Source organism: Synechococcus sp. WC10meta (assembly GCF_047461475.1).
The window spans coordinates 1-50416 of record NZ_JANSHF010000014.1; the positions used below are offsets into that span (position 1 = coordinate 1).

At 60.0% G+C, this 50416-nt stretch carries 42 protein-coding genes and 2 tRNA genes; 20 read left to right on the forward strand and 24 right to left on the reverse strand.

Features of this window, described 5'->3' with window-relative positions; genetic code table 11:
- The 4 genes from NW804_RS08040 to NW804_RS08055 form a co-directional block, all read left to right on the forward strand.
- Window positions 1-195, forward strand: a 195-nt coding sequence (locus tag NW804_RS08040) for a hypothetical protein (protein ID WP_414423277.1), incomplete at its 5' end; no start/stop codon positions are given.
- Between the two features lie 59 nt (window positions 196-254).
- Window positions 255-1397 carry a type IV pilus twitching motility protein PilT gene (locus NW804_RS08045; protein WP_414420161.1) on the forward strand — a complete coding sequence of 381 codons (1143 nt, stop codon included), beginning with the start codon at window positions 255-257 and terminating at the stop codon, window positions 1395-1397.
- A 157-nt stretch (window positions 1398-1554) separates the two neighbouring features.
- Window positions 1555-2781 (forward strand): type II secretion system F family protein, encoded by a 1227-nt coding sequence (locus tag NW804_RS08050; RefSeq protein ID WP_414423278.1) that lies wholly within the window; start codon window positions 1555-1557, stop codon window positions 2779-2781.
- Between the two features lie 66 nt (window positions 2782-2847).
- On the forward strand, window positions 2848-4479 hold the full coding sequence (locus tag NW804_RS08055; protein WP_414423279.1) for an alpha-D-glucose phosphate-specific phosphoglucomutase: 1632 nt from the start codon (window positions 2848-2850) through the stop codon (window positions 4477-4479).
- A gap of 69 nt (window positions 4480-4548) precedes the next feature.
- On the opposite strand, the gene NW804_RS08060 is transcribed toward NW804_RS08055, so the two are convergent.
- A complete protein-coding gene (locus NW804_RS08060) occupies window positions 4549-5010 on the reverse strand; it encodes an HHL1-like protein (protein WP_414423280.1) in 462 nt (153 codons plus the stop codon).
- Between the two features lie 108 nt (window positions 5011-5118).
- Here NW804_RS08060 and NW804_RS08065 point away from each other — a divergent pair.
- Window positions 5119-5192: transfer RNA gene (locus tag NW804_RS08065), tRNA-Pro, on the forward strand.
- A gap of 11 nt (window positions 5193-5203) precedes the next feature.
- Here the strand turns inward: NW804_RS08065 and NW804_RS08070 are convergent.
- Window positions 5204-7759, reverse strand: coding sequence for a DUF3536 domain-containing protein (locus tag NW804_RS08070; RefSeq protein WP_414423281.1), 2556 nt, complete (start codon window positions 7757-7759; stop codon window positions 5204-5206).
- 174 nt (window positions 7760-7933) lie between these two features.
- Here NW804_RS08070 and rnc point away from each other — a divergent pair, with 174 nt between their 5' ends.
- The 7 genes from rnc to NW804_RS08105 all read left to right on the forward strand — a co-directional run bounded on the left by rnc (window position 7934) and on the right by NW804_RS08105 (window position 16579).
- Complete coding sequence (gene rnc, locus NW804_RS08075) at window positions 7934-8680, forward strand: ribonuclease III (RefSeq protein ID WP_414423282.1); 747 nt, start codon at window positions 7934-7936, stop codon at window positions 8678-8680.
- Window positions 8681-8723: 43 nt separating this feature from the next.
- Entirely contained in the window at window positions 8724-10757 is a 2034-nt protein-coding gene (gene ligA / locus NW804_RS08080; protein ID WP_414423283.1) for an NAD-dependent DNA ligase LigA, read from the forward strand.
- A 514-nt stretch (window positions 10758-11271) separates the two neighbouring features.
- Complete coding sequence (gene clpX, locus NW804_RS08085; protein WP_414410718.1) at window positions 11272-12618, forward strand: ATP-dependent protease ATP-binding subunit ClpX; 1347 nt, start codon at window positions 11272-11274, stop codon at window positions 12616-12618.
- 27 nt (window positions 12619-12645) lie between these two features.
- A complete protein-coding gene (locus tag NW804_RS08090; protein ID WP_414410719.1) occupies window positions 12646-13353 on the forward strand; it encodes a potassium channel family protein in 708 nt (235 codons plus the stop codon).
- Between the two features lie 13 nt (window positions 13354-13366).
- On the forward strand, window positions 13367-14800 hold the full coding sequence (locus NW804_RS08095; protein WP_414423284.1) for a TrkH family potassium uptake protein: 1434 nt from the start codon (window positions 13367-13369) through the stop codon (window positions 14798-14800).
- A gap of 174 nt (window positions 14801-14974) precedes the next feature.
- Complete coding sequence (locus tag NW804_RS08100; RefSeq protein ID WP_414420167.1) at window positions 14975-16051, forward strand: phosphotransacetylase family protein; 1077 nt, start codon at window positions 14975-14977, stop codon at window positions 16049-16051.
- 27 nt (window positions 16052-16078) lie between these two features.
- Entirely contained in the window at window positions 16079-16579 is a 501-nt protein-coding gene (locus NW804_RS08105) for a ribonuclease H family protein (protein ID WP_414423285.1), read from the forward strand.
- A gap of 7 nt (window positions 16580-16586) precedes the next feature.
- Here NW804_RS08105 and NW804_RS08110 read toward each other — a convergent pair whose 3' ends face one another.
- The 17 genes from NW804_RS08110 to NW804_RS08190 form a co-directional block, all read right to left on the reverse strand.
- Complete coding sequence (locus NW804_RS08110) at window positions 16587-19448, reverse strand: glycosyltransferase (protein WP_414423286.1); 2862 nt, start codon at window positions 19446-19448, stop codon at window positions 16587-16589.
- A gap of 751 nt (window positions 19449-20199) precedes the next feature.
- Window positions 20200-20940: a response regulator gene (locus NW804_RS08115; RefSeq protein WP_414423287.1), complete on the reverse strand. Its 741-nt coding sequence runs from the start codon at window positions 20938-20940 to the stop codon at window positions 20200-20202.
- A gap of 46 nt (window positions 20941-20986) precedes the next feature.
- Window positions 20987-21790 (reverse strand): sensor histidine kinase, encoded by an 804-nt coding sequence (locus NW804_RS08120; protein ID WP_414423288.1) that lies wholly within the window; start codon window positions 21788-21790, stop codon window positions 20987-20989.
- A gap of 43 nt (window positions 21791-21833) precedes the next feature.
- Window positions 21834-23294: a sensor histidine kinase gene (locus tag NW804_RS08125; RefSeq protein ID WP_414423289.1), complete on the reverse strand. Its 1461-nt coding sequence runs from the start codon at window positions 23292-23294 to the stop codon at window positions 21834-21836.
- Window positions 23295-23390: 96 nt separating this feature from the next.
- The gene (locus NW804_RS08130; RefSeq protein WP_414423290.1) at window positions 23391-24377 is read right to left on the reverse strand and encodes a pentapeptide repeat-containing protein; all 987 of its coding nucleotides are present in this window, start codon (window positions 24375-24377) and stop codon (window positions 23391-23393) included.
- A 45-nt stretch (window positions 24378-24422) separates the two neighbouring features.
- Complete coding sequence (locus NW804_RS08135; RefSeq protein ID WP_414423291.1) at window positions 24423-25859, reverse strand: hypothetical protein; 1437 nt, start codon at window positions 25857-25859, stop codon at window positions 24423-24425.
- 127 nt (window positions 25860-25986) lie between these two features.
- Window positions 25987-27045: a ribosome small subunit-dependent GTPase A gene (rsgA, locus tag NW804_RS08140; protein WP_414423292.1), complete on the reverse strand. Its 1059-nt coding sequence runs from the start codon at window positions 27043-27045 to the stop codon at window positions 25987-25989.
- Entirely contained in the window at window positions 27042-27305 is a 264-nt protein-coding gene (locus NW804_RS08145) for a sulfurtransferase TusA family protein (RefSeq protein ID WP_414423293.1), read from the reverse strand. The genes rsgA and NW804_RS08145 overlap by 4 nt, the downstream gene beginning before the upstream one ends.
- Window positions 27302-28483: a molecular chaperone DnaJ gene (dnaJ, locus tag NW804_RS08150; protein ID WP_414410527.1), complete on the reverse strand. Its 1182-nt coding sequence runs from the start codon at window positions 28481-28483 to the stop codon at window positions 27302-27304. The genes NW804_RS08145 and dnaJ overlap by 4 nt, the downstream gene beginning before the upstream one ends.
- Before the next feature lie 74 nt (window positions 28484-28557).
- Complete coding sequence (gene dnaK / locus NW804_RS08155; RefSeq protein ID WP_414410528.1) at window positions 28558-30366, reverse strand: molecular chaperone DnaK; 1809 nt, start codon at window positions 30364-30366, stop codon at window positions 28558-28560.
- A 147-nt stretch (window positions 30367-30513) separates the two neighbouring features.
- Window positions 30514-31242, reverse strand: coding sequence for a nucleotide exchange factor GrpE (gene grpE, locus NW804_RS08160; protein ID WP_414410529.1), 729 nt, complete (start codon window positions 31240-31242; stop codon window positions 30514-30516).
- 135 nt (window positions 31243-31377) lie between these two features.
- Window positions 31378-33039 (reverse strand): bifunctional metallophosphatase/5'-nucleotidase, encoded by a 1662-nt coding sequence (locus NW804_RS08165; protein ID WP_414423294.1) that lies wholly within the window; start codon window positions 33037-33039, stop codon window positions 31378-31380.
- Window positions 33040-33066: 27 nt separating this feature from the next.
- Window positions 33067-34287, reverse strand: a complete 1221-nt coding sequence (locus NW804_RS08170; RefSeq protein WP_414420180.1) for a DUF445 domain-containing protein — start codon at window positions 34285-34287, stop codon at window positions 33067-33069.
- A gap of 84 nt (window positions 34288-34371) precedes the next feature.
- Window positions 34372-35298, reverse strand: a complete 927-nt coding sequence (locus tag NW804_RS08175; protein WP_414423295.1) for a hypothetical protein — start codon at window positions 35296-35298, stop codon at window positions 34372-34374.
- 118 nt (window positions 35299-35416) lie between these two features.
- Window positions 35417-35650, reverse strand: coding sequence for an S-layer homology domain-containing protein (locus NW804_RS08180; protein WP_414423305.1), 234 nt, complete (start codon window positions 35648-35650; stop codon window positions 35417-35419).
- Window positions 35651-35770: 120 nt separating this feature from the next.
- Window positions 35771-36811 (reverse strand): NADP(H)-dependent aldo-keto reductase, encoded by a 1041-nt coding sequence (locus NW804_RS08185; RefSeq protein WP_414410534.1) that lies wholly within the window; start codon window positions 36809-36811, stop codon window positions 35771-35773.
- 34 nt (window positions 36812-36845) lie between these two features.
- A complete protein-coding gene (locus NW804_RS08190) occupies window positions 36846-38684 on the reverse strand; it encodes a hypothetical protein (RefSeq protein ID WP_414423296.1) in 1839 nt (612 codons plus the stop codon).
- Window positions 38685-39080: 396 nt separating this feature from the next.
- Between NW804_RS08190 and NW804_RS08195 the strand changes: the two genes are divergently transcribed.
- Complete coding sequence (locus tag NW804_RS08195; protein WP_414423297.1) at window positions 39081-40208, forward strand: PP2C family protein-serine/threonine phosphatase; 1128 nt, start codon at window positions 39081-39083, stop codon at window positions 40206-40208.
- 4 nt (window positions 40209-40212) lie between these two features.
- Here the strand turns inward: NW804_RS08195 and NW804_RS08200 are convergent, their stop codons facing one another.
- The 4 genes from NW804_RS08200 to NW804_RS08215 all read right to left on the reverse strand — a co-directional run bounded on the left by NW804_RS08200 (window position 40213) and on the right by NW804_RS08215 (window position 42351).
- Complete coding sequence (locus NW804_RS08200) at window positions 40213-40509, reverse strand: BolA family protein (RefSeq protein ID WP_414393014.1); 297 nt, start codon at window positions 40507-40509, stop codon at window positions 40213-40215.
- Between the two features lie 65 nt (window positions 40510-40574).
- Window positions 40575-40648 (reverse strand) — tRNA-Met (locus tag NW804_RS08205).
- Between the two features lie 103 nt (window positions 40649-40751).
- Entirely contained in the window at window positions 40752-42011 is a 1260-nt protein-coding gene (locus NW804_RS08210; RefSeq protein ID WP_414420185.1) for a DUF4912 domain-containing protein, read from the reverse strand.
- A gap of 202 nt (window positions 42012-42213) precedes the next feature.
- Complete coding sequence (locus NW804_RS08215; RefSeq protein WP_414410537.1) at window positions 42214-42351, reverse strand: hypothetical protein; 138 nt, start codon at window positions 42349-42351, stop codon at window positions 42214-42216.
- Between NW804_RS08215 and NW804_RS08220 the strand changes: the two genes are divergently transcribed.
- The 3 genes from NW804_RS08220 to NW804_RS08230 all read left to right on the forward strand — a co-directional run bounded on the left by NW804_RS08220 (window position 42350) and on the right by NW804_RS08230 (window position 45431).
- Window positions 42350-43141, forward strand: a complete 792-nt coding sequence (locus tag NW804_RS08220; protein WP_414420186.1) for a hypothetical protein — start codon at window positions 42350-42352, stop codon at window positions 43139-43141. The two genes, NW804_RS08215 and NW804_RS08220, sit on opposite strands and share 2 nt — an antisense overlap.
- 96 nt (window positions 43142-43237) lie before the next feature.
- A complete protein-coding gene (locus NW804_RS08225) occupies window positions 43238-44356 on the forward strand; it encodes a glycosyltransferase family 9 protein (RefSeq protein ID WP_414423298.1) in 1119 nt (372 codons plus the stop codon).
- A 142-nt stretch (window positions 44357-44498) separates the two neighbouring features.
- On the forward strand, window positions 44499-45431 hold the full coding sequence (locus NW804_RS08230) for a DMT family transporter (RefSeq protein ID WP_414423299.1): 933 nt from the start codon (window positions 44499-44501) through the stop codon (window positions 45429-45431).
- Between the two features lies 1 nt (window position 45432).
- Here the strand turns inward: NW804_RS08230 and NW804_RS08235 are convergent, their stop codons facing one another.
- Window positions 45433-46551 carry an iron-containing alcohol dehydrogenase family protein gene (locus tag NW804_RS08235; RefSeq protein ID WP_414423300.1) on the reverse strand — a complete coding sequence of 373 codons (1119 nt, stop codon included), beginning with the start codon at window positions 46549-46551 and terminating at the stop codon, window positions 45433-45435.
- Window positions 46552-46729: 178 nt separating this feature from the next.
- On the opposite strand from NW804_RS08235, the gene pilM reads away from it, so the two are divergent.
- The 4 genes from pilM to NW804_RS08255 all read left to right on the forward strand — a co-directional run.
- Entirely contained in the window at window positions 46730-47890 is a 1161-nt protein-coding gene (gene pilM, locus NW804_RS08240) for a type IV pilus biogenesis protein PilM (protein WP_414423301.1), read from the forward strand.
- A gap of 26 nt (window positions 47891-47916) precedes the next feature.
- Entirely contained in the window at window positions 47917-48624 is a 708-nt protein-coding gene (locus NW804_RS08245; protein WP_414423302.1) for a PilN domain-containing protein, read from the forward strand.
- Window positions 48624-49376 (forward strand): hypothetical protein, encoded by a 753-nt coding sequence (locus NW804_RS08250; RefSeq protein WP_414423303.1) that lies wholly within the window; start codon window positions 48624-48626, stop codon window positions 49374-49376. The genes NW804_RS08245 and NW804_RS08250 overlap by 1 nt, the downstream gene beginning before the upstream one ends.
- Window positions 49377-49609: 233 nt before the next feature.
- Window positions 49610-50416: AMIN domain-containing protein (locus NW804_RS08255; protein ID WP_414423304.1), on the forward strand; the 807-nt coding region annotated here is incomplete at its 3' end.

Genomic DNA, 50416 nt, shown 5'->3' on the forward strand with positions numbered 1-50416 from the left:
TTGGCCTATAGCCTGATGCTGGTGAAGCAGGGGCTAACCACGCTAGAGGAGGTGGATCGAGTTGTCCTCACCGACAAAGGCTTGGAAACCGAGCTGAAGGCTCGCGCCAAGGCCCTCAGCACCTGCCGCAACTGCGGTGCTGCCCTGCGGGTGGAGTGGATGGATTGTCCGTACTGCTTGACGCCGAAGTTTTAGTTTGACTCTTGTTAGCTTCAACAGAGCAACTCACGCCATTGATTGGAGAGGGAAGTCCTATGAAACAACTGATGATCGAAGACCTGATGGAAGAAATTATCCGGAGGGGCGGTTCCGATATCCACATCTCAGCCGGCTTGCCTCCCTACTTCCGCATCAATGGCGAACTCCAGCCAACAGAGTATGATCCCCTCACGCCTGAGGAGGTGCAGCGGCTCATTTTCAGCATGTTGAACAACACCCAGCGCAAACAATTGGAGCAGAACTGGGAGTTGGACTGCTCCTACGGCGTGCGCGGGATCGGGCGCTTCCGGGTCAACGTCTATCGCGAACGGGGCAGCTATGCCTGTGCTATGCGAGCTCTGGCCTCGGAAATCCCCAGCATCGACAAGCTGGGCTTGCCCGACATCTGCAAGGAAGTTGCGCGACTGCCGCGGGGCCTGGTGCTGGTAACCGGGCCAACGGGATCCGGCAAATCCACCACTTTGGCCGCTATCATTGACTTCATCAACCGCGAGCGAGCTGAGCACATCCTCACCATTGAGGATCCCATTGAGTATATCTACACCCCCATCCGCAGCATCATCCACCAGCGGCAGTTGGGCGAAGACACCAAGAGCTTTGCCAATGCCCTGCGGGCGGCGATGCGGGAAGATCCGGATGTGATTTTGATTGGGGAGATGCGGGATCTGGAGACCATCCAGTTGGCCATCACCGCCGCCGAAACCGGACACCTCTGCTTTGCCACGGTGCACACCAGCTCGGCTGCCCAGACGGTGGATCGCCTGGTGGACGTGTTCCCGCCAGAGCAACAGCAGCAGATTCGCGTGCAGCTTTCTAACTCTCTCAAGGCTGTCTTCTCGCAAACTTTGGCCCGCCGCCTCAACCCCAAGCCAGGGGAGCCAGGCCGGGTGCTGGTGCAGGAGATCATGGTGGTCACCCCAGCCATCGCCAACCTCATTCGGGAGGGCAAGACGGCCCAGATCTACTCGGCCATCCAGACGGGCGGCAAGCAGGGCATGAAAACCCTGGAGCAGGATCTGGCCAACCTCTACCTGCAGGGCAAGATTGACTTCGAGACGGCCATGTCCAAGACCTCTCGTCCTGAGGAGTTGCAGCGGCTTTTGGGCAACGTCGTCGGGCCTTCCCCAGCCGCGGCAGTTCAACAGCAGCGGCCAGCAGCGGCTGCTGTCCGTCGCTAGAGATCCCTGCCTGGAAGTTCCCCGCCAACCTCTGGCCGCCGGCCTCATCTGTAGCTAAGCTCTAGCTGGGGGAGAGTGGCGGTTTGGCTGAGGTTGCAAGACTGAGCCAAGGGATCCCACTCCGGAGTTTTAGCAAGCATCCAAGCAGGGGTAAGCCATGCCGCGCTACAAGGTTCGGGGGTTAAAGGCCGGTCAGCCGGTACGCCTGACGGTGGTGGCCAACAACTTGACCGAGGCTCGCGCACGGCTGCGCCGCGAGGGGATTTTCGCCAAACCGGAGGACATTCAGGAGGAGAAGCCCTTTTTCTCCCTGGATACGTCTTTCGGTTTCTCGATGCTGCGGTCCATCGACATTCGCGACAAGGCGGTGTTCTCCCGGCAATTTGCTGCTCTCATCAACGCCGGCGTGTCGATGGTTCGCTCTCTCACCATCATGGAGGAGCAGACTGGCAACCCCAAGCTCAAAAAATACCTGAGGGCCATCCGTGCAGAGGTGGAGGCAGGGAAAAACCTCTCCGACTCCATCCGCCCCTATCCAGATGCTTTCGACAGCCTCTACTGCAGCATGGTGCAGGCAGGGGAAGTGGGCGGCGTGCTCGATGAGGTGCTCAACCGCCTGGCCAAGCTGCTGGAGGACATGGATCGCCTGCAGAAGCAGATCAAGTCGGCCATGACCTACCCAGTGGTGGTAACCATCTTGGCCATCTTGATCTTCTTGGGCATGGTGCTCTTCATCTTGCCCACTTTTGAGAGCATCTACAACGACTTGGGGGGGGAGCTGCCTGGCTTTACTCAGTTTTTCATCAACGTCAGCAAGTTCCTACGCACACCCCAGTACAGCTTGGGTCTGGTGGGCTTTCTGGTAATGGTCTTTTTTGCCTTTCGCCGCTTCTACCGCACCCCGGCTGGCAAGGAGACCATCGACGCGCTGGCCCTGAAACTGCCGCTCTTTGGAGATCTGGTCCAGAAATCGGCGGTGGCCCGATTCTGCCGCACCTTTGGCGCTCTCACCCGCTCTGGCGTGCCGGTGCTGACTGCCTTGGAAATTGTGCGGGACACCTCAGGCAACCAGGTGGTGGCCAACGCCATCGACGCCGCTCGCCAATCCATCTCGGAGGGGGGGCAGATCGCCCCTGCCCTAGCTAAGGCCAAGGTGTTTCCCCTGATGGCCATTCAGATGATCAGCGTCGGCGAGGAGACGGGGGAGCTGGATGCCATGCTGATGAAGACAGCCGACTTCTACGAGCTGGAAGTGGAGGAGGCAGTGCGCGCCCTGACCAGCTTGCTTGAGCCTTTGATGATTGTGATCTTGGGTGGTATGGTGGGCTGCATCATTGTGGCCATGTACCTGCCCATGTTCAACATCTTCGAGCTAGTGAAGTAGCAGGTTCAGGTACCGCTCTGGCCAAGTTCTGCCTCGAGGAACGGGATAGTTTCGCCAGCCTAGGGTATGAGCGTCCGCACGGTCACCACTGCCCCCTTCCCTGACCAAAGACCTGGCACTTCCGGCCTGCGCAAGCCGGTACAGGTGTTCCAGCAGCCCCACTACCTGGAGAACTTTGTCCAATCCATCTTTGACGTCCTCGAGGGATCTGCCGGCCAAACCTTGGTGGTTGGGGGAGATGGCCGCTACTACAACCGAGAGGCTATCCAGATCCTGCTCAAGATGGCGGCAGCCAATGGCATTGGGCGGGTGTTGGTAGGTCAAGGGGGGATCCTCTCCACGCCAGCGGTCTCCTGCCTCATCCGCAAATACGGAGCTTACGGCGGCATCATCCTCTCAGCCAGCCACAACCCCGGCGGTCCGCAAGGAGACTTTGGCATCAAGTACAACATCGGCAACGGCGGCCCCGCCCCGGAGAAGGTGACCGAGGCCATCTACGCCCGCACCCAGCGGATCCGCGAGTACCGCATCCTAGAGGCCCCGGACGTAGATCTGGATCGCCTGGGGGAGCAACGGCTGGGATCCCTGACGGTCTGCGTTATCGACCCTGTGGCCGACTATCTGGATCTAATGCAGCGCCTATTCGATTTTGACGCCATCCGCGACTACCTGGCTTCTGGGGTTCGCATCGCCTTCGACGCCATGCACGCCGTCACTGGCCCCTATGCCCACGCCATTCTGGAGAAAGCTCTAGGAGCGCCCCAGGGCAGTGTCCTTAACGGCCAGCCGCTGCCGGATTTTGGCGGCCTCCACCCGGATCCCAACCTGGTGCATGCCCGCGCCCTGGTGGAGCTGCTGTTTCGGGAGGATGGGCCGGATTTCGGCGCTGCCTCCGACGGGGATGGGGATCGCAACATGATCCTGGGCCGCCAGTTCTACGTAACTCCTAGCGATAGCCTGGCAGTGTTGGCTGCCAACGCCCACTGGGTGCCCGGCTACCGGGAGGGGCTGGCCGGGATCGCCCGCTCCATGCCCACCAGCCAGGCGGCAGACCGAGTGGCGGCCAAGCTGGGGATCCCTTGCTACGAAACCCCTACGGGCTGGAAATTTTTCGGCAACCTCCTGGATGCCGGCAAAGTCACCCTCTGCGGCGAGGAGAGCTTCGGCACCGGCTCCAACCACATCCGCGAAAAAGATGGCCTCTGGGCTGTTCTCTTTTGGCTCAACATCCTCGCCGTGCGGCGGCAGTCGGTGCGGCAGATTGTGGAAGAGCACTGGCGCACCTACGGACGCAACTTCTACTCCCGCCACGACTACGAGGGGCTGCCGGTGGAGGTGGCCGAGGAGCTGATGGAGCACTTGCGGCGCTCTGTGTCCGGCTGGGTGGGACAGCGCTTTGGCGCGCAGACGGTGGCCTATGCCGATGACTTCAGCTACACCGATCCCGTAGACGGCAGCACCAGCCGCCACCAAGGGATCCGCATCGGCTTTGAGGATGGCTCGCGCATCGTCTATCGCCTCTCTGGCACCGGCACCCACGGCGCCACCCTGCGGGTGTACTTGGAGCGGTTTGAGCCAGATCCCAGGCGGCAGGGTTTGGATCCCCAGGCGGCCCTGGCTGAGCTGATCCAGCTAGCGGATCACTTTGCCCAAATCCGCGCCCGCACTGGTCGGCAGCAGCCGGACGTCGTCACCTAGCTCTCCCCAAGGGCTGTGCTTCTTTTGCTCCCCCAGCCCTTCCTGCGACAGGGAGCACATTTGCCACACCTAGCCTTTCTTGGAGGTTTGGGTAGCTCTTTTGCCCAGGCCCAGCCACCTGCGCACCTTGTCCATCCAAAGCCGAAAGGGCGAAGGCTGGGGTCGGACTGCCACCTGAATAGGTTCGTCCTGAAACTCTTTGTCTTTGAGGCGAAAGCCAAATTCCAGCTCGTCTTTAACTTTGCCAAGACGGGGAAAGAGGCGGACGGCTGCTTTTTTAAGCTCTTCCTCGTTTTGGAAGATGGCCTGGTGGATGGCGCTGGAGCGACTGACCGCCAGGGATCCCACAGGCAGCCAAGGGTTGGGTTTGCCGGGCTCAGCCTGGCGGCGCCGGGCAAAAATGGCAAACTCCGGCATTCCTTTGGCTTTCAGCTCGTCGTAGCGTTTGGCTGCTTCCTTGCGCTTGGCGGCTTTGGTCTTTGCTGCCTGTTTTTCGGGCTGCGAGGGGCTAAAACCCTTGGGCTGAGGCATACCTCGCCTACGGAAAGGTGGGCTCTTGCAGCTTAGCGCAGATTGGCTCGGCGAGGATCGTGCTTGGCTAGTCAGCGTGCTAGAATTGTTGCGCTGTAAGTTGGATCACGGGATGTAGCGCAGCTTGGTAGCGCACTTCGTTCGGGACGAAGGGGCCGCAGGTTCGAATCCTGTCATCCCGATGGGAGCTGGGCTAGCCCTCGGTAGCGGCCGGGGGCGGTAGCTGCTGTAGCCAGGCACCGACATTAATGCGAAGCTGTTGTCCCAGCTGAAGCAAGCGGCGTAGGGTTTCGGCAGGGATCCGGCCAGGGGCACGCTCTAGGCTGCTGCGGAGTAGTTCTGAACGCCGGCGCTCCAATCCCAGTAGGTAGAGCTCTTGGAGGCGATCCAAGCGGATGGGCAGGCCCAGATCGGCAGCCAGTTGCAGCCACTCTTCCAAGTTGTGGAGCTGCTCGCTGAGGGTTTCCGAGTCGGCTGCCTGGGCCAGCTGCCACATCCCCCGCTGCAAGAGCCGATCCAAGACCCGGGCTGCCTCTTCCTGCCGCAACTGACACCCCAACTGCTCTGCCTCGCGGGCAATTGCTCGCAACTCCAGCAGGTGATCCCGCTTGCCCTCTTCTATTTCCATGGCCCGTAAGCTGCTCAATAGGCGCTGGTTGAGGGTAATCTGGGCGGCGGCCAACAGCTCTTCCGGGATCGGCAGGCCATCGGCCCGAAAAGCCATCAAAACCCCGTAATTCTCCAGGTAGGTTTGGCGATAGAGCTGGGCCAAGCGCTCCAACGTGTCCTGGGTAAGCCAGCGCAACATCTGCTGCCGGTCTTCCTCCGTTAGGGCGTTGAGGTCGAAGGTTTCCGGTCCCAGCAGCTCTTGCAGGGTTAGGACGAGCTGGATGCGGCTGCGGGAGCTAGACAGCAGACTGGCTTTCAACTGCTCGTAGCCGCGCTGCCCTGGAAACGGCTTGACGCCACATTGAAAGTCCCAGCCGCCCAGGTGGAGTAGAGCGTAGGTGAGGTCGTGCTCTTCAGAGGTGGTGGGAAAAGAGAGCTTCACCCTCCCCACCAGTAGCGTGGATCCTCCTATAGCTAGGCGCTCCTGATCCACCGGCTCCAGCACATACCCAGAGGAGCGAGGTACGCCGTTGACCAGGGAAAGCATGGCGTGCTGGGCCACGAGCCGCTGCGGGCTAACCCGGCGGGGGCGCACCAAAGCTTGGTAAACTCCTCGGCCGTCTTTGTAGAGTTCGAGGTTGCTGGGGGCCTTGCTTAAGCGAAGCAGAAACTCCTCCTCCAGATCCACCTTGGTGGCAGCCGCTGCCAACTCAATGGCCCGCGCCGCATAGCGCAGGATTTGCACCCCCTCAGGGCGAGCGAGTTCTTCAAAGAACCAGCCGCAACTGGTGAACATCAGTTGGCTGTAGCGCTGCATCTCCAACAGGCGCAGCACCTGCACCCGGTCTTCGGCAGTGAGGCGGTGGCTTTGGTGCTCCTGCAAAAATGCCTCCCTGCGCTCCCGATCCAGGATCACCTCGATGTAGCGATCCCGAGCCAGCCAGGGATCCCGCAGGTAGGCCTTAGCCTCCGTCTCGTAGATCTCGGCCAACTGATCCCGCAGCCAGTTGAGGGCCTCCCGCAGCGGTTGCCGCCAGCGTTGGTGCCAGCCAGGCACTGCCCCACAGCCACAGTCCCGTGACCACCGCCCCACCCCATGGGCACAGCTCCAGGCAGTAACTGGCTTTAGTTGCACCTCCCAGGTGGGAGGGTGGTGGCTGAGGAAATGGGCGTAGTTGCCCACTTGCCAGCCTCGGCGGGGAAACTCCTCGCAGAAGGCATAGGCCAGGGTACGCTCGGTTCCGCGTTTGTGGTGGCCAAAGGTCTCGCCATCCGTGGCACAGTTGATGAGTTGGACTTCTCGGTCGGGGCGAATGGCCAACTGGAGCCGCTCCGCCAGCGCCTGGGTGCTGTAGGCAATATCGCCAAAGCCAAGGTCGCGGGAGATGGGGCCGTCAAAGAAAAAAACATCTAGGTAGCCGCCTCGGTCGGGGGTAAAGCAGCGATAGGGCCGGCTGGGATCGATCTGGCCCTGGCTGACATCGATCCATTCCGTTTGCCCCAAAGGGCGAATGCGCTGCGCCTGGCTGGGGGCTAGGATGACAAAGCGGATCCCGCAGTCGACCAAGGCCTTAACCGTTGCTGCATCGATAGCGGTTTCCGCCAGCCACATGCCTTCGGGGAAGCGGCCAAAGCGATGCTGGAAATCGGCGATTCCCCAGCGGATCTGCGTGTACTTGTCCCGCTCACTGGCTAGGGGCAGGATGACGTGGTTGTAGACCTGGGCAATGGCATTGCCCTTTCCCTCCAGTCGCTCGGCGCTGAGACGGTCGGCAGCCAGGATGCGCTGGTAGACCTCAACGTCGTGCTCCTCCAGCCAGGCAAGGAGGGTGGGGCCGAAGTTAAAACTCATGAACTCATAGTTATTGACAATGCGCACCACCTGCCCTTGCTCATCAAGGATGCGGGCAAAGGCGTTGGGCCGATAGCACTCCGCCAGAATGCGCTCGTTCCAGTCGTGGAAGGGGTGGGCGCTGGGCTGGCGCTCAATGCGGTTCAGCCAGGGATCCTCGCGCGGTGGCTGGTAGAAATGGCCATGCAACACCACGTAGGGAGCTGTGGTCCGCGGGCCTGGAGACTCAACTTCTTGCCCAGACTGGGCCGCTGGCTGGGCGGGGTTTTTGGAGCCACTCGGCAGCATGAGACCGCACTCTTTGCTTGCCCTTGGAGCCTCTAGGCTCCTATCCCCACGTTACCGCGATCCCCAGCAGCGACTATGTATGATTTGGACAGAAACTCAGCGCCTAGGGGGTTAAGGGCGGTTTTGCCTTCCTGCCCTCCTCCGTCAAGGGGCTGCAAGTCTGGTTTGAGCGGTATGGTTGAACTCATCTTGCCCCGTCGTCGCTTGCTGGAGCAATTGCTAGCTCGCCTAGGGTTCAAAGATCCCACCTGGCTGGAGCAATTGCGCTGGGACTTACTGGATCAGGCTTTGATTCACCCTTCCCGGGATGGCCAGCGCAACAACGACCGGCTGGAGTTTCTGGGGGATTCCGTCCTACGGATTTTGGCCACTGAGTTCTTGTTCCAGTCCTATCCTCACCTGTCAGTAGGAGAATTAACAGCAATTCGCTCCGATCTCATCAGCGATGCTCACCTAGCGGAACTGGCGGATCTGCATGGCCTGGAGCGTTACCTCGAGCTGGGATCTAGCTGCCAAAACGACTTGGCGGGTCGGGCACGACGCTTGGCGGATGCTTTTGAGGCCCTGCTGGGATCCCTGTACCTAAGCTGGGGCATCCACACCCTGTCCCGGCTGCACCCCTGGCTGGATCCCCACTTTCGCCAACGGGTGGAGCAGTGGTTCCAGGATCCCACTCGTCGCAACCCCAAGGCTGCGCTGCAGGAGCTAACCCAGCGCTGGTGGGGCATTTTGCCAGAGTACCGCCTCGTGGCTGCCCAGGAGCACCCGCCCCGTTTCACCATGGAAGTTTGGGGCCAAGGCCAATGCTGGGGCCGTGGCGAGGGGCGCTCTAAAAAGGCGGCGGAAATCGCCGCTGCCGCCCAAGCCTACCAATACCTGCAGGAGCAAAAATTGGCAGATACGCCTCCCCAAGGCTGCTAGAACAAGCGTAGTGCTCCCCTAGGGGCTAGCTGGATACGACGGTATGGATCCCAAACTGGAAGAACGCGCCCGTGAGCTGCGCGCCCTGCTGCAAAAAGCCAGCATCGCCTACTACGTCCACAATGCCCCCATCCTGGAAGACAGCGTTTACGACCGCCTCTACCGCGAGCTGCAGGAGCTAGAGCAGGCCCATCCCGAGCTGATTACCCCCGACAGCCCCACCCAGCGGGTAGGGGAAAAACCCGCTGAGCAGTTTCCTACGGTTTCCCACCGCGTTCCCCTCTACAGCTTGGAAAATGCCTTCAACCTGGAAGAGCTTAAAGGATGGCAGGAGCGCCTGCTGCGGCTGCTGGGGCGGACTCCTGAAGAAGGGGAGCTGGAGTACGTGTGCGAGCTGAAAATCGATGGCGCGGCCCTGGCGCTGACCTACGTGGATGGGCTGCTCCAGCGGGGGGCCACCCGCGGCGATGGCCAAGTGGGCGAAGACATCACCCCCAATGTCCGTGCCATCCCTTCCATTCCCCTGCGCTTGGCAACCGCCAATCCCCCGCCAGTCCTGGAGGTGCGAGGAGAGGCCTATCTTCCCCTTGCCGAGTTCGAGCGCATCAACCGCGAGCGCTGCTCCGCTGGGGATCCTCCCTTTGCCAACCCGCGCAACTGCGCCGCCGGCACCTTGCGCCAATTGGATAGCCGCGTGGTTGCCGCCCGCAAGCTTAGCTTCTTTGCCTATGCTCTCCACTGGCCGGAGGGGTGGCCTGCCGGGGATCCTCCCCAAACCCAGTGGGAGTGTCTGCAGCGGCTGAAAGAACTGGGATTGCCTGTCAATCCTCTTTCCCAGGTCTGTCGGAACCTCCAAGAGGTGGCCCAGTTCTACGAGCGGTGGCGGCAGGCCCAGCTTCCCTATGCCTGCGATGGGGTGGTGGTTAAACTCAACTCCCTGCGGCTGCAAGAGGAGGCCGGCTTTACGCAAAAATTCCCCCGCTGGGCCATTGCCCTCAAATACCCTGCCCAGGAAGTCCCCACCCGCATCCGCGCTATCGTGGCCAGCGTTGGCCGCACTGGGGCCGTTACACCAGTGGCGGAGCTGGAGCCGGTGCTGCTAGCCGGCACCACCGTCAGCCGTGCCAGCCTGCACAACGCCAATCGCCTCGAGGAGCTGGATGTCCACATTGGCGACACCGCCATCGTGCGCAAGGCAGGCGAGATCATCCCTGAGGTGGTGGGGATCCTCAAGGAGCTGCGCCCCCCCGATGCCGTTCGCTATCGCCTGCCCAGCCACTGTCCCGAGTGCGGCACCCCTTTGGTTCGCCCTGCTGGCGAGGCGATAACCCGCTGCCCTAATCCCGACTGTCCCGCCCAGATCAGGGGTCAACTGCAGCACTGGGCCAGCCGCGACGCTCTGGATATCGAAGGCTTAGGGGAAAAGCGGGTAGCCCAGTTGGTGGAAAAGCTAGGAGTGCGCACCGTAAGCGATCTCTACCGCCTCACCCCGGAACAGTTGGAAAGCTTGGAGGGGATGGGATCCCGCTCCAGCCAGAAGCTGGTACAAGCCATCCAGCGCTCCCGCCAACAGCCCTGGGAGCGTGTGCTCTACGGCTTGGGGATCCCCCATGTGGGAGTGGTAACTGCCCAAACTTTGGCCCAGCACTTCCCCACCCCTGAACTCTTGGCCCAGGCCAGCATCGAGAACATCGCCCAAATCTACGGGATAGGAAGAGAAATTGCCGAGGCAGTGGTGTCCTGGTTTGCCGATCCAGCCCACCAGCAGCTCCTGCAGGAGCTGCGCGAGTTAGGGATCCCTGCCCTGCCTCAGCAAAAGGCCCCTGCGGCTGCTCAGGTGCTGGCTGGGAAGAAGTTTGTGATTACCGGCACCCTGCCTACCCTGTCTCGCCAGGAGGCCAAGGCTTGGATTGAAAGCCGCGGCGGCAAGGTAACCGCCAGTGTTAGCCGCCAAACAGACTACGTGGTGGTGGGTTCAGACCCTGGCTCCAAGCTCAAAAAGGCTCAAGAATTGGGGATCCCCCTGCTGAGCGAAGCGGAGCTGTTGGCTTTGGATCCTGGCAATCCCCATTCTTAAGTGGAGCCTCAGGGAAAAATTTAGGCGGCCCAGCTTGTCCTGGCCTTGGAGATGGTTTATATTCAACTCTGTGAGGAGTGAACGCCGGAAGGGGAAGCGGACGAAACAAGGAAAGTCCCTTCCCCTTTTGGATGCAATAGACACGTGTCAAGACCTGCCTTGGCCTTGCTCAGGAACAGTGCAGAGCCCTCTTCTTCCCCGCCAGTCCCCTTGGCAGCAGCCGGCGATGTTCTCCTATCATAGAAGTAGCGGAGACGCATGTTTCCGTTCACTCCTCACACCATCCGCCGCTCGGCGTCAAGTCGAGCGGTTTTCCTATGGGCTTTTCCCCCTCTAAGGTAAGCTCAAGCCAGGCAGCGCCAGAAGGGATCCCTGGCAATGGAAGTGTTAGACTAGGAATACTTGGCTCACCAGGTTATTTGCCTTTCTAGCCAACTCATCTCACCCTGCGGCGAGGGAAGGCAAGCCACTTTTTCGGGTACCTACTTCAACAGCCAACAGCGACGAGGATCCCATGGCCAAGCATGACTCCCAATTGCGGTGTTCCTTCTGCAACAAGTCTCAGGATCAGGTACGCAAGCTGATTGCAGGGCCAGGGGTCTACATCTGCGATGAATGTGTGGAGCTATGCAACGAAATTCTGGAGGAGGAGCTCTACAACGGCAACAGCTCGCCAGCCTCAGCTCCTGCTGCCAGACGGCGGGAAGCTCCTAAAAAGCCCCCGCGCGGCTTGCCTTCTTTGGCTCAGTTGCCTAAGCCGCGGGAGATTGTGCGCTATCTCGACCAGTACGTGATTGGCCAGGAAAAGGCCAAGAAGATCTTATCGGTAGCAGTCTACAACCACTACAAGCGGCTAGCTGCCAAAGCCAATCCTGGCAGCGCTGGGTTGGCAGAGCTGGAGGAGGTGGAGCTGCAAAAGTCCAATATCCTTCTCATTGGTCCTACTGGATCTGGCAAGACCCTCCTGGCTGAGACCCTGGCCCGCCTGCTGGATGTGCCTTTTGCCGTTGCCGATGCCACAACCCTTACAGAAGCTGGCTATGTGGGGGAGGATGTGGAAAACATCCTACTGCGCCTGCTGCAGGTGGCCGACATGGATGTGGAGCAAGCCCAGCGCGGCATTGTCTACATCGATGAAATCGACAAGATTGCCCGCAAGAGCGAAAACCCCTCCATTACTCGCGACGTTTCCGGGGAAGGTGTCCAGCAGGCCCTGCTGAAGATGCTTGAGGGGACGATTGCCAACGTGCCTCCGCAGGGAGGTCGCAAGCACCCCTACCAAGATTGCATTCAAGTGGATACCTCCAACATTCTCTTCATCTGTGGAGGGGCCTTTGTCGGCCTAGAGAAGATCATCGAGCAGCGCATTGGCAAAAGATCGGTGGGGTTCATCAAGCCAGGGGATCAGGCAGCGGTTACTCGCGAGCAACGCCTAGCCGATGCTCTCAAGGCGCTGGAGCCGGAGGATTTGATCAAGTACGGCATGATCCCGGAGTTCATCGGGCGGCTGCCAGTGGTGGCTACGCTGGATCCCCTGGACGAGAAGGCCCTCGAGGCCATCTTGACGCAGCCTAAAAATGCCATCCTCAAGCAGGCCCAGAAGCTGTTGCGCATGGACGGAGTGGAGCTGGAGTTTGAGCCAGCTGCCATTTCTGCCATTGCCAAGGAGGCCTACCGCCGCAAAACCGGGGCACGGGCGCTGCGGGCGATTGTGGAAGAGCTGATGCTGGATGTGATGTACGAGGTTCCCTCGCGGCGCGACATCAAGCACGTGCGTATTACCGCCGAGATGGTGGAGCGTCGCTCTACGGGCGAGTTGATCCCTCACCCCTCCACCTTGCCCAAGCCGGAGTCTGCCTAAGATGACAGCTCTGCCGAGCCCGGCTGCATGGCTTATGATCGATGTCTGGTTTTGGCAGAAAGGCTCAGGGGGTGGATGGGGCGGGCAGAGCGAGAGTATGCGGTAATTGGGCTGGGGCGCTTTGGCACAAGTTTGGCCCTCACGCTGATGGAGCGAGGGCATAACGTTTTGGGGATTGACCGCAGCCGCGAGATCGTGCAGCGCCTGGCGGACCAGCTGACGCAGGTGGTGGCGCTCGATTCCACCGATGAAGACGCCCTGCGGGCGGTGGATATTCCCTCCTTTGACACGGTGGTGGTGGCCATTGGTAGCGATTTCGAGAGCAATTTGCTGACGACGGTAGCCCTCAAGAGTCTGGGGGTACGTAATGTTATCTGCAAGGCTTCCACGGAGCGGCAGCGCTCGATTCTCTTGCGAGTAGGGGCAGATCGGGTGGTGCTGCCGGAGCAGGAGGCAGGGCGGCGCTTGGCGCAGGTGCTAACAGCACCAGGGATCCTGGATCAACTGGAGCTGGAGCCCGGCTACAGCATTACTGAGCTGGAGGTGCCGGAGGCCCTGGTGGGTCATACGCTGGCGGAGTCGGACTTGCGCCGCCGCTTTGGCATCACGGTTCTAGTCGTGAAGCGAAAACAATCGCTGGTGGTCTCGCCGCCAGCAGACTATGTTCTGGAGAAGGGAGATCTGCTGGTGGTGCTGGGGGCCAACACCAACATCTCGCGGCTGAATGAGATGTAGGGGTAAAGGTTCGATGAGAGAGGGCCGCGTCCCGCCGTTGCAACCGGAGGGGGCTGAGCGCTGGAGTTCCCCCCGCTTTTCTTCTCAGTCTCGGCTGCTGGCCAACCCCTTACAGCGGCTCTTTTTTGGAGACAGGCGTCGCCCGCTGCCACCGCCATCACGGTTGGTGGTCGGACTGGGCCTGTTGGTGGTGGTGGGGACTTTGCTGCTTAAGCTGCCGGGGATCGGCCGGGGGGATCCCTTGAGCTGGAATGAGGCCCTGTTTACGGCCACATCGGCCCTGAGCGTGACGGGGCTCTCGACGATTGTGGCGGCAGAGGATCTCACTTTCCTAGGCCAGATCCTGCTGCTGCTCCTCATCCAAATTGGCGGGGTAGGCTTCATGGTGGTGGCGGTGGTGGTGTTTCAACTGCTTGGGCGGCGCATTTCCCTGCTCAATCGCCTGGCCCTCTGCAACTCCCTGGGCCTGATCGATCCGGGGGCAATCCTGGAATTGACGCGGCGGGTGCTGATCGGGGTTACCCTCATTGAGCTGGGGGGGGCCTTGCTGCTCTGGGTGCACTGGCGGGATCTCTATGGCCCGGGTCGGGCGGTTTTTCTGGCAATTTTTCACGCCGTCTCTGCTTTTTGCAATGCTGGGTTTGACCTATTTGGGCAAGAGGGGATCCCCACCGATGGACTGTCGCTGGCGATCTTGGGCTCTCTCATTTTTATCGGCGGCCTGGGCATCCCGGTTTTGTCGGATTTGTTGACCTGGCCGCGGGGCCACCGCCCCTCTTTGCACACCCGCATCACTCTGGTTGTGGTGGTGGTTCTGCTCTGCACAGGCGGCTTGGGGATGTTTTTGGCCGAGAGTTTGCCTGGCGGCTCCCTGCGCGAGCTAAGCTGGCCTCACCGCCTGGGCCTGGCGTTTTTTCAGTCGGTTTCGGCCCGCACTGCTGGGTTTGCCGGGATCCCGATTGAGGATTTGACACCAGCAAGCCAGTTGCTGCTGATGACGCTGATGTTTATCGGCGCGGCACCGGCCTCGATGGGAGGCGGCACCACCACTGGCACCTTAGCGGTGTTGGTGCTGGCCTTGTGGGGCTACGCCCGCGGCTTGCCCAGCGCTCAGATTGCCGGGCGCAGTTTGGATCCCTCGATGGTGCGCAAGGCAGCAGCGGTGTTGACGGTCTCCCTGTTCGTGGTGCTATTGGCAACTTGGCTGATCTTAATTACCCACCACAACAGCAGGCTGGAGCCGGTGCTCTTCGAGGTTATTTCTGCTTTTGCTACCTGTGGCCTCTCGACGGGGTTCACGGGGGAGCTCAACCTCTTCGGCCAACTGCTCATCGTCTTGGTGATGTTCTGGGGCCGGCTGGGGGCGCTGACCATTGTCTTGGCTCTGGCCCAACAGCAGCCCCGTCCGCTGGTGACCTACCCCGAAGAGGCGATCTTAATTGGCTAACCTCTTGCTCTCGGCCCTGGGGAACTTGAAGGAAGAGGAGGCGTCTTAGCTTGTAGTTGGGATGGGAAGCAGCCCTGAAGCAGGCTTTTCCCCAAGCCGTCTCCGTTAGACTGAGTAACAAAACAAGTGGCTTCAGCTACACCCTTGGTGTCCCTGACCTCTCGAGAGCTCTGCGTGTCTAAGTTCCTCCTTATCGGCTCGACGGAGCCTTGCAGCGGCAAGTCATCAGCCATCTTGGGTTTGGCTAAGCATCTGCAGCAGCAGGGGGCGAAAGTTGCCTATGGGAAGCCGCTCGGAACAGGCGACAGAGGAATGGATCCGGATGTGCGCTTTATAGCAGAAACCCTGCGGCTGAGCCAGATGCCCCCCATGCTCCTTCAGCTTGACGAAGCAGCTTGGCTGGCTCACCTGCGGCAGTCTCCTCCGGATTCAGCTCGCTCGGTTGCCTCTCTGCTGGAGTTTGTCAAGGCATCCCCTGCGGATTTGGTTCTGCTAGAGGGCCCAGCCGATCTCTACGAGGGAGAGGTGTTCGGCCTCTCCTTGGCCAAGATGGCCCAAGCTCTGAATGCCCCAGTGCTGCTGGTCAGCCGCTACCGTTCCCCTTCGGCGGTCGATGCTCTTCTCTTTGCCCACCGCCAACTGGGATCCCACCTGTGCGGCGTGTTGCTCAACGATGTGCCGCCCGACCAAATGGGGCCAGCCCAGGTCGTCGTCCGACCTTTTCTGGAAGCGCGAGGGATCCCGGTTCTGGGCATTTTGCCCTCCCATCGCATTTTGCGCAGCGTCAGCGTCGGCAAGCTGGTGCGGCAACTGGAAGCGGAGGTGCTCTGCTGTCCGGACCGGATGGATTTGATGGTGGAAAACATCGCCGTGGGAGCGATGAACGTCAACGCTGCCCTGAAATATTTCCGCAACCTGGAACACAAGGCAGTCATCACCGGCGGCGATCGCACCGACATTCAACTGGCTGCCCTGGAGACTTCCACCCTCTGCCTGATCTTGACCGGCAAGCTACCTCTTGATCCCCGCGTTCGCTCGCGGGCAGAGGAGTTGGAAGTGCCGATCCTCTCGGTAGATCTGGATACCTTCACTACCATTAACCGCATCGAACGGCTTTTCGGCCAAATCCCCCTGCACGAGGAGGTGAAAGTCCGCTGTATCCAGGAACTCATGTCAGCAAACTTTGACTTTTCTCGCCTTTACGCTCGTTTGGGCTTGACACAACCCTTAGCGTCGGTGTCGGGCGCCTAGAAAAGCTGTCTCTGCGCTTTTCCACTTATGGCTAAGAGCTCCCAGCCAGGCAAGACCTCAGTAGCTCAGCCTCCTCAGCTAGTTGCATGTCCCCACAGCGGCATCTTTACCGATGGGGGCTGTTCTCCCAACCCAGGACCAGGGGGATGGGCGGTAGTGGTGGTTCGAGACAACCAGGTTGTGGAAGAGTTTTGGGGAGGGGATCCCGCCAGCACCAACAACCGCATGGAATTGACCGGCCTCATTCGGGCCTTGCAATACTGCCGGGATACGCTGGGCAACGCGGTAGAGACCATCTACAGCGACTCCCACCTTTGCGTGCAGACTTATAACGATTGGATGGAGCGCTGGGCAGCCCAGGGATGGCGGCGGCGCACAGGGCCAGTGGAAAACTTGGATCTGGTTGAGGAGTTATATCAACTCAAGCAGGAGTGCCCTCAGGTGCGGGTGGTCTGGATCCCAGCCCATCGGGGTCTGCGCTGGAACGAGTATGTGGATAAGCTGGTCGCCCGCGCCCGACCCAAGTAATTCTAATTCATCGCCTCACGGCAGAGTGCAAGACTTCCTGAACCGTTCTGGCCATGCGCTCCCAGGTAAAAGACTTGACCCACTCCAAGCCTTTGCTGATTTTTTCAGCGCGCAGCTTCGGATCCAAGACCTGAACCATCGTATCTGCCAGGGAATCTTCTACGTAGAACGCAGCATCTCCTCCCGCTTCCACCAAGGCAGAGTTGGGATAGATGATGACAGGGGTTCCACAGGCCATGGCCTCCAATACCGGTAGCCCAAATCCTTCATAGGCACTTGGGTAAACCAGAGCTACAGCATTCTGGTAGGCATGAACCATGCCCTGTAGATCTAGGCGAGCGCTGAAGACAGGCTGAGGAGCTGCAGCTTGCCGGTAGGTCTCTGGAACAAACGACCCATAGGTGCAAAGGACAGGAAAGGGCTTGTAAGACCACTGCTGATAAGCCTCGAAGAACAACTCGTGTCGTTTGTAGGTTCCTTGCGAGCATTGAATGAGTAGCCAGTGTTTGGGGGTAGCCGAGGGATCCGGCTTGAACACACTGGTGTCAACTCCGGGGTGAGCTACCACCGCCTCTTTCCCAGTTAGGCGAAGGAGGTCACGGGCTGTGTTTTGGCTAACCGCTATGATGCGAGTGGCTACTTCAAGGGCGGCGTGCTTTTGGCGCCACATGGGATCTGAGAGATCCCAACCCAGCACTTCAGGGATCATGTCATGCAGCAGGAGCACCTGAGGAACGTCAGGAGCTAGATAGGTATAGTAAGTGCTCATAAAAACGTCCGCCCCCGACCAAGCAAAGGCTTGCCGCAACTCAGGATCATCCCAGTAGGCGTAGCTAAAGGGATGTCCCTGCATTCTCTCTACACCTTGGGGTAGCTCTCCTATGCCGCCCCGATCGTAGAAAGTAACGCGAATCCCAAAGCAGGGCAATTCCCGCAGTAGGTTGCGCCAAACCGTAGCAATACCACTTTGGGCAAATTGGAAGAACACTCCGTCCACAAACAGGTGAAGGCGCTCCCGCACCTCTACCACTAAGGGATCCCCGTACGCCCAGGGGAAAAAGGGCTGCAGCGAGCAGGGCTTTTCCGCTTTTTGCAGCTCTTCCCAGGCTTTTACGGCTCCTTGATAGCCGTAGTAGGACTCCTTAAACTCCACCTGTTTTCGCAACGCATAGGCGTAGCGGTCAAACACCAAGCCCTCTGCTTCTGTTTGGTCTGCAGTCAAAACCTTCTTAGGAACCTGTCCATTTCGGGTTAATACGGGCGGCTCGTGAGTTTGCCACTCACACTCGGTGGGATCCCACCTCCAAACTCGCCACCACTCCATCTGAGGGTTGTTGCCCCACTTGCCTTTGTTGTCCAACACAAGATTGGGGCCCACAAAGTAGCGACAGTAGAACTGAGCTGCCTCTAAACTGGGGTCTGCTTCAAATCGTCGATGCACCCGTCGGATTTGTTCAGCTGTCCAAATCTCATCAGCATCCAACTGCCACAGCAAGCAGGGATAATCAGGCTGAGCTGCCCTGACCATTTCGATTTTGCCATCCCAAAACTGGCCATCAGGCTTCTGAACCAGCCGAACACGGGTATCCTTGGCCGCCAAGTCTCTCAAGTATTCAACTGTGCCATCTAAGCTGTGCCCTTGAGCATACTCCTCAGGGATCCGGCCACCGTTGGCCAAACTCCACCCTGTGTCATGCCGCAAGGCAGCAACGCCCTCAACTACCACCCATTGCCAGGGGATCCCTAACCTATCCAACTGACAGAGGACAGAGTAGTGGCGCTCAATGTAGGGTTGTCCATCCAATACAATGGTGAAGAAATGAATAGGAAGGGTAGCTTTAATATCCTTAAAGATGGCAAAGCCGTTGCGGGCATTTCCCCAGCGAATGAGTCGGTAGCCACAGCTAGGAAGCTCCCTGAAAGAGCGGTTGTTCTTGAAAGCAAGGATATCATTCAAGGCAATATACTTGGGACGAGCACCCCGCTCTAAAAAAGCTTGCAGGTCGTACCAGCCTGTAAACTCGCCACCGTCGATGAGAAGAAGATCGGGATTGGGAACTTGGCTTGCCCCATCTGTGGGAACAGACTTGAGTAAGTCTTCATCCCCCCGACGCCACTGTAAAGCCTGCTCTCGACCATAGGGAGCCCAAATGCTAGAGCCAGATTCCAACCATTCTTCCACCTCCTCCACTGTAGCAATCCTAGGCTGGGCAGCAGCGTGAATGGGAATGCAGCGGGGATCCTCGCTTACCCTCTTAGCCAGCTCCCTGTAGCGCTCAGGATGAGCTTCTATGCTGTAAATACGAGCAGATTTGGGAAGGGCATATCGCAAAACAGCCGTAGATCCCTCGCCACTACTTGCTCCTATCTCGACTACCACTTGCAGAGAAGAATCCCTGCAGATTTCTGCAAGAGCCGTCCCGAAAGGTTCATCCAGTCGAATCTCTGGTGGGATGTACCACTCTGGCTGAGCAGAGTCATTTTTTCGTTGTTGACCGACCCAATGACTATAGGCGACAGCAGCTTCTCGATGGTAGAAATGATAGAGGGAACTAACTTGAGATGAAAAGGCATCAGGTTCATCTTGAAAGAGGTCATAAAGGTATCGAGTAATCTGGAATAGCCACAGGCGCGCCACCTCCTCTCCTATTTGAGGATTGTAAAGAGAGTTGACAAAAGTATCCGGTGGCCAATCTGCTAGGATTTGTTTTAACACCAGCCACACAGAATCCTCTTCCCCAGCTTTGGCGAAGTAGTCAAGGCTGTGTCCCAGGAGCTGGAGTCGCTGGTAGTCGCGTGCAGGCAGCTTCAAGGCTTCCTGCCGCATGCGTTCTGCAACAGGCTGATAGACAATCGAAAGAACCTGCAAAAATCGCCTTGCCTGTGGCCACAGCAATCCTTCCGGAGATCCACCCCCATACCTTTCCGCAAACTCAGGGGCAATGGATAGAGCAATGGTCTCCAGGAGAATTGAAGGGATACCTTCTTGCTCAGCTTGGGCAAAAAAGTCAGAGTAAGATCCTTGCCAAAATAAAGCTCCTAACTGCTCGAAGTTCTTGGCTTGTGTCACAGCTAGTAACCTCTAGTGCTCTTCCCTACAGGCGGAGAAAGTGACTCTGCCCAAGCATAGCAAGGGTTTCAACTTTTGGAAAAGGGAGGACTCCTAGGGAAGGTAGAACTACCTCTTCGGATACTCACTATTCCAATCTCGTCGGTAGCGCACGGGGCAAGTATTCCATGCGCTTCGGTTTGCTAAGGCTAAAGGGAAGATGGTGCTAGGCGCAACTTCTACTTAAGAACTTGGCTTCGTGGGCCTCTGCCCAAGTGCTGCGATTGGCTACAACCACTAGCTGCCTAAGTAGCTATCACGCAGCCTCAGCTTCGTCTCCAGTTTCGTCCCCAAACTCTCCCCCTCTCTTGATTGTGGTTGGAAGCTCTTGGCTTCTGGGATCCTGTCAGCTCAGGCTTCCTGACGATGTTCTGCCAGAGACAGCGCTGGTTCCTCCGTCGGCGCCCCTGGCGCTGGCCTTTTCCACCAAACCGGAAGAGGCGAAGGAGCTGCAAGCCTGGGCTGGGGATCGGCTGGTTCAGGAGGCGGGAGCGCAAGTAATGGAAGCGGACTACAACCGGATCAGGCCGTAGGTGAGGGCGTAGCGCACCAGCTCCGTGCGGCTGCTGGTGCCCGTCTTGTTCAAGAGGCGGGTGACGTATTTTTCCACATTGCGCACGCTGGTCTGCAGTTGCTTAGCGATCTCCTTGTTCATCAACCCCTCCGCCACCTTCTCCAACACCTGCTGTTCTCGTGGCGTCAGCTCTACCTTGATGGGTGGAGGCAAGGGGGTAGGGGCAGAGGGCTGTGGAGGAGGAGCGGCAGCCAGGGTACGCTCCGACAACAGGGCGCGAATCGAGGCCAGCTCGCGGGCCACCACTTCCGAGGGGCTAGCCGCGCGGGAGCGCTCAATGAGATTGGAGACAATGGCCACCAGCTCTTCTGGATCGAAGGGCTTGGGCAAGTAGGCATCGACGCCGGCCCGGTAGCCCTGGATGCGGTCGGCGGTCATCCCTTTGGCGGTGAGGAATACCACCGGCAGATGGCTGTAGGGCTCGAGTTTTCGCAATTGCGCCAAAAATTGGTAGCCATCCATGCCCGGCATCATGATGTCAGAGATGATTAGCTGGGGCTGGGCCGTGCTGAGCAGTTGCAGAGCCTGTTGGGCGTTGGCAGCCGGGATCACCTCGAAGCCGCTGTCCTCGAGGTAGGCTTGCACCGCTTCCCGCAGGCCCGGCTCGTCATCCACCAGCAGGATGCGGGCCGACTTGCCAGTGGCGGTTTCGGGTTTGGCGTGGTCAGAAGGGGCCATTGTACAACTCCTGGCTAGCTTTCAAGGTTTTGCAGAGGTTTAACCTCTAGGAGGCTTGGGGCAAGCGGAGGCGGAAGCAGGAGCCTTGGGGGGAACTTTCCACCTGGAGATCTCCTCCCATTTGGGTGGCCAAGTCGCGGCTGATGGCCAACCCCAGGCCCTGCCCGGGCTTGGTGAGATCGGCGCGAAAAAACGGATCGAAGATCCGCTCCAGGTTTTCGGGATGGATGCCGGGGCCGCTGTCACAGACGGCAATCCACACCTCCTGCTGAGCAGGTTCGTTGGCCTCTTCCCCTGCAGGCCTAACCTCCACCCTAAGCTGGATGGTGCCTGGCGGAGGGGTATATTTGCAGGCGTTGTCGATGAGGTTGTCCAACACCTGGCGCAGAGCCCGGGGATCCACCTGAACTGGGGGCAGCGAGGAGGGCAAAACGGCTTGGAAGCGATGCCCCTGGGTTTCTGCTAGGGCTTGGTAGAGAGGGATCCACTCCTGGAGCAAGTCAGTTAGGGCGAGGGGTCGGAGCTGCAGGGGGCCTGGAACTCCATCCAGGCGCTCGAACTCGCCCAGCAAGTCTTGCAGGCGCTTACACTCTTTTTCGATACTGAGCCCAATCCAGTGGTTGCGATCTTCAGGGGGCAAGTGCTTTTGTAGCAGCTTGGCCAGCATGTTCAAGGTCGTGATTGGGTTGCGCATCTGGTGGATGAGGGTGGAAAGCTGCTGAACAGGCAGCGTGATCCTTTCCCCTGGGCTGGCAGCCCTGGCCTGGTAGGCAGGCTCAGGCTCTGGCTGGGGCTGGGCAACTTTTTTTCTTGCTGGCATGGATCCCCCCTCTCGGCTCTCCTGGGGCACATAAATGGATCCTAGCCCTATCTCCTCGAGCCTGGGATCCGGACTAGAGCTGGCGGGGTAAGTAGATGTTGAGAATTTCCCCTTGCCGAGCCCGGTGGCGCACAGTGAGATAGCCCCCCAAGGCCCGGAACAGGGTTTGGGCCACTGGCAGGCTGAGGCTAATGGCCCCAGTGTCTGGCTGCACCACCAGCAACTGGCCAATTGCTTGAGGGGACTTGAGTTCCAAGCTAGAGGTGTCACTCCCCTCGGGGGTGTTTACCTGAAACTGCAGCTTCACCAGCTCGCCAGCGCTGAGCAATTGGGCGCGGATGTGGCTGCCAGCGGGGGTACTGCGGGCCAGGCGGTCGATGATTCCAAATAGCACCGCTTCCAGGGCCTTGGGATCGCTGACCACATCGGGCAGCTCGGCAGGGATCTCCAACTCCAAGCGGGATCCCCGCCGCTCTACCTGGTCTTGCCAGCGCGGCAGGTTTTGCCGCACTAGATCCACCAGCGCAATCGGCTCCAGTTGCAGTCGGCGCCCCTCCCCTTTCCCAGCAGGGGGCATCACTGTCTCAGTGGCTTGGAAAAAGAGGCTGAAGCGGTTGATTTGCTCGGTACACTCGCGGTCAATCTTTTCCACGTATTCCCGCACCCGCGGTGGCAGGTCCTGCCGCTTCAGGATGAGACTGGCCAGGGTGCGGATGGTGCTGAGGGGAGTCTGGATCTCGTGGATGAGAGCTCGCAATAGCTCCGCCTCCGAGAGGCTGCTCTGGGAGCTTGGCGCAGCAGGGGTGCGGGTGTTTTCTGCCACAGCGGAAGGGGGCTTCTGCGACTTTTCTTTGGGTCGGGCTGCCCGGCTTTCCCCTTCGGTTCTGGCGGGAGGCAGGCGGGCGGGCGGGGATCCCGCCTCAGCGAGTGAACCCAGCAAGAGGAAGCTGCTAAAGCGAGCCAGCACCCGCCCAGGAGGCTTGGTCAGGGGGTAGTGGAGAGCCAGCTCCCGCCAAGCGGCTAGCTGCTCGGGTTTGCTCTGCTGCACCCGTTCCTCCAAGTTCTGCCAGGCCCGCCGCACCACTTCCGGCTCGAAAGAGAGCATCATTCCCCTTTGGCGGGTGTGGGGGTGGTACCCCTGGACGGCTATCACGGCAAAAGCAGGCGTAAGCAGCAGCAGAAATGGCTCCTCCACCAGCGGATCCTGGGGCAAGAGAGGGATCACGGTGTGGCCAGGAGCTGGGATAGACTCCGGCGGCCAATTCGGCGTAAACAGCCAAGGGGTCTCCCGCGCAAGCTCTCCGGGGCGGCATGGCAACGCCTCTAGGGAGGGCGGATCCCCTATCATCCAAAAAGGCCACCAGGGTACCGGCCCGCCGATAACCACGCCAAATTGACCCACCTCCTGCCATAGCCGCAGCAACGCAGCCACTGCCTGCTGCCAGACGCGCCCCCCTGCCCCCGGCAACCATTCTGGCAGGGGCAGCTCAGCCCAAAGGGCCTCCAGCAGGGACAGAAATCGGCGGCTGTTCACGGATCCCTCTGCTCCCACCCCTCCCCTGGTAGAGTAGCGGTTGCCATGCCCCTCAGACAGCGGAAAACCTCACCTTTAGCGGGGTGGATCCCCGCCTTAGCCAGTTCGCCCATCGGGAAGCGTGGCTCCACGCAAGTTGGCCCCCTTGAGGTTGGCCGTGCTCAGATCGGCGCGCGTGAGGAGGGCGTTGCTGAGATCAGCATTTTCTAGGTTGGTGCGACCCAAGTAGGCGTCCACAAGGTTGGCAGACCGCAGATCAGCTCCAGCCAGATTGGCTCGACTCAGATCCGCCCGCGCCAGCTTGGCCGAGCACAGACAGGCAGCAGAAAGATCGGCACCCTCTAGAGTGGCTTCGCTAAGGTTGGCCTCTGCCAAGTTGGCCTGGCTAAGCTTCGCCTCCTTCAAATTGGCCTTTCCCATCTGCGCCCCTTGCAAGTTTGCGCCCAAACAGCAAACCTCCCTTAGGTCAGCGTTGCTGAGGATGGCTCCCTGCAAGCAGGCTTGGTGCAGGTTGGCCCCCTGCAAGTGCGCCCCAACTAGACTAGCCTCTTTGAGGTTGGCCCTGCTGAGATTGGCCCGCGTCAGATCTGCTCCCGATAGGTTGGCCCCCCTAAGATCGGCACGGCTGAGGTTGGCGCTACGCAACACCGCTCCTCGGCGGCTCTCGTAGCGGAGATTGGCTCCACGCAGGCAAGCCCCCTCCAGGTTGGCGCTGGTCAAGTCGGCCCAGCGGAGATCGGCATCGATGAGGTTGGCGTCAATCAACAGGGCCAGCCTCAGGTTGGCCCGGTGCAAGTCCGCCCCTTGCAAGGTGGCACCGTGCAGTTGAGCGTCCCTGAGATCTGCCTCGCTCAAGTCGGCCTGGTTGAGGTTGGCTCCACTGAGGTCGGCTCCCACCAGGTTGGCTTTGCTTAGCTTGGCTCGCCCCAAGTAGGCAAAGATGAAGCTGGCTCTCTGCAGGTTGGCCTGGGAGAGGTCTATCCCAATTAAATCGGCTCGGCTGAGGTCAAGGGCGGCCAGGTTCTCGCCTACGAAGGAAGTGCGACCCCCTCGGTACAGCCGGAGCAGATCTTTAGCATCCATGGCAAGCCTACCCGCTCCTAGCAGCCATTTTAAGAGGTCCGACTCTCAGGCCAGGCCAAACAGACGGCGCTCCGCCTCCTCCATGCGCGCTAGGAAGGTGGTGAACTTGGCGGAGATTGCCTCGATTTCTTGCAAAAAGGCGCGCAAGGTCTGGTACTTGAGAACTAGGGCCTCCTCGAGAGGATGGCTCTGCAACTGCTCCTCTAAGGCTTGTCCCAACTCGCTCAGAGCATTTTCAATGACGGCTTTGAGCGTGCCACTGCTGCGCCGCACCAAGCGCATGACCTCTTGCTGCAAGTGAGGCTTCTGCTGGGCCAGATCGCTATTGGCCAGCACCTGCCGCAGGGCCGCATAGGGATCTCCTGGCTGAGGTGGCGTCTCGACCCCTTCTTCTGTCGGCCTTAACAAGCGCCACTCGGATTGCTCCAGCTTTTCGAGGATCCCTCTAAACAAGGCGGCGGATCCCTCAAAGTCTTTGAGAAAGCCGCGCAGCACCTGGTGCTTGAGGGTGAGGTATTGGGCTGGATCCTCGTCCTGCAGGATCTCGTCCAGGGCGTTGCCCAAGTCGCTTAGGGTGTTCTCGAGGGTAACCATCAGGGATCCGGCGCTGCGCTGCAGCAGTTGGCGGCAGGGTTCTGGGAGCTCTTGGGCTGCGATGGCAGGAGGGCCAGCTAGGGAAAGTTCCGGCTCCAGCCAGCTCATGCCACTGGACTCCACCCCCCCAGCCGCACTTTCCCCTTTTAGCCAGTCGAGATCAGCAGTGGGGGTTTCGGCAGCCAGCCCCCCGCCGGCAACCGTTTCTAGGGGCACATAAGCGTAGAGGGGCTGCAACATCTGCAGCAGGGCATTGGCTGCCTGGGCATCTTGCTCAGGTTCCTGGAGTTGCTGCACCGCCTGCTGCAGCCGCGCCTCCAGCTCCTGGGGGGAGTTGCAGGCTTCGTAGAGGGCCTTGAGCAATTCGTCGAGGCTATAGCGCCTCAGGGTCGCCAACCCTTGCCCTGTGGGCTCTAGCTTGTGGTACAGCGCTGTAAACAGAACCAGCTTGGCCCGCAGAGGACTGGTCTGCTGCATCAGCCCAGCCCGCAGCTCAAACGGATCGTAGGCCTGCTTGCGCAGGTGTAGGCCGCCGTACTCCAGCGGAGGAGCCTCCCTGGCTGAGCTGCTGGGATCCCTTTGGGGTAGCTGAGAAGGCTGGTAGAGGGGCTGGAGCTTGCTCAGCAGCAGTTTGGCGACGCGGGCGTATTCCGCCTTTTTGTTAAGGCAATGGATGGCGTCGCGAAAACGCTGGCCCAGGTCCTCAAGGGTCGCATGCTCACGGCAGAGCTGCTCCAACAGGGCCCTTAGCTCCTCCTCGCTCAGCTTGCTGGCGTCGTTGGTCCAAGTGCGGGTGCAAATGAAGTAAACCAGCTTTTTCACCCGGTCTGCGTACCCGCCCTGCTGCACCGCCTGCACAACAAGGCCAAGGGGATCCGAGAGAGCCATAAGAGCTGCTACGCGAGAGCTTTAGGCTTAGGCTGTTTCTGGAGGAGCATGGCCCAAGAGGTACCACCATCATCACATCATGAAGCAAGCGGCGGAGACAATAACCTTGGCTGCGGCAGAGGCTGCCTCAATCCTCCTGCCAGTCGAGTTCGGGATTGGTTAGGACCTGACGGCTCTGCTTGCGGCAGGGAAAGTGATGTCTTTCCCCGCTTAGCTTGAAACTTGCCGCTTGCGCTTCCTGGAGTTCGTGTAAAAGCTGCAGGTAGAACGCTCGCCGCTCCCAGTCCAGCTCCCGCAGCCCACAACCCGGCTCCCGATCGTGCAGGCAATCGCGAAACTGGCAGGTGCCCAGTCGCTCCCGCACCTCCGGAAAGCAGTGGATTAGCTGCTGAGGCGAAACCGGCGGGATCCCTTCGCCAGCATTGAACCCCGGCGAATCGGCAATCCAACCGCCTTCTGGCAGAGGGAACAGCTCCACGTGGCGAGTGGTGTGCCGCCCCTGGCGCAGCTTCTCTGACACCGCTTGGGTGGCCAGCTGAACACCTGGCAGCAGCCGGTTGAGCAAGCTGGACTTGCCTACCCCCGAGGGGCCGGCTACCACGGAGATCTGATCCCGACAACGACGGCGGAGCTCGGGGATCCCGGCCTCAGTCAGGGCACTGACCAACAGCGGCTCATACCCCCACCGCTGCGAACGCTGCCGCCACTCCTCGGCTACCGCCGCTTCGACACAGTCACACTTGTTGAACACCACCTGAATCCGCAGGTGGCTGGCCTCTGCTTGCACCAGCAGACGGCTGAGGGCGTCGGGGTCAGGCTCCGGATCCGCCAGAGCCACCACTACCAGGACCTGGGTCACGTTGGCAATGGCCGGCCGCGACAGCTGAGTTCGCCGCGGCAGAATGGCCTCAATCGCCCCCCGCTCTGGCCAAAGAGGAGCAGCTGCTGGGGGCAGGCTAACCTCCACCCAGTCTCCCACCATCACCTGCTGTCTCCCTTTTTTGAGCTTGGCCCGCGCTGTGCAGAGGAGCTCTGCCGGCAGCGGCTTTTGGGCGGGGAAATGCCCCTCGATCTCGGGAAAGAGGGCAGCCAGCTCGGGATCGATGCGCACGCGATAAAAGTTGGCCTGGGCAGCTCGCACCCAGCCGGTGCAAGTGGATCCCTGCCCCTCCCTCCGGTGGCTCATGCCAAGTTCCCACGGCGTACCCAGAGGATGTAGTGTCCCTCGGGCGCCGCTTGTTGCCCTTCAATGGAATGGCCCGCCATCGTCAAGCTCTTGGGCACCTGCTCCAGGGGCTCCCCTGCATCCAGCCACAGCTCCAGCAGCTCCCCTGGGGCCATGCGTTCTAGGCGCAACTTAGCGCGCACGTAGTTGAGCGGACAGGGGATCCCGCGCTGATCCAGAACCAGCTTTACGTCTTGGGGGGGAACTGCCTCTGCCATCATTCCTCCTCCCGCTCCCGATGGCCAGGCATTTGGGCTAGCCCACGCAACAGCCCGCTCAAGAAGCCATCCCGCTTGTTGGTGCGTTCTCCATGCAGCTCAGCCAAGCGTAGGAGCAACTCTCGCTCTTCTGCGCTGAGGCGGGTGGGGATCTCCACCACCAGCGTGACTTTGTGGTCACCCCGCACCGCTGGGTTGCCAAGACGCGGCACCCCCTTGCCCTCCAAAACCAGCACCGTGCCTGGCTGGGATCCAGGGGGGATGACTAGCTCCGTTTCTTCCTCTAAGCCGGCTTTTGAGTCTACCGTGGGCACCGAGACTTTGGCTCCCAAGATAGCTTGCAGATAGCTCACCCGCACCTCGGAGAGAATGGTGAGGCCATCCCGCTGAAAGTCGGGATCCGGCTCGACCGACAGGTAGACATAGAGATCTCCTGGCGGGCCGCCACGCCGACCGGCGTCTCCTTCGCCTGCAACCCGCAAACGGGTGCCGCTGTCCACGCCAGCAGGAATGTTGATGCGCAGCTTCTTGGTAGTCTGGATCACTCCCTCTCCGTTGCAGTGGGAGCAGGGCTCCTCCAGCACCTGGCCGCTTCCTCCGCAGGTGGGACAAGTGGAGACCTGGGTAAAACTGCCAAAGGGCGTTCGGGTGGCCCGTCGCACCTGGCCAATGCCGCCACAAGTGGGACAGGCTTTCATACCCCTGCCCGGTTTAGCGCCGCTGCCCCCGCAGACAGGACAGGTTTCCAGGTGGCTGATGCGGATTTGCTTTTCGCCCCCGAAGATGGCTTCAAGAAACTCCAGCTTCAGGTCAAAACGCAAATCATCCCCCCGTACCGGCCCTTGGCGGCTACGGGCATAGCCGATCCCTGCTCCGGCAAAATTGGTGAAAAAGCTCTCAAACAGGTCAGCAAAACTGCCAATGCCACCGAAATCCTGGAACCCACTGGCTGCTGCTGCTCCGCTTAGCCCTGCCTCGCCATAGCGATCGTAGCGGGCCCTTAGCTCGTCATCGGAGAGCACCTCATAGGCGCGGTTGATCTCCTTGAAGCGATCCTCAGCCCCTGGCTCCTTGTTGACATCGGGGTGGTACTTGCGAGCTAGCCGGCGATAGGCGCGCTTAATCTCCTCCTTGGAGCTACCACGGCTAACCCCCAAGATTTCGTAGTAGTCGCGGGCCATAGAAACGCTTCAGAAAAAGAAAGCTCAAACTCGCTGAAGACACAACTGGCTAGACGACCTAACGGCAACTTTGCTCAGCGAGGGCCATAAATCTCGCTCCCCATCTCCAGGAGCGCTGCCCTCAGCTCTTCCATTGCCTTCTGCAAAGTCGCTAAGTCTACGTTATCATCTGACAGCAGTGCCCTCAATGTGCCCGCTGCCCGGGCCCCCCGCTGGCGGCAGGCCTCACTGAGGCGGCTAGCATGGTCCTGCAGTGTCTTTTCGTAGTTGTAGAGCAGGCTGTCTGACTGGTTGCGGGCTTCCGCCAACTGGCGCCGGCGGCGATCTTCTTCCGCGTAGAGTTCCGCCTCCCGGCGCATCCGCTCAATCTCACTGCTGCTGAGGCCGCCGTGGTTGGTGATCGTGATACTTTGCTCAAGCCCTGTTCTCTTCTCGCGGGCTGAGACCTTGAGGATACCGTTGGCATCGATATCAAACGAGACTTCAATCTGGGGCACTCCGCGAGGGGCTGGCGGGATCCCAGTTAGCTGAAAACGGCCCAAGGTCTTGTTATCCTTAGCCATGGCCCGCTCCCCCTGCAGGACGTGAATTTCCACCATTGTCTGGCCGTCAGTGGCTGTGGAGAAGATCTGGGTTTTGCTGGTGGGAATGGTGGTGTTGCGCTCGATGATGCGGGTGAACACCCCCCCCAAGGTTTCCACGCCAATGGAGAGGGGGATCACGTCCAGCAGGAGCAGGTCTTTGACCTCTCCGCCCAACACGCCTGCCTGGATGGCTGCGCCAAGGGCCACTGCCTCGTCGGGGTTGACAGAGCGATCTGGATTTTTTTTGAAGATTTGCCGAATTTTCTCCTGAACAGCCGGGATCCGCGTCGATCCTCCCACCAGCAGCACGCGGTCGATGTCCTCCGGGGAGAGGCCCGCATCCTGCAGGGCCTGGAAAGTAGGCTCGACGGTGGCCTCTACCAGATCTCGCACCAGCTCTTCGAACTTGGCGCGGGTTAGCTCCACTTCCAGGTGCTTGGGCCCAGAGTCGTCGGCGGCGATAAAAGGCAAATTGATCAAGGTAACCTGGGTGCTGGAGAGCTCGATTTTGGCTTTCTCCGCCGCCTCCCGCATCCGCTGCAGGGCCATGCGATCTTGAGAAAGGTCGATCCCTTCCGTCTCGAGAAACTGACGGATGAGCCAATCCACAATTCGCTGGTCGAAGTCATCCCCGCCCAAGTGGTTGTTGCCAGCCGTCGCTTTTACCTCGAACACGCCGCCGCCCACCTGCAACACAGAGACATCGAAGGTACCCCCACCCAGGTCGAAGACCAAGATGCGCAGATCCTGATCCTGCTTGTCTAGCCCGTAGGCGAGAGCTGCCGCTGTCGGCTCGTTGATGATGCGCAGCACCTCCAGCCCCGCGATAGTACCGGCATCTTTGGTAGCCTGGCGCTGGGCATCCGTGAAGTAGGCAGGGACGGTAATCACGGCCTGGGTCACTGGCTCCCCTAGGTAGGCCTCCGCGTCGGCCTTTAGCTTTTGCAGGATCATGGCGGAGATCTCCTGGGGGGTGTAGGCGCGATCCTGCGCCACCACCTCCACCATGTTGTCCCGGCCAGGGATCACCTTGTAGGGAACCCGCCTCCGCTCTTCTTCGGTCTCAGCAAAGGTGCGGCCAATAAAGCGTTTGATGCTGTAGATGGTGTTTTCTGCATTGGTGACGGCCTGGCGCTTGGCCAGTTGTCCCACCAAGCGGACATTGTTCCTGGCAAAGCCGACGATGCTAGGGGTGGTGCGCCCTCCCTCAGCATTGGTAATCACCACGGGCTGACCCCCCTCCAAGACTGCCACACAGCTGTTGGTAGTCCCTAGGTCAATCCCGACAACCTTCCCCATAGCCCTTTTTCCCGCGCATCAAACGCCATCCCACCGAATCATTTTGCCCAGAGTCCCCCAGAAACCTTCAGGTGGTGCTTTCACCTTCACTGTAGCTCTCTGAAGGGGGTTAGGCTCTACTTGTCAAGGTTCATGGAAGCAGTTTTGCTAGGGACTGGGAGCAGTTTGGGAAGAATCAGGGGTATCTTCAGCGCTGGGTTGAGGGTTGGCCCCCTCGCTTGGCGAAGAAGGCTCAGGGCTAGGACTGCCCGCAGAGACAGCTACCATGGCATGGCGAATCACCACATCGCCCAGCTTGTAGCCTGGCCGATATTCGGCAACTATCACATCTTCGGGGTACTCACTGCTGGGTTGGCGGGCTATGGCTTCGTGCAGGCTGGGATCGAAGGGCTGGCCCACTGATTTCATGCGGGATACGCCCATTTTTTTCAAAGACTCCACCAGTAGGCGATAGACGCTCTGGTAACTGTTGTGCAGTTCCCGCTCGCGCTCAGTCTCGATCCTTAACTGCTGCTGGGCCCGCTCAAAGCTATCTACAACCGGCAGGATCTCCAGCACAAATCGCCGTCGTTCCCTTTGGCTAAGCTCCTCCTGTTCTCGCTGAGTACGCTTCCGGTAGTTCTCAAAGTCAGCGTAAAGGCGTATGTAGGAGTCTTCTTTCTCTTTCAGTTTCTGGCGCGTTATTTCCAACTCCTGCTGGAGCTGCCTGAGGGTCTCGTTGAGATCTGGAGAAGCCTCGCTAGGGGAGGTGCCGACCTCTGCTTCACGGTCTTCCAAAATGAGCTTCTCCAGCTCTGCTTCCACGTTGATTTCTTCTTCCTGGAGCTCAGGATAGGTCTCTTCTGGGGGCATCGGTTGCTTTTCTTCAGCAGTCATAAGGACAAGCACCAAGCAGTAGCCACAACTGCCGAGTTTGGCGCCTCAGAACCACTGCTGTACTCAGCCAAACCAGGCTCTATGCTGATCGTATTCTACCGGCTGCTCTAGCGGCCAGTTGTGGCGTTGGTGGCTCTAGCCCACCAGCAGACTCTCCTGGGATCGATCCAAGCTCCGGGGAAAGTAGATCTCGGCCAAGTTAGGGATGAGGTGCCAGTTGTGGCTGTAGATGGGCTGGAGGGGGGAATGGGTGCGGATGTGGCGAGCGAGAAAATCGCGGATGCTCTCGGCAGAGATCCAGAGCATTTGGGCTTCCTGGAACATGCTGTAGCCACCGCCTCCACCGGCGCGGTAGTGGTTGATGGCTAGGCGAAAGGTTTGCTCCGGTTGCACCGGCTGGCCGCGAAATTGCAAGCTGACCAGGCGCTCGCCCACGGGCCGAGTGAGGTCAAAGCAATAGTGGATACCGTGGTAGAGGTCGAAGGTGTAGCCGCGAGCCTCGGGGGCGACGACAGCCTTGGGATCGGCTGGCAGGTGCTTGGGATCCAACTGGCGAAAATACCCAGCCGTCTGCTCGAGAGCGCGCCGCAGAATGTCGCCGGTGATCTCCAGAAGGCAGAGGGTGTTGTCGTAGACGGTGAGGCTGTAGGCGTCTTGCAGGAAGATGGGGCCTGCCGCCAACCCCGCATTGCTACAGATGTTAACCAGAGAGAGCTCCGCCGAGAGGCCGGCCTCCCGCACCGCCTGCAGTTGGGCCTGATGCAGCAGCTCCGCTAGAGGATTGGCTCCCAAACGGGCTGCCAGCCCGCCGCGATAGGCACAGCAGGCATAGCCAATAGGCTGGCGGATGTAGCGCAAGGTAGCTTGGTGGTAGGGCTCGGTGAGGGCTAGGAATTGGGGATCGGCCGGGATCCCTTCTGCCGCCAGCAACTGGGCGGTTTTGCGAACCACTTGCCAGCCACTGCCGTGGCGCTCCAGCTCTAGGGAAACTTGGGAAAGGTGGCTACCCCAGTAGCCGGGCTGGACAACCAGGGCCTTAGCTCCCCCTAAGCCCGCAATGGTCTGATGAGTATGGCCGGAAAGGATGACATCGATGCCCTCAAGCTGGGCCAAAGCCAGCAGCTCGTTTTCTCCTGCCAGACTCTTGTTGCTCACCCAGCCGGAGCGCTCCAGGCTAAGCCAGGCCTCGGGGGTGCGCAGAGGGGGCAACTGGTCAGGGCCGCTGTGCAAAATCAGCACCAGCACGTCCACCTGAGGCCGCAGCAGCGACAGGTAGTGCTGGGTCGTTTCCAGCAGGGGGGCAAAGCGCAGCCCTGCGATGTAGTCGGGACGCTCCCAGGTGTCGATGCGGGGAGTGGTCAGCCCCAACAGGCCAACACGAATCCCGCCCACTTCCCGGATGACGTAGGGTTGGAAGAGGGGATCCCCGTTGTGGCGGAGAATATTGGCGCAGAGGGTGGGACAGCGGAGGTCGGCGGCGAAATCCTGCAGCACCTGCAGCCCAAAGTTGAAGTCGTGATTGCCTGGCGTGAAGGCATCGTAGCCAAGGGCGTTGAGAGCCTGGGCTATGGGGTGAGGAGAGGTCCGCTCCACCTGGGCGTAGTAGGTGCCTAAGGGGGATCCCTGAATGGTGTCGCCGCTATCAATGAGCAACACCGGGTCTTGGCTGCTAGCCCGCACCTCCTTGATCAGGGTGGCTACCTTGGCTAGGCCGTGCTCTGCAGGGCTCCCGGTAAAGTAGTTCCAGGGATGCAGGTTGGCGTGGAGATCGGAGGTGTGGAGAATTGTTAACCTCATTCCACTATCCTAACGGCAGCCAACAGCTCACCTCAGCAAAAACAGCACTTGTACGCAGCCAACCAGAAATCCCAGCAGCCCTCCTAAGTTGACGATGGCCTGCAGTTCCTGACGCACAATTTGCTGAATGGCCCGCTCCAGCTCAGCAGGGGAAGTGGCGTTAACTTTGTCAGCAATCACCTGATCCAAGTTCAACACGGGGATCACCTGCATCATGAGAGATTCTAAGTCGCGCTCCAGGTAGCGCTCCAGGATCAAGGCGAGATCGGCACTGATCTGGTCGATGGAAGCCATTACGGCCTTGGAGCTGCGCAGCCGCCCCAACACCAAGCTGGCTACCTTTTCCCAGTCAATCCTCTCTCCCAAGCTGCGAATGGCATCGGCTCCCTGGGAGCGCAGGTAGTCTTGGATCCCGTCGCGCAGGGTGCGGCGCAACTGGCGCACAGCAGAAAGGGGCAGGTTTTGCAGCGAGAGGTTCTGCAAGAGCTCTGTCAGGCGGCGCGAAGCGTTGAGGTCTTTGAGCAGATCCGCCAAGAGGGCTTCTGCACCTTCCGGATCTTCCAGGCAATAGGCGCGCAGACGCAGCAGGGCGTTTTTGAGGCCAAACAAGTTGGCTACCACCCAGTAGGAGCCGGTGGCCCGCTCGCGAAACTCTTCATCCAAGGCTTCGATGTTGCGATCGGTAAGAAAGTCCACTAGGTTCTGCCGCAGCACCTTTGGGGGCAGCGCCTGGTTCAGGATCCACTCCGAAAGCTGCCGGGCCTGCTCCGCATTGAGGCGCAGTTCCAGCAGCACCTGGTCGAACAGTTGGTTAATTGGCCCCTCCAAAAAGGTTTCCTGACGGGCAAGCACCTTCACCAGGCGAGGCAGCGACTCGTTAAACAGATCCGCCAGGATGCGAGCTAGCACTTGCGCCGTTTGCTGTTGGTGCTGGGGATCCTGCAGCCGATCCAAAGCCACCCCTAGCAGCCAGCGGATCCCTGCTTGCATGCGCTCGGTTTGCAGCAGCTTGCGAGCCAAGTTGTGCAGCTCCTCCGGCGTAAGCAGGGATCCCATAATGGTCTTGGCAATCTGCTTGGCCAGGCGGGGCTGATTCTGCGGGATCAGGCCGGGGGTAAAGGGAATGCGCCAGCCGAAGACCCGGTAGGGGCGATAGGGCCGGAAGAGCATCTTGATGGCGATGTCGTTGGTGAAGTAGCCGATCACCAGCCCGGCCAAGGGGGGCACAACGTAGGTCCAGACGGCCATGGGGCAATCTAGGGGCTCTTCTCTACTCTACCGACCTGCCGCTGACTGCTCCGGCCTCAGCAAGCCGGGGTAACACTGCCCACGCTATTGGATGATCAGGCTGTCCGTGAGTTCCAGCTCCACCAGGGTATTGGGCTGCAGCGTCACCACCCGGTCAATGTTGGTAGCGCTGGCAGCTGCGCCCACGAGACTGCCGGCCAAGATGGGCAAGAAACCCCATCCCCCGGTGAGCACCCCTAAGGCCAACCCGCCCGCTGCTCCGTAGCCCGCTCCCCGCGCGACGGTGGTGCCCATATCGGTGTTGCGATCCAGCCCAACCGGCAGCAGAGAAGACTGACCTCTGACGAGATAAGTGGAAGAGCCAATGGTGAGGCGATGAGCCACAAAGCGGCTGCCGACAACCCGCTCTTGGGAACTGGCGCCCTCCACCTCCCGGCTAGAAAGCTTCAGTTCTTGGTAGACCGGCTCGAAGGTGCCCCACACCACACTCCCTGGCGGGATCACCACCTGGCCAAAGCGATCCACCACCGGCTCAGCGACCTCCAGATGGGCACTGATGGCCTGGTAGGGCTGGAAGGTAATGGGGCGGTAGACTGTGAGGAGAAGGCGGGTACCGGCTGGCAGCTCGCCCCGCGTGGCTCCGGCCCGGTTTCCCCCTGGGCTGAGGTCGGGCCGCCGCTGGTAGGAATAGGCTTCGCCTGGAGAAGCTTGCTCACCTGGGGCTGTTTGAGCGGGCACCACCGGGATTGGATCCAAAACCGGGGTCCTGGGATCCAGCGGCATTTGCGGCACCTGAGGCACCGGCGGCAGGGCTTGCGGAGCCGTGGAACCGGGTGGGTCGCTGAGCAGAGGGAGGGTGGGGACGGGACTGGGCTGAGGAGCTTGGGGAGTAAACTCAAACTGCTGGGCAGCAACTGCAGTAGCCGCAGCAGCCCACAGCACTCCGCCCAACAGCCACCTCAAGCCAACCCTTTGCCACGACAGCAAAAATGGCCGCAACGCTGAGCTCATGGATCCCATCCAGTCACACCTGGCAGTAGCTTAGCATCCTGACTGGCCTCACCCCCCTAGATGTAGGGGTGGCAAGGGCCAAGAAGCACTATTAAGGCCTATTGGCCGGGCACGTCCGCTAGTTTTCCTGAACCGCTGTTGCGATGGGGGCAGGGGCGAAGTTGGGAACCAGGTTGGCGTCTTCGAAGCCAGCCAGGATAGCGTCGATTTGGCCGGGATCCTCAAGGAGCTTGCCGTTAGTGGCAGCGCAGGTCAAGACAGTGATGGCCTGGGCGCGGCTGGGGACATCGTTGGGGCGAAAGGTGCCGTCCGGGAAGCCGCCGATAATCTGCTGTCCATTGAGCCCGGCAATGTACTAAGCACCCCATTAGGTGCTGATATCAGAAGGGTTGAAGAAGACGAGCCAAACTGCGCACTCAGACAGGGAAACCTTCCAAAAAGTTCTATCCGGCTGCCGGTTTTGCCAGCCGTTTTAGGGGGCAGGATTGGGGTAGCGCTGGTGCACCGCCTCGATCTCCACCAGGATCTCAGGCGATAGCTCCACCTCCAGGCAACTGAGGTTTTCCTTGAGCTGGGCGAGATTGGTGGCCCCAATGATGGTGCTGGTCACAAACCAGCGGCTGCGCACAAAGGCCAAAGCCAACTGGGCAGGGGTCAGGCCGTGCCGGCGGGCAATCTGGACATAGGCGGTTACGGCCTCTTCCACATTGGGCTTGCGGTACCGCTGGCCAAAGCTCTCAAACAAAACCAAGCGGGATCCCGGCGGCTTGGCGCCCCCTAGGTACTTGCCCGTCAGCAGCCCAAAGGCCAGGGGGCTGTAGGCCAGCAACCCCACCTGCTCGTGGCGGCAGACTTCCGCCAAGCCCATTTCAAACGTGCGGTTGAGGAGGCTGTAGGCATTCTGAATCGAGACCACCTTGGGCAAGCCCAATTGCTCGGCCACGTGGCAGAACTCGCAGAGTCCCCAGGGGGTTTCATTGCTCAGGCCGATGTAGCGCACTAGGCCCTCCTGCACCAGTTCCGCCAGCCCCTGCAGTTGCTCAGCAATGGGAACTGTGGGCCGCTCTTGAGAAGGGTCGTAGGCCACGCCCCCAAACAGCGGCACATAGCGATCCGGCCAGTGGATTTGGTAGAGGTCGATGTAGTCGGTTTTTAGGCGTTTGAGGCTGCCGGCCACTGCCTGTTTGAGGTTGTCGCGGGTGATCGACAAAGACCCGCCGCGGATCCAGTGCCAGGGCCGACCGGGGCCGGTGATCTTGGTGGCTATGATGAGGCGATCCCGGGGTTGGTGCCGCAGCCACTCGCCGATGTAGCGTTCTGTAGCTCCCTGGGTCTCCGCCCGCGCTGGCACCGGGTACATCTCCGCCGTATCGATGAAGTTGATCCCGTGCTCCACTGCGTAGTCGAGCTGCTCCCAAGCCTCGGCCTGGGTATTCTGCTCACCAAACGTCATGGTGCCCAGGCAGATCTCTGAAACCTGGAGAGGGCTGTGGCCAAGCTGGCGGTAGCGCATGGGGACTCTCGATCGCCTAACCCGAGACGTAGCCCTATTCTGAGGCCAGTTGCCTGCCTGTGGGATCCCTCGCCTGCTGCAGGACAGGGACGTACTCGCGGTAGATCTGGTTTAAGATTTCCAGGCCAATGCGGCTGCGAGTGTCGGGGGGGCGAGCTTCAATGGCCGCTTTGACCTGTAAAATCGTGCCCACCGGATAGGGCGAGCGCAACTCCTCCTGCTTGCCCAAAAACACATCGGTAAAGTAGTCGATCAGCCGCCGCACTTCCCCCATATCTTTGCGGGAGATCTCCATATCCAAAACGGTGGTCAATTTGGCTCGCATCGCCTGAAAGCTTTGCTGGCTGGTGTTAAGGGCCACCCGCTTGGCCAGGCTATCCACCAGAATTTGGCTGATCTTCTCCACATTTTGAGTCACGATCTCGCGGTGGCGGGCAGCAAAGCGCAGTTGCACTTCATGCAAAAATTGTTCTCGCTCCAGGATTTGGATGCCCTGCTGCTCCAGATCCACTCCGTAGCTTTGCAACTGCTTGTACTGATTCAAAATCCATTGGCTGTAGAACGAATCGGCCAAAACCCGCCAATAGCCGATGATGGTTGACTCGGCAAAGGGGATGCTCAGCAAATAGGCCTCGCTGGTAATCCAGTGCAAATGCTCGGTCAGGTTGTCCCGGTCTTTCTCGTCCAAGTAGGAGGTGCGCGGTACCCAAGCTGACCCGTACTCGCTTTTCACCTCTACAGGTAAGGAGACCAAGAGGGTGTCGAAAAATTGATGGAGGCTGAAAAGGAGAAACTTCTTTGGATCCTGGAGGCGGTTGAGCAGCTCTTGTTTTTTCTCTTCCTGATATTGAGCCACCAACTGCTGGGCCTCAGCGGCCTGGCTGCGCGCTGCCTCCACATCTTGCCGTAGCTTTTCAATCTCTTCCATACTCGGCACCTCGCTAGCAGCAGGCTCCCACTCTCCGCTGAAATAACTGCCGCCCGGCCCTGGACTCCCGAGGCTTGCCAGCGGTTCGTCGCTGTCGTTGTCCAGAGTCAGCAAGTGAGAAAGAGCCCGCAGCCGAGCTCGTCGATTGGAAGAGCACAGGGATCCCACCTCCACCGGATCCCGACTTTCCCAGCCGTCCAGCCCACCGATGCGGTAGAGCGTATAGAAATACTTGCTAAGCAGCAGGGCGAGGAGATGGTGGTTTTTGACGTCGTTGTACTCCAAGTAGGCCCGCAGACACAGTTGAAAAGCGATGTTGGGCAGGCTGCGACACACCCCCATGATGTGGGAGTACACCCTTTGCAGGTGGGGCCGAAAGCGGCGTGGGATCGCCTCCGGCCGCAGGCCGCGCAGCAAAAACTCCGGCTGGCGCAGATCTTGGGGGGTGAAGTAAAAGCTTTCTTGCCAGAGCAGTTCGTCCAAGTCGCGGGCAAAAATCGGCCTTAGCTGATCCACGATTTGCACGACGACCGACTCGCTAAAAACCGGTATGACTTTTTCAATACGCAGTTGCTCGTAAACGGAGTACAGCCGCTCGCTGCGAAAGGACTCGATCGAGATCAGCCCCTTCATGGTTCCAATCCGACCGTCGCGCGTAAGAAACTTGTACACAATCTCGGCGGTGGCGTTGGGAGAGAGGATGAGAGTTCCTGTTAGATCAGGGGAAATTTGCAAAGGTCGCAGCAGGCGGCTGGTTTCGCTAAGGCTGAAGCAGCTCCAAGCTGCAGGGTTAAGCACCACCGACGATAAGCTGGCCAGCCATTGCTTCTCGTCCAGGTCTTCCAGACGAATCTCCCCCTCGAGGGCTCCAGTTGGCATGGGCGGCGGGGCGGTGCGTCCATCCTCAAGTGGAGAAGAAGATGGCCATCGTGGAGATGCACTCATGGGACACCACCCCAACGCGAGGGAGAAGGGACTGTTAGACGCTCTCGAATCTGCAGGTAGACTATAGAAGAAAGTATTCCCAGGTAGGTGTGATCTGCATCTCCCAAGGGACTTGGCGACTCTCCCTGGCGGCAAAGGGAAAGGGCATCCTGGAAGGTCTTTAGCCCCATTCTTCAGTATCCTGAGAAAGTTAGTTTCTGGGTAGCGGGCAATTACGGTTTGGGAGCGTCAGAGAGGGATAGAGGGGATTGCGGAAGCAACCTCTACTACTGCTAGCGGGCTAACTGGCGGCAACTCCCTCCTTGCGGGTTAGCGACCAGATAAAGCGAGTGAGGAGAGGGGCGTTCTGGCAGAGCGCCTGAACGCGGTTTCAGCCTCGGGGATAGGAGGGCAGGGATGACGACTATTCTGATTGTTGACGACGATCCCACCATTTGCTTGCTGTTGAAGCGATCCCTAGAGCGGCAAGGCTACACCGTCGAGATAGCCAGCAATGGCTCGGAAGGGCTGGAGAAGGCCCATCTCCTAGTCCCAGGGCTGATTATCTGCGACTGGATGATGCCTGATATGGATGGGCTGGAAGTCTGCCGGCGCATCAAGGCTGATCCCAAGTTTTCCACCACCTTCTTCATTTTGCTTACCGCTCGCACCGAAGTCGAAGACCGCATCCAGGGCCTAGATGCTGGAGCAGACGAGTTCCTCAGCAAGCCAATCGATCCCAATGAATTGCGGGCGCGGGTGCGGGCTGGGCTACGCTTGCACCAGCTCAGCTATGACCTGCAGCAGCAAACTGCTCGACTGCGGGCGGAGTTGGCCGAAGCAGCTAGCTATGTGCGCTCGCTTTTGCCCAAACCGGCCCACTTCCCCCTTCACCAGATAGCGATTGAGTGGTGCTTTTTGCCCTCCCAGGAGCTGGGGGGCGATTCGTTTAACTACCAGTGGCTGGACGAGGATCACCTAGCTATTTACCTTCTGGATGTCTCAGGGCACGGGGTGGGACCCGCCCTCTTGTCCGTGTCGGTGGTGAACCAGCTGCGCTCCCAGAGCCTGCCCGACACCGACCTGCGTCAGCCAGATGCTGTGTTGCGCGCCCTCAACCAGTCCTTCCCAATGGGATCCCACCATGACATGTACTTCACCCTCTGGTATGGGGTTTACCAGCCGGGATCTCGCTTGCTTTCTTTTGCCAGTGCTGGCCACCCCCCCGCTCTGTTGGTTGCTCAATCGGATCCCATCCCCCTAGAGCTGAAGACACCCAATTTGCCCATTGGCGTTTGGCCCGAGCAGGACTTTGCCAGGGACGAAGTGCGGATCCCGGCGAACAGTTGTCTCTACGTGTTCAGCGACGGGGTTTACGAAGTGTCCAGCTCGGAAGGAGGGATCTGGGGGATAGAGAACTGGAAGTCGTTCCTAGGCGCCCATGCCTGCATTGGCGTCGATCACGTTCTGCAACACATCCAATCTTTCCGCGGCAGGGCGGCTCTTGAAGATGACTTTTCTCTGCTCCGTATCAGCTTTGGCTAGTAGCTCAAGAAGGAGGGAATGGGGATGATTGAAGAGCTGAACCGGGATCCGCTCCCTGAAGCTCCTCCCACTGGCTAGGAGTAAAGGTACGGAGAGCTAGGGCGTGGAGACGGCCATCCTGAAGGTAGGGCTTCAAGGCCTCGTTCACCAGCCGGTGCTGTTGGATGAGGGACAGGCCCTGGAACTGCTCAGCTACAACAACAGCCTGAAAATGGTTGCCATCGCCCACTGTATCTTCTACATGCACTTTGGCGCCGGGTAGGGCAGCCTGTATCAACGCCTCGATTTCCCGCGAATCCATGCGCCGTCTTCCTGGCTTCGGCCCAAGACAACGTAAAGAAGCTCTCCTCCTGTTTGCAGATGTTATAGCGGGGACTGGATTTGAACCAGTGACCTTCGGGTTATGAGCCCGACGAGCTACCAGGCTGCTCTACCCCGCGTCGTTTTTCTACTCTAGCCTGCTTCTTCCAGGGTCGGCAAGTCCTCGGTTACCGACCAAAAAAATCCCCCTGGCAACCAGGGGGAAGGGCAAGAGCAGAACCTCTAGGGCAGCAGTTCCTCAAGGGCCTCCTCTTTGGTGTTGGTGCGGCGAGAGAGGGTGCGGCGATCGAAGGTCATGTGGATCTCGCGGGTTTGCTCGCCGTCGGCAGCTACAGCAAAGATGGGAAAATCGATGTTGCCGTCGGGGAAAGCCATGTGGAAGCGGAAAGTGCCATCAGGGTTGAGCTGGATCTTGCGCCCCCCGATGGTGACGGTGGCATCGGGCTCCGTGGCTCCATAGACGATGAGTTCGGCATCGGCCACCAGCCAGAACTTACGGGAGCGCCGCGGTAGCACTTCGGAAGCGCCCGAGAACAGCCCCAGCCCCGAGCCAGAGGCCATCCAAGGAGCAGCAGGCACTTCTGCCATGCCCATCATGCCCACCCCGGACGGAACGATGAACGAGCTGATGGCCTGCTCTGGCACCAGTTGGCGGCTGCCAAACAGGGATCCCGCTACTCGCATCGCCTCGAAAGCCCCCACCATGTCCAGGAAGGGATCCGCTGTCCTCTCCCGCTGCGGCTCGTCGCCTTTGTAGGCCACCACGCCCATGCCGGTAGCGCTGCGCTTGTAGGGCTCGGTGAGCTGGTAGAGGGTGCGGCCCTGGAGGGGCATGTCAAAGGGCACTGTCAGGAAGTGCTCTTCAAACCAGTCAGAAGGGAAGACTGGCGGCACCATCACCGCCGCCGAGCGGGCCAACACGAGCCAGCGACCATCCGCCGTCCGGTAGCCAATCTCCACCAGGTAGGAGCGATCGCTCACCGGGATCGGCAGGTACCATTCCCGCGCCAACTCGTCGCAGGGGTACTCCTGCATGCTGTGGGCCGGCTGGCGGTCGAAATCGATATCCGTTACGTCATAGAGGCGCAGCGCCAACTGCTGACCTCCCTCGCGGCGCTTGCTCTCTTTGGCCTCGTTGGGCACATCCCAATAGGCGTAGGCCCACTGGGGATCCCGCGGCAGCAGAACAATGCGGCTTTCGCCATAGCCACCTGGCAGATCCCCCAGCCCTTTATCCACATCGGCCAGATCCGGCTTGCTGGCAACCTCCGGACCCACAAACTTCGTTTGGGTAACCGATTCTTGCCCGCTGGGCTCCGGCATCGCATCCATAGGACGGCCAGCCTTGACTTGAGCCTCCCGAATGGCCTCGATAAGCTGGTCTTTGGTCATGCGGCTGTACTTGGGGATCTGATAGCGGGCCGCTTCTTCCCGCAACTGCCGGATGGTCATTTCTTCTAAGGGGATCCGCTCTGGTGGCATGGTCGGGGCCTCCTCTCCTCAACAAATCGGGCTTGTGCGCACACTCAACTGGCTAACCGATAAGGCTGATCCCAGCTTGCGGCTAAGCGCAACCCCTGGCCTACTGGGGTGACCGCCGGCTTTGCGTCTTCCAACCGCTGATGACTACAGGTTGGGATCAGCGGGGATCAGTAATGATGACCCTATGTTCACGTATTTCTTCCTATTGGTCAAGAGCTTGGGGATCGCTGGGGATCAAAAAGAAAGGAGGATTGCGCGCGATCCCCTGCCGAACCACCCCCGCCTGGATAGCATGGGGGAACGAGCGGCTGCGGATTTTCAGGCCAAGAGGTGTGGGCATGAGAACTCAAGGTGCAGGGATCCGGATCAAGGCGGCAGCCCTGGGACTCCTGGCAGGGGGACTTGTCTTGCCGGGGGAAGCGGTCGAGGCGCAGACGCTGTTTCCTCCCCTCCACCGCCTGCAGGGGGGATCCCCTACCCCAACCCTTGAGAAACAAGAAGCGCCCTGGCGTTCGGTCACTCCCGACCAGCTATTTCCTGACGAGAACGCAGGGTCAGAAGGGCCGATTTTCAATTTGGACTTGTTGCGCCAGTTGGACATGAGCGCCGGCGGCGGTGGCTTGGGGTCTGGGCAAGGGGGAGTAATCGGGCCTGGCAGCGGCCAGAGCGGGGTGCGCGGCTCCAGTCCTGGCTCAGGGGTGGGCACAGGCCAAGGGCCAGGGGGTGGAACTGGCCTGGAGGCGGGATCCCAGCGGCCCCAGCCCCAGGTAACAGGGCTGCTGGTCGATGCCCGCGGCCTGGACTTTCTGCCCAGCCAGTCGATGCGCCTTTTGGATCCCGATGGCAACCCTGTTTACCCGCCCATCAACCTTGGCCAGGATCTCAACGCCGCCTTTGTGGGCAGCGAGGGCACAGCCGCCTACGCCACCTCGGAAGAGCAGGCCCGCTCGCTAGTCAACCGCATTGGGGAGCGGCCCCACCGCATCCGCGCCCTGCGCACCTTGGGCTATGACCTGGTGATCTCTGCCGAAGATGCCTTCAATCTGCGCCAGATGAACGCCGCCGATGGCTTTCTGGATCGCTTTGCTGTGGTGGTCATCTGGGATGGCAGCCAAGCCAGCTTGCCCTAGGTATAGCCCCTCCCCAAGGACTTGGCTGGAAGGCTGGCCTGGGGATGCTAGCCTAGCGAGAGTGCTCTGCACCACCGACCCAAACGGCATAGCCCTATGCAACGGTTTGCCAACCAACCTCTGCGGGAACGGCCACATCTAGCGGTATTTTCTTCCAGCAAGGTGGGTAACTTTGTGGTCACCGTCCCCCTCTTGCGTGGCCTCAAGGAAAAATACCCCGGCTGTGTGCTGGATTTTTTTGGCAGCGAAATTACCCGCGACTTTGAGCTCCACTGCCCCTACATCGACTTCAGTTTCCCCCTCTACAGCCGCCGCCCCGATTACCTCGAGGCCCTAGCGGCCGCTGTGCGGGATCGCGTGGCTCAAGCTGGTCCCTACGATCTGGCCATCAATTGCGACGAGTTTAGCGAGCTCAACCTGGTGGCGGTAACGGCTCTGCGACCCCAGTACATTGCCGGGGCTGGCCTGACCTTGGATTTTCGCCGCAAGTTGGATCCCGGCTCCGACCCGGTGCAGCGCATGCTCCAGGACGACGACTGGAACAGCCCGGAGTTTTTGCAGCGCTATAGAGATATCCTCACCAGCAACTACATTGCCGAGATCTTCTGCCGCCTGGCCTACGTAGAGACGGATTTCTTCCGCCTAGAGCTCCCCAGCCGGGATCCCGATTTTCCGGTGCCGGAGGTCCTCGTGCACATCACCACCACCCGCCGCGCCAAGATGTGGCCGCTTGAATACTGGCGCCAGGTAATCCAGTGGTGCCAGGGCCAGGGCTTGCGGGTGGGGCTAGTAGGTAGCGCCCCCGAGCTACAGCGATCCCTCTACCACGGCGACGGCGAGGAGCAACTGCTGGCTGAAACGGAGATGATTGACTTGCGGGGCAAAACCACCCTCCTCGAGCTGGCGGGGGCCCTGAAGCGGGCGCGGGTCTGTATCTCCGTGGATGCGGGGCCAATGCACATCGCGGCAGCTGTAGGCTGTCCCACCATTGCTCTATTTGGCAACGATGCCGACGGCGATGGAGCTAGCCCCGTGCGACTGTGGGCACCTCGCTTGCCCCATGTTTACGTTACCCAGACTCCCTATAAATGTCGGGTCTGCGCAGAAAACAAGTTCAAAAACGAAGCCTGCCTCGTGGAAGGCCACCCCTGCATGGTTCACCTCAAGCCGGAAACGGTCATCGGCTACCTCAAGGAGATTCTCAAGAAAAGCTAGGGATCCCGTTTTGCCCTGCCGTCTGGAGCAGTCCGGTGGACAGCAGGGAGTGCCCAGGTGGGCAGGCTGGATCCCCGAAAGTCTGGCTGAGCTGAGAGTTTGATGCCGAAAACTCTGTCCCTAAACCATTTGGGTGTGAGCTGTGACTCCAAGGAGGAGATACAGCCATCAAGGGAGCCGCCTTGCTGAGCAAAGAAACAAGAGGGCTTGGCAAGGAGTTGCCCTAAAGCTGCTAGCCACCTTTTGCTTTGCCTGCTTGGGGGTAATCATCCGGCTCAACACTCCCGCCCTGCACCCTTTTGAGATTGTGTTTCTGCGCAACCTCTTCGGGTTTCTTGCCCTGGTACCGCTGCTTCTGCGAGCAGGGATCCACTCTCTGCACACCGCCAAGATGAGCTTTTACCTCCTGCGCTCGGCAATTAGCACCCTGGGAATGCTGCTTTCCTTCTGGGCGGCCAGCCTGTTGCCTTTGGCAGAGGCCACGGCCCTGAGCTTTGTCCAGCTTTTGTTTGCTGGCATGATGGCGGTTTGGGTGCTGGGAGAACAGATGCGCCCCTCGCGCTGGCTGGGTTTGGGCTTAGGAGTTGTCGGGACTTTGGTGATGCTGAGGCCGGGCTTTCGCGAATTCTCTTTGGGCACAGGGCTAGCCTTAGCGGCGGCGGCGCTCTTTGCCTGGGTGATCATCGTGCTTAAGATCCTCGCCCGCACCGAGTCCAGCCTCACGATCACTGCCTACATGGGCCTGTTGCAGACTCCCCTTTCCTTCTTGGCTGCCGTTTGGGTTTGGACCTGGCCTTCGCCGGAGCAGTGGCTGTGGATGGTGGCAATGGGGCTGTTGGGCAGCCTTGGCCAGGTGGCCCTTGCCCAAGCCTACAAGCTAGCCGACGTAACGATGCTCCTGCCTTTGGATTTCTCCCGCCTCCTCTGGGCTAGCCTGCTCGGGTTCTGGGTGTTTGCCGAGATCCCGGATGGGTGGACTTGGGTAGGCGGAACCTTGATCTTGGCAGGCGCCACCTCCGCGGCATACGGCGAGGCCCGCCAAGTTCGTAGCAGGGGAGCCTGCCAAGGACAATGACTTACACCCGTGGCAGGACGGGGCTGGAGCTGGTCACGTCAGTGGTGGTGAGGGCCACCAGCAGGGCTTCGGGGCTAACAGGGAAGGGTAGGTGGTGGATATCCGATCCCGGCTGGCAGGCCACTTGGGCAGCGTGCAGCAGCTCGGCGGATCCCAGGTGATCTAGCTGTAGATCCTGCAAGTTCAGGGGAAGTCCCACCTGGCGGTAGAACTCCAGCAACTGAGTGCGGGCCGCCAGCGCCAACTGGCTTCCCTGCAAGATCTCCTCCAGGCGGAGCTGGGCCAAGATGCCAAAAGCCACTTTCTCCCCGTGCAGGGTGGCCCGGTGCCCCCTCAGATGAGTAAGGCCATTGTGGACAGCGTGGGCGGCCACGGTGCGACACTTGGCCCCTCCCAAGCCGCCGACGATCCCCGCTAGGCAAATGCAGGCATCCACCACTTGCTTCCAAGCAGTTCCGCCCGGCTCCCTCAAGGCCGCCAAGGATTGCTGGAACAGCAGATCCCGCAGGACACGGGCTTGTTGCACAGCAGCAATCACCAAGGCATCTTCCGAGTTGCCACTGCTTACAGAAGACTCGTACCACTTGGCCAAGGCATCTCCGATCCCAGCCACTAGCGTGCGCGCTGGGGCTTGCAGAATGAGCTCGTAGTCCAGGATCAGGGCATCGGGAGCTTGATCCAAGGCCACATCCCGCTGAAAGGCGCCTGCATCGGAGTAGATGTTGGACAGGGCACTCCAGGCGGCACAGGTGGCGGCAGAGGTGGGCACCGTTACCACTGGAATCTTCAAACGATGGGCCACCAGCTTGGCCGTGTCCAGGGCCTTGCCGCCTCCTACCCCCAAAATGCCGGTTACCGATTCTGCTGTGGCCAGTGCCTGCAGGCGAGCCAGCTCCGACTCACTGCAGTCAACCCCGTAGGTAGTCCAGTAAACCTGGACGGCGGGATCCCGAGCAAAATTGCGCTTCAGGGGCAGCTCTGCCACGGCCAGGGATCGCTCCCCCCCAATGACCAGCACCCGGGATCCCAGAACCGTCAGAGGTACAGTCCCCAGAATGCCCCTGCCCCGGTACAGGCGGGCCGGCGCCGGGATGGCTAGGTCAAATTCACAAGTTCTCATTCCCAAAAGGGGCAATTACAGACTACGATTCTAGCCGCAAGTTCTGCCTTTCCCACCTCAGGTGTAGTCACGGGCAGGCCTCGCCTGCTTAGAAGGGGTTGAAGGGAGGGTCTGCTATCACAAATCTTTGCCAGCAGTCAACTACGAGTGGTGGTAACCCCCCAACAGATTGGGTAGTATGCGTCTAGCAGTGGCGCAGAGGGTGGGGTTTCCCAGCGTGTTCGGCTTCTTCGGCGGTTTCAAAGCCCAAACCATGCTTGGGGTGGAGATTAACCCCGAGCGCATCGCCGTTGCCCAACTCAAAAAGCAGGGTAGTGGCCGCTATCGGCTGGCTCACTACCACAGCGTGGCAATGCCCGAGGGGGCGATGGCCGAGGGGCGCATCCTCGATCCCAACACCGTTGGCCTGAGCTTGGCTAACTTGCTCAGCGAGTACAAGGTGCCCACCAACTTGCCGGTGGCAACCGCGGTGCCGGCGCGGGAGGCCATTGTTCGCCTCCTTCGCCTACCGGCTGATCTGCCTGCCGATGAACTGCGGCGGGTGGTTTTGGAGCAGGAGGCGGAACTCTACATCCCCTACCCGCGGGATCAGGCGGATGTGGACTACCAACCCCTGGGCCTTGACCTTTCCCAGGATGGCATTGAGCGCATCGAGGTGCTGCTGGTGGCAATCCCCAAGGAGGTGGTGGACAACTACCTGGCGGTGCTGCAAGCAGCCAACTTGAAAGCGCGCTGTGTGGAGCTGGCCAGCTTCTCCCTCATTCGCACCATCCGCGACCAGCTCCTCCAGTACAGCCCTCAAGAGGCAGTGTTGCTCAGCTCCATCGGCTACGACAGCAGCGAGATCAGCATCTTGGTCAACGGCATCCCCCAATTTACCCGCACGGTTAACATCGGCACCGTCCACATGCGGCAGGTGCTGACCCAGGCTCTCAGTTTGCCCTTCAGTCGCACTGGCGAGCTGTTGCGAACTCTGAGGTTACCCCTGCTCAACCCCAACGAGGTTTTGCTTGGCGGTGGGCAGGCGGTTTCCAGCAACCCAGGCGTGGCCGCAGTGGCGCGTGTTGTTACCGACTTGGCCGATGAGCTGAAGCGCTCCATTGACTTCTTCACGAGCACGGAAAGCAACTTCCCGGTGGTGAAGGTCTTTCTGGCCGGCTCCGGGGCCAGTATCGGCCAGGTGGATGCTTTCCTATCTCAGTCGTTGGGCATGGCTGTAGAGCTGGCGGATCCTTTTGGCAACATCCTTGTGCCGGATGCCATCGAGGTGCCTCTAGAGGAGCGCCCGGCGATGGGAGTAGCTTTGGGTCTGGCCATGCGGGAAGCCGGCAAGGGATGACCTGCAATACCTAAGCGAGGCGACAGATGTACACCCCAGAGATCAACTTTCTTAAAGAAAGACCAGAAGTTCCCGCCTCGGTCCAGACAGGGGCAGAGGCAATAGCTGCCCCACCCACTGCCGCAGGAGTGGGGAGCTGGGCCCTGGCCCTTGGCCTGGGGTTTGCTGCGGCTGCTGTGGCCATGGGGGGTTTTTTGTATTTCCAGGCCCACTTCTTGCGCCAGAGAGATGCCCTAAGGGCAGAGCGAACCCGCCTCGAAGGGGAACTCAGCACAGCCAATGCCGAGTTAACCCGACTCCAGGGCCTCAGCCAAGAATTACAAACCATTCGCGCCCAGACGGAGGGCTTCCGCTCTTTCCTGGGATCCATCCAGCCCTGGTCAGCCATTTTGGAGGAAGTGCGGCGCCGGATCCCTGGCCAAGGGGTGTGGATAACCAACATCAGCGCTTCTGGGGACACCGTAAACATACAAGGAGAGGCGCTGGATTTTCCCTTGGTGAACGACTTTTTGCTCACCTTGCTGGATTCCAACTTCGTAACCAGCGCCGTTCTCAACAGTGCCTCTCGAGCGGAGGGCACACCTGAAACTGAAGCCAGCGTTGCTTACAGCATAACAGTTACTGTTCGGACTATCGGGGATCCCGACCCAGAGTTTACCCGTGAGCTGGAACAGCGGGGAGCAATAGGCCTAGTTGAAAAGATCCGTACCTTGCGTCAAGCGGAGGCGAACTGATGACTGGCTCGCTGGAAAGTTTTCACGATGAACAACTGATGGCACCTCCAGCAGGGCCGCCGGTACTGCTGGGTGTCGAGCTAACTCCCATTCGCATTGGACTTCTGATTGGAATCTTGGGTGTGGGCATGGCGGGCTTTCTGGCCTTCACCCAACTTCGTCCCCTGATCGAAGAAGTGCAAGCCTTGGAAAGAGAGGTGGCCCAAAAAACCAGCCAGTTGCAGGAGGTACAGGGCCGGGTTGCCAGCCTGCAGGATCTGCCCAACCAGATCGAGAGGGCTCGCGGGCAGCAGCAACAGCTCAGCGCTTTGTTTGCTACTCCTGAGAATGCCGACACTCAGCTGATCGATCTCAACCGCCTGGTGCAGGGGCAACCTAACAGTCAGTTGCTCAGTTTCAGCCCTTCTCCTTTAACGCCAGCTTCTTCGGACAACCCCGAAGTGCCCGCAATCATTGCTCCAGCCATCCAGGTGCAGACCACGCGCGTCACAGTGCAGGGTCCCTACGCCGACATTATCAACCTCATGAGAGACATCGAGCGTTTTCGGGCTCTGTTCCGCGTGGGCAACCTCTCCCTCAATCCCGTTCAAGGGAGGGGGGAGCTGAACGTCGCCTTCGACTTGACCGCCTATTACTACAACAAAGACATTCCCTTGGGTACTGCCCCTGCGCCCGAAGGACAACCCTCCCCTGCACCAGGACAGCCCGCCCCTACTCAATCTGAACCAGAGCAGCCAGCACCCGGTCAATAGGTCAGCCTGAACCCTGCTTAGGCTCTGGTGGCTGACAGCAGGCTCTGTCGCAAGGGGCAACCCAGAGGTGAGGGACATCTATCTAGTGTGACTGTAGGGAAGATTGGAGAAAAAAGCCTCTACAGGTAGTGGCAAAAGCCGAAATTTCGGCTTTGATTAGGGAAGCACGGCCTAGACCTGTGCTGAGGGTCAGGCAGGAACATGCTTGGACAAGGGAGTGAGGTGTGAGGATAATGAGCCGTCGAGTTGCTTGGGGGTGGGCATTGAGCTTGATCCTTTCTCTGCCCCTGTTGGCCGTAGAAAGCCGGCCTGATGAGGCTGCTGCCCAACAATTGACCTCCACCCATCCGCAAAGCCTCAGCCGTATCACCGATATTCGGCTAGTGCCCCACGGCAACCGCATGAGACTGGAGATCCAAACCACGGGGGGCGCCCGTCCGCAGGTGTTCTTTACCCAACAGGGCCGGTCTTGGATTGGGGATATCGCCAATGCCCAACTGGATAGAGGTCAAGGCCGCTATCGTCAGGATTCTCCCCTGCCGGGAGTGCGCTTCATCGAAGCCAAGCAAATAGGTAGTGACAGCGTGCGGGTAGAAATTGCCGGCGTTGCGGCAGCTCCCCAAGGCTTGCTGGCCCAGCGTAGCCCAACGCAGTTGGTCTTCGAGTTTGAGGGCTTGCCCTCTGCCCTGCCAGCTCCTGTAGCTGCAGCCCCCAGCCAAGAAGTAGTGCCCAATCAACCAGCCTCGCCAACTCGAGCTCAGCCTGGTGCCCCACCGGCAACCCCTGCCTCTTCTCCGGCTGCTCAAAACTCTCCTTCTCCCCGCGTGGCAGCTGCTACTCCTCAGCCTCTTGCCCAAAACTCCCCCTCTTCCCCGCCAGCTCAGACAGCTCCTACTCCTCAGCCAGCTTCTCCTAGGCCGGTCATTTCTCAGGTGCCCTCCGTGGGCCAGCTTAACCAACCGCAATTGCCGCCAGGAAGCTTGCCCACTGGATCCCCCTTCCAGGGGAGAGCTGTGGCCCCTCCTGCTGGAGATATTGCC

Excerpts from the sequence above, each read along its gene's own strand:
- NW804_RS08185 (WP_414410534.1), bottom strand. The coding sequence starts at position 36,811 with ATGCGCTACCGCCAGCTTGGCCACAGCCCTCTCCAGGTTTCAGAGATC.
- grpE (WP_414410529.1), bottom strand. The coding sequence starts at position 31,242 with ATGACTGCTGAAGAAAAGCAACCGATGCCCCCAGAAGAGACCTATCCT.
- NW804_RS08105 (WP_414423285.1), top strand. The coding sequence starts at position 16,079 with ATGGCTAAGAGCTCCCAGCCAGGCAAGACCTCAGTAGCTCAGCCTCCT.
- NW804_RS08245 (WP_414423302.1), top strand. The coding sequence starts at position 47,917 with ATGTACACCCCAGAGATCAACTTTCTTAAAGAAAGACCAGAAGTTCCC.
- NW804_RS08235 (WP_414423300.1), bottom strand. The coding sequence starts at position 46,551 with ATGAGAACTTGTGAATTTGACCTAGCCATCCCGGCGCCGGCCCGCCTG.
- NW804_RS08090 (WP_414410719.1), top strand. The coding sequence starts at position 12,646 with ATGGCTTATGATCGATGTCTGGTTTTGGCAGAAAGGCTCAGGGGGTGG.
- rsgA (WP_414423292.1), bottom strand. The coding sequence starts at position 27,045 with ATGAGCCACCGGAGGGAGGGGCAGGGATCCACTTGCACCGGCTGGGTG.
- NW804_RS08060 (WP_414423280.1), bottom strand. The coding sequence starts at position 5,010 with ATGCCTCAGCCCAAGGGTTTTAGCCCCTCGCAGCCCGAAAAACAGGCA.
- NW804_RS08145 (WP_414423293.1), bottom strand. The coding sequence starts at position 27,305 with ATGATGGCAGAGGCAGTTCCCCCCCAAGACGTAAAGCTGGTTCTGGAT.
- NW804_RS08130 (WP_414423290.1), bottom strand. The coding sequence starts at position 24,377 with ATGGATGCTAAAGATCTGCTCCGGCTGTACCGAGGGGGTCGCACTTCC.
- NW804_RS08135 (WP_414423291.1), bottom strand. The coding sequence starts at position 25,859 with ATGGCTCTCTCGGATCCCCTTGGCCTTGTTGTGCAGGCGGTGCAGCAG.
- NW804_RS08220 (WP_414420186.1), top strand. The coding sequence starts at position 42,350 with ATGAGAACTCAAGGTGCAGGGATCCGGATCAAGGCGGCAGCCCTGGGA.
- NW804_RS08095 (WP_414423284.1), top strand. The coding sequence starts at position 13,367 with ATGAGAGAGGGCCGCGTCCCGCCGTTGCAACCGGAGGGGGCTGAGCGC.
- NW804_RS08045 (WP_414420161.1), top strand. The coding sequence starts at position 255 with ATGAAACAACTGATGATCGAAGACCTGATGGAAGAAATTATCCGGAGG.
- NW804_RS08190 (WP_414423296.1), bottom strand. The coding sequence starts at position 38,684 with ATGAGTGCATCTCCACGATGGCCATCTTCTTCTCCACTTGAGGATGGA.
- ligA (WP_414423283.1), top strand. The coding sequence starts at position 8,724 with ATGGATCCCAAACTGGAAGAACGCGCCCGTGAGCTGCGCGCCCTGCTG.
- NW804_RS08195 (WP_414423297.1), top strand. The coding sequence starts at position 39,081 with ATGACGACTATTCTGATTGTTGACGACGATCCCACCATTTGCTTGCTG.
- NW804_RS08215 (WP_414410537.1), bottom strand. The coding sequence starts at position 42,351 with ATGCCCACACCTCTTGGCCTGAAAATCCGCAGCCGCTCGTTCCCCCAT.
- rnc (WP_414423282.1), top strand. The coding sequence starts at position 7,934 with ATGGTTGAACTCATCTTGCCCCGTCGTCGCTTGCTGGAGCAATTGCTA.
- NW804_RS08175 (WP_414423295.1), bottom strand. The coding sequence starts at position 35,298 with ATGAGCTCAGCGTTGCGGCCATTTTTGCTGTCGTGGCAAAGGGTTGGC.
- clpX (WP_414410718.1), top strand. The coding sequence starts at position 11,272 with ATGGCCAAGCATGACTCCCAATTGCGGTGTTCCTTCTGCAACAAGTCT.
- pilM (WP_414423301.1), top strand. The coding sequence starts at position 46,730 with ATGCGTCTAGCAGTGGCGCAGAGGGTGGGGTTTCCCAGCGTGTTCGGC.
- NW804_RS08210 (WP_414420185.1), bottom strand. The coding sequence starts at position 42,011 with ATGCCACCAGAGCGGATCCCCTTAGAAGAAATGACCATCCGGCAGTTG.
- NW804_RS08050 (WP_414423278.1), top strand. The coding sequence starts at position 1,555 with ATGCCGCGCTACAAGGTTCGGGGGTTAAAGGCCGGTCAGCCGGTACGC.
- dnaJ (WP_414410527.1), bottom strand. The coding sequence starts at position 28,483 with ATGGCCCGCGACTACTACGAAATCTTGGGGGTTAGCCGTGGTAGCTCC.
- NW804_RS08200 (WP_414393014.1), bottom strand. The coding sequence starts at position 40,509 with ATGGATTCGCGGGAAATCGAGGCGTTGATACAGGCTGCCCTACCCGGC.
- NW804_RS08070 (WP_414423281.1), bottom strand. The coding sequence starts at position 7,759 with ATGCTGCCGAGTGGCTCCAAAAACCCCGCCCAGCCAGCGGCCCAGTCT.
- NW804_RS08250 (WP_414423303.1), top strand. The coding sequence starts at position 48,624 with ATGACTGGCTCGCTGGAAAGTTTTCACGATGAACAACTGATGGCACCT.
- NW804_RS08055 (WP_414423279.1), top strand. The coding sequence starts at position 2,848 with ATGAGCGTCCGCACGGTCACCACTGCCCCCTTCCCTGACCAAAGACCT.
- NW804_RS08170 (WP_414420180.1), bottom strand. The coding sequence starts at position 34,287 with ATGGCCGTCTGGACCTACGTTGTGCCCCCCTTGGCCGGGCTGGTGATC.
- NW804_RS08225 (WP_414423298.1), top strand. The coding sequence starts at position 43,238 with ATGCAACGGTTTGCCAACCAACCTCTGCGGGAACGGCCACATCTAGCG.
- dnaK (WP_414410528.1), bottom strand. The coding sequence starts at position 30,366 with ATGGGGAAGGTTGTCGGGATTGACCTAGGGACTACCAACAGCTGTGTG.
- NW804_RS08165 (WP_414423294.1), bottom strand. The coding sequence starts at position 33,039 with ATGAGGTTAACAATTCTCCACACCTCCGATCTCCACGCCAACCTGCAT.
- NW804_RS08115 (WP_414423287.1), bottom strand. The coding sequence starts at position 20,940 with ATGGCCCCTTCTGACCACGCCAAACCCGAAACCGCCACTGGCAAGTCG.